This window comes from Mycobacterium sp. 852013-51886_SCH5428379 (genome assembly GCF_001665575.1).
GTDB lineage: Bacteria > Actinomycetota > Actinomycetes > Mycobacteriales > Mycobacteriaceae > Mycobacterium.
On record NZ_LZSU01000011.1, the window covers coordinates 56999 to 113956 of the forward strand.

At 69.3% G+C, this 56958-nt stretch carries 52 protein-coding genes and 2 tRNA genes (2 of these 54 only partly in view); 22 read left to right on the forward strand and 32 right to left on the reverse strand.

Translation table 11 applies throughout. From position 1 onward, the window contains the following. The 4 genes in view from A5757_RS02980 to A5757_RS02995 are tightly spaced (at most 37 nt apart) and all read right to left on the reverse strand, a layout consistent with a single transcriptional unit that may run on beyond the window. A protein-coding gene (locus A5757_RS02980; RefSeq protein WP_066828516.1) for a pyruvate carboxylase crosses the window boundary here: on the reverse strand, positions 1-2847 show its 5' portion. 546 nt of this gene lie to the left of the window's left edge; the window shows 2847 of its 3393 coding nt (coding positions 1-2847); the start codon lies at positions 2845-2847; its stop codon lies off the left edge, out of view. A 37-nt stretch (positions 2848-2884) separates the two neighbouring features. Next, entirely contained in the window at positions 2885-3520 is a 636-nt protein-coding gene (locus A5757_RS02985; RefSeq protein ID WP_066828517.1) for a vitamin K epoxide reductase family protein, read from the reverse strand. Beyond that, the gene (locus A5757_RS02990) at positions 3517-4272 is read right to left on the reverse strand and encodes a thioredoxin domain-containing protein (RefSeq protein ID WP_066828518.1); all 756 of its coding nucleotides are present in this window, start codon (positions 4270-4272) and stop codon (positions 3517-3519) included. Before A5757_RS02990 ends, A5757_RS02985 begins: the two co-directional genes overlap by 4 nt. Before the next feature lie 34 nt (positions 4273-4306). Next, positions 4307-5446, reverse strand: coding sequence for an alpha/beta hydrolase (locus tag A5757_RS02995; protein WP_066828519.1), 1140 nt, complete (start codon positions 5444-5446; stop codon positions 4307-4309). Between A5757_RS02995 and A5757_RS03000 the strand changes: the two genes are divergently transcribed. Both A5757_RS03000 and A5757_RS03005 read left to right on the forward strand, forming a co-directional pair. Then, positions 5445-6275 carry an aldo/keto reductase gene (locus A5757_RS03000; protein WP_066828520.1) on the forward strand — a complete coding sequence of 277 codons (831 nt, stop codon included), beginning with the start codon at positions 5445-5447 and terminating at the stop codon, positions 6273-6275. The two genes, A5757_RS02995 and A5757_RS03000, sit on opposite strands and share 2 nt — an antisense overlap. A 5-nt stretch (positions 6276-6280) precedes the next feature. Continuing rightward, positions 6281-7129, forward strand: coding sequence for an aldo/keto reductase (locus A5757_RS03005; protein WP_066828521.1), 849 nt, complete (start codon positions 6281-6283; stop codon positions 7127-7129). 3 nt (positions 7130-7132) lie between these two features. Here the strand turns inward: A5757_RS03005 and A5757_RS03010 are convergent, their stop codons facing one another. Then, positions 7133-7972: a TetR/AcrR family transcriptional regulator gene (locus tag A5757_RS03010; protein WP_066828522.1), complete on the reverse strand. Its 840-nt coding sequence runs from the start codon at positions 7970-7972 to the stop codon at positions 7133-7135. A gap of 136 nt (positions 7973-8108) precedes the next feature. On the opposite strand from A5757_RS03010, the gene A5757_RS03015 reads away from it, so the two are divergent. Continuing rightward, positions 8109-9206, forward strand: a complete 1098-nt coding sequence (locus A5757_RS03015; RefSeq protein WP_066828523.1) for a ferredoxin reductase — start codon at positions 8109-8111, stop codon at positions 9204-9206. A gap of 16 nt (positions 9207-9222) precedes the next feature. Then, positions 9223-10614: an acyl-CoA desaturase gene (locus A5757_RS03020; RefSeq protein ID WP_066828524.1), complete on the forward strand. Its 1392-nt coding sequence runs from the start codon at positions 9223-9225 to the stop codon at positions 10612-10614. A gap of 24 nt (positions 10615-10638) precedes the next feature. On the opposite strand, the gene A5757_RS03025 is transcribed toward A5757_RS03020, so the two are convergent. Genes A5757_RS03025 through A5757_RS03035 form a run of 3 tightly spaced genes read right to left on the reverse strand, consistent with a single transcriptional unit; the run spans position 10639 to position 15216 of the window. After that, positions 10639-11313 (reverse strand): HNH endonuclease family protein, encoded by a 675-nt coding sequence (locus A5757_RS03025; protein WP_156618151.1) that lies wholly within the window; start codon positions 11311-11313, stop codon positions 10639-10641. A gap of 26 nt (positions 11314-11339) precedes the next feature. Continuing rightward, positions 11340-13574 (reverse strand): ATP-dependent DNA helicase RecG, encoded by a 2235-nt coding sequence (gene recG / locus A5757_RS03030; protein WP_066828526.1) that lies wholly within the window; start codon positions 13572-13574, stop codon positions 11340-11342. Between the two features lies 1 nt (position 13575). Further along, a complete protein-coding gene (locus tag A5757_RS03035) occupies positions 13576-15216 on the reverse strand; it encodes a DAK2 domain-containing protein (protein WP_066828527.1) in 1641 nt (546 codons plus the stop codon). Positions 15217-15441: 225 nt separating this feature from the next. On the opposite strand from A5757_RS03035, the gene rpmB reads away from it, so the two are divergent. Next, positions 15442-15636 (forward strand): 50S ribosomal protein L28, encoded by a 195-nt coding sequence (rpmB, locus tag A5757_RS03040; protein WP_066828528.1) that lies wholly within the window; start codon positions 15442-15444, stop codon positions 15634-15636. Positions 15637-15643: 7 nt separating this feature from the next. On the opposite strand, the gene A5757_RS03045 is transcribed toward rpmB, so the two are convergent. Together A5757_RS03045 and A5757_RS03050 are read right to left on the reverse strand one after the other, a co-directional pair. Continuing rightward, the gene (locus A5757_RS03045; protein ID WP_066828529.1) at positions 15644-16327 is read right to left on the reverse strand and encodes a uracil-DNA glycosylase; all 684 of its coding nucleotides are present in this window, start codon (positions 16325-16327) and stop codon (positions 15644-15646) included. 127 nt (positions 16328-16454) lie between these two features. Then, a complete protein-coding gene (locus A5757_RS03050; protein WP_066828530.1) occupies positions 16455-17411 on the reverse strand; it encodes a thiamine-phosphate kinase in 957 nt (318 codons plus the stop codon). Positions 17412-17487: 76 nt separating this feature from the next. Here A5757_RS03050 and A5757_RS03055 point away from each other — a divergent pair, with 76 nt between their 5' ends. Further along, the gene (locus tag A5757_RS03055) at positions 17488-17730 is read left to right on the forward strand and encodes an Lrp/AsnC ligand binding domain-containing protein (protein WP_066828531.1); all 243 of its coding nucleotides are present in this window, start codon (positions 17488-17490) and stop codon (positions 17728-17730) included. Positions 17731-17778: 48 nt separating this feature from the next. Then, positions 17779-18312: a DUF3515 domain-containing protein gene (locus tag A5757_RS03060; protein ID WP_066828705.1), complete on the forward strand. Its 534-nt coding sequence runs from the start codon at positions 17779-17781 to the stop codon at positions 18310-18312. Positions 18313-18363: 51 nt separating this feature from the next. On the opposite strand, the gene A5757_RS03065 is transcribed toward A5757_RS03060, so the two are convergent. From A5757_RS03065 to A5757_RS03075, 3 genes are read right to left on the reverse strand one after another with little or no spacing between them, the layout of a single operon-like run. Further along, complete coding sequence (locus tag A5757_RS03065) at positions 18364-19479, reverse strand: D-alanine--D-alanine ligase family protein (RefSeq protein WP_066828532.1); 1116 nt, start codon at positions 19477-19479, stop codon at positions 18364-18366. Positions 19480-19525: 46 nt separating this feature from the next. Further along, positions 19526-20629: a cystathionine gamma-lyase gene (locus tag A5757_RS03070; RefSeq protein ID WP_066828707.1), complete on the reverse strand. Its 1104-nt coding sequence runs from the start codon at positions 20627-20629 to the stop codon at positions 19526-19528. A gap of 5 nt (positions 20630-20634) precedes the next feature. Beyond that, the gene (locus tag A5757_RS03075) at positions 20635-21615 is read right to left on the reverse strand and encodes an NAD(P)H-dependent glycerol-3-phosphate dehydrogenase (RefSeq protein WP_066828533.1); all 981 of its coding nucleotides are present in this window, start codon (positions 21613-21615) and stop codon (positions 20635-20637) included. Between the two features lie 102 nt (positions 21616-21717). Between A5757_RS03075 and cofC the strand changes: the two genes are divergently transcribed. The 3 genes from cofC to A5757_RS03090 are packed head-to-tail and all read left to right on the forward strand — an operon-like array spanning position 21718 to position 25537. Continuing rightward, positions 21718-22356 carry a 2-phospho-L-lactate guanylyltransferase gene (cofC, locus tag A5757_RS03080; protein WP_066828534.1) on the forward strand — a complete coding sequence of 213 codons (639 nt, stop codon included), beginning with the start codon at positions 21718-21720 and terminating at the stop codon, positions 22354-22356. Positions 22357-22409: 53 nt separating this feature from the next. Beyond that, a complete protein-coding gene (locus tag A5757_RS03085) occupies positions 22410-24581 on the forward strand; it encodes an RNA degradosome polyphosphate kinase (protein ID WP_066828535.1) in 2172 nt (723 codons plus the stop codon). 29 nt (positions 24582-24610) lie between these two features. Then, positions 24611-25537, forward strand: a complete 927-nt coding sequence (locus tag A5757_RS03090; protein WP_066828536.1) for an NUDIX hydrolase — start codon at positions 24611-24613, stop codon at positions 25535-25537. 60 nt (positions 25538-25597) lie between these two features. On the opposite strand, the gene A5757_RS03095 is transcribed toward A5757_RS03090, so the two are convergent. From A5757_RS03095 to leuC, 3 genes are all read right to left on the reverse strand, one after another. Beyond that, the gene (locus A5757_RS03095) at positions 25598-26290 is read right to left on the reverse strand and encodes an HU family DNA-binding protein (protein ID WP_066828537.1); all 693 of its coding nucleotides are present in this window, start codon (positions 26288-26290) and stop codon (positions 25598-25600) included. A gap of 203 nt (positions 26291-26493) precedes the next feature. Next, the gene (gene leuD, locus A5757_RS03100; RefSeq protein ID WP_066828538.1) at positions 26494-27087 is read right to left on the reverse strand and encodes a 3-isopropylmalate dehydratase small subunit; all 594 of its coding nucleotides are present in this window, start codon (positions 27085-27087) and stop codon (positions 26494-26496) included. Between the two features lie 12 nt (positions 27088-27099). Then, positions 27100-28545: a 3-isopropylmalate dehydratase large subunit gene (gene leuC / locus A5757_RS03105; protein ID WP_066828539.1), complete on the reverse strand. Its 1446-nt coding sequence runs from the start codon at positions 28543-28545 to the stop codon at positions 27100-27102. Positions 28546-28621: 76 nt separating this feature from the next. On the opposite strand from leuC, the gene A5757_RS03110 reads away from it, so the two are divergent. After that, on the forward strand, positions 28622-29323 hold the full coding sequence (locus A5757_RS03110) for an IclR family transcriptional regulator (RefSeq protein WP_066828540.1): 702 nt from the start codon (positions 28622-28624) through the stop codon (positions 29321-29323). 69 nt (positions 29324-29392) lie between these two features. On the opposite strand, the gene A5757_RS03115 is transcribed toward A5757_RS03110, so the two are convergent. The 5 genes from A5757_RS03115 to A5757_RS03135 form a co-directional block, all read right to left on the reverse strand. Beyond that, a tRNA-Glu gene (locus A5757_RS03115) sits at positions 29393-29468 on the reverse strand. Between the two features lie 61 nt (positions 29469-29529). Continuing rightward, positions 29530-29604, reverse strand: a tRNA-Gln gene (locus A5757_RS03120). 124 nt (positions 29605-29728) lie between these two features. After that, positions 29729-31201, reverse strand: a complete 1473-nt coding sequence (gene gltX, locus A5757_RS03125) for a glutamate--tRNA ligase (protein WP_066828541.1) — start codon at positions 31199-31201, stop codon at positions 29729-29731. Continuing rightward, positions 31198-31977, reverse strand: a complete 780-nt coding sequence (locus A5757_RS03130; RefSeq protein ID WP_066828542.1) for a fumarylacetoacetate hydrolase family protein — start codon at positions 31975-31977, stop codon at positions 31198-31200. The genes gltX and A5757_RS03130 overlap by 4 nt, the downstream gene beginning before the upstream one ends. A gap of 16 nt (positions 31978-31993) precedes the next feature. Continuing rightward, entirely contained in the window at positions 31994-33160 is a 1167-nt protein-coding gene (locus tag A5757_RS03135) for a S9 family peptidase (RefSeq protein WP_066828543.1), read from the reverse strand. A 123-nt stretch (positions 33161-33283) separates the two neighbouring features. Here A5757_RS03135 and A5757_RS03140 point away from each other — a divergent pair, with 123 nt between their 5' ends. Both A5757_RS03140 and A5757_RS03145 read left to right on the forward strand, forming a co-directional pair. Then, positions 33284-34474, forward strand: coding sequence for an MFS transporter (locus A5757_RS03140; RefSeq protein ID WP_066828709.1), 1191 nt, complete (start codon positions 33284-33286; stop codon positions 34472-34474). 124 nt (positions 34475-34598) lie between these two features. Continuing rightward, a complete protein-coding gene (locus A5757_RS03145; RefSeq protein WP_066828545.1) occupies positions 34599-35876 on the forward strand; it encodes an amidohydrolase family protein in 1278 nt (425 codons plus the stop codon). Here A5757_RS03145 and A5757_RS03150 read toward each other — a convergent pair. From A5757_RS03150 to serA, 3 genes are read right to left on the reverse strand one after another with little or no spacing between them, the layout of a single operon-like run. Then, entirely contained in the window at positions 35818-36390 is a 573-nt protein-coding gene (locus tag A5757_RS03150) for a hypothetical protein (protein ID WP_066828547.1), read from the reverse strand. The two genes, A5757_RS03145 and A5757_RS03150, sit on opposite strands and share 59 nt — an antisense overlap. Continuing rightward, on the reverse strand, positions 36391-37401 hold the full coding sequence (locus A5757_RS03155) for a 3-isopropylmalate dehydrogenase (protein ID WP_066828710.1): 1011 nt from the start codon (positions 37399-37401) through the stop codon (positions 36391-36393). It lies immediately after the preceding gene. A gap of 8 nt (positions 37402-37409) precedes the next feature. Next, the gene (gene serA, locus A5757_RS03160) at positions 37410-38996 is read right to left on the reverse strand and encodes a phosphoglycerate dehydrogenase (RefSeq protein ID WP_066828548.1); all 1587 of its coding nucleotides are present in this window, start codon (positions 38994-38996) and stop codon (positions 37410-37412) included. Between the two features lie 101 nt (positions 38997-39097). Here serA and A5757_RS03165 point away from each other — a divergent pair, with 101 nt between their 5' ends. Next, positions 39098-40546 (forward strand): NAD(P)/FAD-dependent oxidoreductase, encoded by a 1449-nt coding sequence (locus A5757_RS03165; protein WP_066828550.1) that lies wholly within the window; start codon positions 39098-39100, stop codon positions 40544-40546. Between the two features lie 45 nt (positions 40547-40591). On the opposite strand, the gene ilvC is transcribed toward A5757_RS03165, so the two are convergent. The 3 genes from ilvC to A5757_RS03180 all read right to left on the reverse strand — a co-directional run bounded on the left by ilvC (position 40592) and on the right by A5757_RS03180 (position 44059). Next, positions 40592-41593 carry a ketol-acid reductoisomerase gene (ilvC, locus tag A5757_RS03170; RefSeq protein ID WP_197497238.1) on the reverse strand — a complete coding sequence of 334 codons (1002 nt, stop codon included), beginning with the start codon at positions 41591-41593 and terminating at the stop codon, positions 40592-40594. Positions 41594-41655: 62 nt separating this feature from the next. Continuing rightward, the gene (gene ilvN / locus A5757_RS03175; RefSeq protein WP_066828712.1) at positions 41656-42168 is read right to left on the reverse strand and encodes an acetolactate synthase small subunit; all 513 of its coding nucleotides are present in this window, start codon (positions 42166-42168) and stop codon (positions 41656-41658) included. A 31-nt stretch (positions 42169-42199) separates the two neighbouring features. After that, complete coding sequence (locus tag A5757_RS03180; RefSeq protein WP_066828553.1) at positions 42200-44059, reverse strand: acetolactate synthase large subunit; 1860 nt, start codon at positions 44057-44059, stop codon at positions 42200-42202. 385 nt (positions 44060-44444) lie between these two features. Here A5757_RS03180 and A5757_RS03185 point away from each other — a divergent pair, with 385 nt between their 5' ends. After that, positions 44445-44786 carry a PH domain-containing protein gene (locus A5757_RS03185; RefSeq protein ID WP_066828555.1) on the forward strand — a complete coding sequence of 114 codons (342 nt, stop codon included), beginning with the start codon at positions 44445-44447 and terminating at the stop codon, positions 44784-44786. Between the two features lie 8 nt (positions 44787-44794). Here the strand turns inward: A5757_RS03185 and A5757_RS03190 are convergent, their stop codons facing one another. Then, positions 44795-45628: a DoxX family protein gene (locus A5757_RS03190; protein WP_066828557.1), complete on the reverse strand. Its 834-nt coding sequence runs from the start codon at positions 45626-45628 to the stop codon at positions 44795-44797. Positions 45629-45744: 116 nt separating this feature from the next. Between A5757_RS03190 and A5757_RS03195 the strand changes: the two genes are divergently transcribed. The 3 genes from A5757_RS03195 to A5757_RS03205 all read left to right on the forward strand — a co-directional run bounded on the left by A5757_RS03195 (position 45745) and on the right by A5757_RS03205 (position 48674). Then, positions 45745-46863, forward strand: a complete 1119-nt coding sequence (locus tag A5757_RS03195; RefSeq protein ID WP_066828558.1) for a sorbosone dehydrogenase family protein — start codon at positions 45745-45747, stop codon at positions 46861-46863. 76 nt (positions 46864-46939) lie between these two features. Continuing rightward, the gene (locus A5757_RS03200) at positions 46940-47731 is read left to right on the forward strand and encodes an SDR family NAD(P)-dependent oxidoreductase (protein ID WP_066828560.1); all 792 of its coding nucleotides are present in this window, start codon (positions 46940-46942) and stop codon (positions 47729-47731) included. Beyond that, the gene (locus A5757_RS03205; protein ID WP_066828562.1) at positions 47712-48674 is read left to right on the forward strand and encodes a phosphotransferase family protein; all 963 of its coding nucleotides are present in this window, start codon (positions 47712-47714) and stop codon (positions 48672-48674) included. The genes A5757_RS03200 and A5757_RS03205 overlap by 20 nt, the downstream gene beginning before the upstream one ends. Here the strand turns inward: A5757_RS03205 and A5757_RS03210 are convergent. The 3 genes from A5757_RS03210 to A5757_RS03220 are packed head-to-tail and all read right to left on the reverse strand — an operon-like array spanning position 48671 to position 51992. Next, complete coding sequence (locus A5757_RS03210; protein WP_066828564.1) at positions 48671-49966, reverse strand: acyl-CoA dehydrogenase family protein; 1296 nt, start codon at positions 49964-49966, stop codon at positions 48671-48673. The two genes, A5757_RS03205 and A5757_RS03210, sit on opposite strands and share 4 nt — an antisense overlap. A gap of 15 nt (positions 49967-49981) precedes the next feature. Beyond that, on the reverse strand, positions 49982-50758 hold the full coding sequence (locus A5757_RS03215) for an enoyl-CoA hydratase/isomerase family protein (protein ID WP_066828565.1): 777 nt from the start codon (positions 50756-50758) through the stop codon (positions 49982-49984). A gap of 1 nt (position 50759) precedes the next feature. Next, positions 50760-51992: an acetyl-CoA C-acetyltransferase gene (locus A5757_RS03220; protein ID WP_304440361.1), complete on the reverse strand. Its 1233-nt coding sequence runs from the start codon at positions 51990-51992 to the stop codon at positions 50760-50762. A gap of 123 nt (positions 51993-52115) precedes the next feature. Between A5757_RS03220 and A5757_RS03225 the strand changes: the two genes are divergently transcribed. The 4 genes from A5757_RS03225 to A5757_RS03240 are packed head-to-tail and all read left to right on the forward strand — an operon-like array spanning position 52116 to position 56419. Continuing rightward, positions 52116-53270: an LLM class flavin-dependent oxidoreductase gene (locus A5757_RS03225; RefSeq protein ID WP_066828566.1), complete on the forward strand. Its 1155-nt coding sequence runs from the start codon at positions 52116-52118 to the stop codon at positions 53268-53270. After that, the gene (locus tag A5757_RS03230) at positions 53267-54436 is read left to right on the forward strand and encodes a sulfotransferase (protein WP_066828567.1); all 1170 of its coding nucleotides are present in this window, start codon (positions 53267-53269) and stop codon (positions 54434-54436) included. Before A5757_RS03225 ends, A5757_RS03230 begins: the two co-directional genes overlap by 4 nt. 9 nt (positions 54437-54445) lie before the next feature. Next, the gene (locus tag A5757_RS03235; RefSeq protein WP_066828568.1) at positions 54446-55210 is read left to right on the forward strand and encodes a sugar phosphate isomerase/epimerase; all 765 of its coding nucleotides are present in this window, start codon (positions 54446-54448) and stop codon (positions 55208-55210) included. Continuing rightward, a complete protein-coding gene (locus A5757_RS03240) occupies positions 55211-56419 on the forward strand; it encodes a DUF1214 domain-containing protein (RefSeq protein ID WP_066828569.1) in 1209 nt (402 codons plus the stop codon). A gap of 3 nt (positions 56420-56422) precedes the next feature. On the opposite strand, the gene gatB is transcribed toward A5757_RS03240, so the two are convergent. Further along, positions 56423-56958: the 3' portion of an Asp-tRNA(Asn)/Glu-tRNA(Gln) amidotransferase subunit GatB gene (gene gatB, locus A5757_RS03245; RefSeq protein ID WP_066828570.1), read on the reverse strand. Its footprint extends 967 nt past the window's final position; 536 of the gene's 1503 nt are visible here — the last part of the coding sequence; its start codon lies beyond the right edge, outside the window; it ends in the stop codon at positions 56423-56425.

Genomic DNA, 56958 nt, shown 5'->3' on the forward strand with positions numbered 1-56958 from the left:
CGCCGCCTCGTCCTCACCGGAGAGCTCCTCCTGCGAGCGGCCGGGTCCGCGGCCCTCCAACGCCTTGCTGCGCAATGGCTCCGGCCAGCCGCCGGGCGGATCGCCGAGCTCGCCGCGCAGGAAGCCGATGACGCTGTCGGGGATGTCGTAGCGCGCCGGGTCCGCGGCGAAGTCCTCGGCGGACACCCCCGCGCCGAGCAGCGCCAGGGCGAGATCGCCGACGACTTTCGACGACGGGGTCACCTTGACCAATCGGCCCAGGATCCGGTCGGCCGCCGCGTAATTGGCCTCGATCTCCTCGAAGCGGTCTCCGAATCCGAGGGCGATCGCCTGCTGGCGCAGATTCGACAGCTGCCCGCCGGGAATCTCGTGGGTGTAGACGCGTCCGGTGGGAGAAGGTGGTCCGGACGCCGCAACGTCGAAGGGGGCGTATACCTTTCGCAGCGCCTCCCAGTACGGCTCCAGCTCGCACACCGCGTCCAGGTCCAGACCGGTGTCGACCTCGGTGTGCGCTGCGGCCGCCACGATCGAACTCAGCGCGGGCTGGCTGGTGGTGCCCGCCAGCGGGGCCGCGGCCCCGTCGACCGCATCGGCGCCGGCCTGCCAGGCCGCCAGATAGGTGGCCAGCTGGCCACCCGGGGTGTCGTGGGTGTGCACGTGCACCGGTAGGTCGAAGCGCTCCTTGAGGGCGCCGACCAGGGTGGCCGCGGCGGGCGGGCGCAGCAACCCGGCCATGTCCTTGATGGCCAGGACGTGCGCGCCGGACTCGACGATCTGCTCGGCCAGACGCAGGTAGTAGTCCAGGGTGTAGAGGTCCTCCGCCGGATTGCTCAGATCCCCGGTGTAGGACATCGCGACCTCGGCGACGGCGGTGCCGGTGGCCCGGACGGCGTCGATCGCCGGACGCATGGACTCGATGTTGTTGAGCGCGTCGAAGATTCGGAAGATGTCGACCCCGGTCGCGGTCGCCTCGTCGACGAACGCAGTGGTGACCGTCTCCGGATAGGGCGTGTATCCGACGGTGTTGCGGCCGCGCAGCAGCATCTGCAGGCAGATGTTGGGCAGCGCCTCGCGCAGCGCGGCCAGCCGTTCCCACGGATCTTCCTTCAGGAACCGCAGCGCCACGTCGTAGGTCGCCCCGCCCCAGCACTCCACCGACAGCAGCTGCGGCATGGTCCGCGCGACGTAGGGCGCGACCCGCAGCAGTCCGGTCGAGCGCAGCCGGGTGGCCAGCAGTGACTGATGGGCGTCGCGGAACGTGGTGTCGGTGACACCGAGGGCGGGCGTGTCCCGCAGCCAGTCGGCGAAACCCCGTGGGCCGAGTTCGACCAGCTTCTGCTTCGAGCCGGCCGGCGGTTCGGCTTCGAGATCGACTGCGGGCAGCTTGTCGTGCGGATAGACCGTCGACGGCCGTTGGCCGTGCGGTTTGTTGACGGTCACCTCGGCCAGATAGGTGAGGATCTTGGTGCCACGGTCGGCGCTCGAGCGGGCGGTGAGCAGCTCGGGACGCTCGTCGATGAACGACGTCGTGACCCGGCCTGCGACGAAATCCGGATCCTCGAGCACCGCGGCCAGGAACGGGATGTTGGTGGACACGCCGCGGATCCGGAACTCGGCGACCGCGCGCCGGGCCCGCTGCACGGCCGTCGCGAAATCCCTACCGCGGCAGGTCACCTTCACCAGCATCGAGTCGAAGTGGGCGGTGACCTCGGCGCCCAGGTTCGTTCCGCCGTCCAGCCGGATCCCTGCGCCACCCGGCGACCGGTAGGTGGTGATGCGGCCGGTGTCGGGCCGGAAGCCGTTGGCCGGATCCTCGGTGGTGATGCGGCACTGCAGTGCCGCACCGTGTGCGGTGACGGTGTCCTGGCTCAACCCGAGATCAGCCAGCGACTCCCCCGCCGCGATCCGCAGCTGCGATGAGACCAGGTCGACGTCGGTGATCTCCTCGGTGACCGTGTGCTCGACCTGGATCCGCGGATTCATCTCGATGAACACATGGTTGCCGCGTTCGTCGAGCAGAAACTCGACGGTGCCCGCGCACGAGTAGCCGATGTGCCGGGCGAACGAAACTGCATCCGCGCAGATCCGTTCGCGCAGTTCAGGATCCAAGTTCGGAGCGGGCGCGAGCTCGATCACCTTCTGGTGGCGGCGCTGCACCGAACAGTCCCGTTCGAACAGGTGGATGACGTCGCCGTGAGTGTCGGCCAGGATCTGCACCTCGATGTGGCGCGGATTGACGACGGCCTGTTCCAGGAACACTGTCGGATCGCCGAATGCGGATTCGGCCTCCCGCGACGCCGCCTCGATCGCCTCGCGCAGCGCCGACGGTTCCGACACCCGGCGCATCCCGCGACCGCCGCCACCCGCGACCGCCTTGACGAACACCGGGAACTCCATGGAATCCGCGGCCGCGACCAGCTCGTCCACATCGGCCGAGGGGGCCGAGGACGCCAGCACCGGCAGACCCGCCTCCCGTGCGGCGGCGATCGCGCGGGCCTTGTTGCCCGTCAGCTCCAGCACGTCGGCCGACGGACCCACGAAGGTGATCCCCGCGGCCGCGCATGCGGCCGCCAGCTCCGGGTTCTCCGAGAGGAAGCCGTAGCCGGGGTACACCGCGTCGGCACCCGCGGCCTCGGCGGTGCGCACGATCTCCTCGACCGACAGATACGCCCGCACCGGGTGGCCCGTCTCGCCGATCTGGTAGGACTCGTCGGCCTTGAGCCGGTGCACCGAATTGCGGTCCTCGTACGGGAACACCGCGACGGTTCCCAGGCGCAGCTCGTAGGCGGCGCGGAACGCCCGGATCGCGATCTCGCCGCGATTGGCGACAAGGACCTTCGAGATCACGGGCGGCCCCACTCCTCTTGGTTCGACCGCACAGCGGTCAGATGAACGTCGACCAGTAATCCCAGAAGCGCACGAGGATGAGCAGCACCAGGGCGGTGAACCACAGTACCGTCAGCGACCAGCGCCACTGGTACAGCCCGCGCGCGACGGCGTTACCGGCGATGGGCCGCAGCGCGATCGAGGCCACCACCACCAGCAGCGGGATGGTCACGGCCCACACCACCATGCAGTACGGGCACAGTGCGCCGATCCGATAGAGGCTCTGGTAGATCAGCCAGTGCACGAACGCCGTCGCCAGCACCGTGCCGATTGCCATCCCCGTCCAGTACCACTGCGGGAGCCGAACTTTGGCGACCGCGAGTACACCGGTCACCACCACCACGGTGAAGCCGCCGATGCCGATCAGCGGGTTGGGGAAACCGAACAGCGCCGCCTGCGGCGTCACCATCACCGAGCCGCAGGACAGGACGGGGTTGAGGCTGCAGGACGGAACGTAGGTCGGGTCGAGCAGCAGCTCGATCTTCTCGATCGTCAGGGTGGCCGCCGCGACGAGACCGATGACGCCGGCGATCAGCACCCAGAGCGCACTTGCCCTCCGCACCGCAACGCCCGCCGGGCCGCCGGTCGAGGACTCGACCGGGGCGACGGGGTCGGAAGCGGTGGCGGCGGTCATGACCGGGCCGGCGCCGGACCGTCGAGGCCGGGCACGTCGCCGACGAGCTCCTTGACTTTGTTGACCAACGCCTCAGGCGTGGACGGGCTGTAGTCCTCGCCGTTGATCCGCACGGTCGGGGTGGCGCGGATCTCGGTCGCCCCGGCGAGGTCTTCGACCATGTCGACGTACTTACCGCTCTTGATGCAGTCAGGGACGGAACCGCCGGCCCCGGCCTGGCGGGCGAGCTCGGTCAGCCGGGCGTCGTCGGGATAGGTACCGCCGCCCTCGGCCGGCTGGAGTTCCCTCGTGTACAGCGCCTCGTGGAAACGCCGGAACGCGGCTTTGTCCTCGTCGGCGACGCAGTAGGCGGCGTTGCCCGCCCGTGAGGAGTAGCCGTCGCCCTGCGTATTGAGGATCGCGACCATGTAGTAGTCGGCGGCCACGGCGCCGGTGTCGATGAGCTTGTTGATCGTCGGGCCGAACTGGCGCTCGAAGTTGCCGCACGCCGGGCACAGGAAGTCCTCGTACATCGAGAGCACCACCTTGGGCTCCGAACTGCCCTCCTGGGTGACGACGTTCTCGGCGGCCACCCGGATGCCGGACTCGGCACCGGCCTGCGGCTTTTCCTCGGCCGACATCACGATGTAGAGCACCAGGGCCACCGCGAACACCACGACCACCGCGGTGAGTCCGATCTGGACGAACAGATTGCGCTTGCGATCGGCCGCCTTCAGGTCGTAGCGGGCGTTCTTCTTGGGTTTCGTGGCCACGCCGTAAAGAGTACCGGCGGCCTCGGCGAGGGCCCTAACTGCGGCTGAGGTGCGCGCGGATGGCCGAGATCATCCCCGCGGTCGCCGCTGCGCTGCCCCCGCCCAGCGGGAAGAAGTTGGCGAACGCGTGCACCTGCGTGCCCTCCTTGCGCAGATCGACCGGCACGCCGGCGGCGCGCATTGCCTCCGCGTAGGCGTTGCCCTCGTCGCGCAGCGGGTCGAATCCGCCGGTCAGCACCAGCGCCGGCGGGAGACCGGACAGATCGGCGGCCAGCAGCGGCGAGACGATCGGGTCGCGCGAGTCGACCTCCGCACCGTCGAGATAGTGGTCCATGAACCAGTTCATGTCCCGTTTGGTCAGGAAGTAGCCGTCGGCGAACAGGGTCTTCGACCGGGTGTCGCTGCACACGTCGACCACGGGATAGATCAGCACCTGCAGTGCGGGCATGGGGAATCCGTCGTCGCGGGTGAGTTGCGAGACCACCGCGGCCAGATTGCCCCCGGCACTGTCCCCGCCCACCGCGATGCGGTCGACGTCGGCGCCGAGGTCGGCGGCGTGCTCGCGGGCCCAGCGGTAGGCGGCGTACGCGTCGTGGGCGGCGGCGGGCGCCTTGTGCTCGGGTGCGAGCCGGTAGTCGACGGACAGCACCGCCATCTTCCCGTCGCGGCTGATGAGCCGGCACAGGTCGTCGTGAGTGTCGAGGTCGCCCAGCACGAAGCCGCCGCCGTGGTAGAAGACCAGCAGCGGCAGCCCCTCGGTGGAGCCGTACGGCCGGTACAGGCGTGCCCGCATCGCACCCGCCGGTCCGGGGATCGACAGCTCCGAGACGTCGACGGCGATGTGGGCGACCATCATCGCCGAGGTGATCCGCAGCTGCTCGCGGGCGGCGGCGACGTCCGGGCTGGACACCAGACCACCGAGACCGGCGGCACGCTGAGCGCTGAGCAGGAACTGCAGTGTGGTGTCGAGGGTGTTGCCGTCGACGGTGACGGTGCGCCGTCCCAGCAGCAGCCGCTTGACGGGGTCCGGCAGCAGCGGGATGACCCGCAGCGAGATCCGGGTGGCGCCGTTGACGGCGGCGTCGCGCACGCGGCTCTTACCACGCGGCGCAAGGTCGACGTGCGCTGCGGGCGGTCCGGCGGACGGTGCACCGACTGGCAGACTCGACGACATGGCTGCTCCTCTGTTGACGCTCAATGACGGCATCACAATCCCCCAGGTGGGGCTCGGTGTCTGGCAGACGCCGGCCGAAGACACCGAACGCGCGGTGAGCGCGGCGCTGGTCGCCGGCTACCGGCACATCGACACGGCCGCAGCGTACGGCAACGAGACGGAGACGGGCCGCGCGATCGCCGGATCGGGGCTCGACCGCGACGAGGTGTACCTGGTGACGAAGCTGTGGAACTCCGAGCAGGGCTATGACAAGACGCTGTCGGCGTTCGAGGCCAGCGTCGCCCGGCTCGGGGTCGAGCACCTCGACCTCTATCTCATCCACTGGCCGGTGCCGGAGAAGAACCTGTTCGTCGAGACATTCAAGGCGTTCGCCAAGCTGCGTGACGACGGTCGCATCCGGTCGATCGGCGTGAGCAACTTCGAACCCGAACACCTGCACGTGCTGATCGACGAGACGGGCATCGTGCCATCGGTCAACCAGATCGAACTGCATCCGCTGCTACCCCAGGAGGAGCTCCGAGAGCTGCACGCGCAGTTGGGAATCGCCACCGAGGCGTGGAGTCCGCTCGGCCAGGGTTCACTGCTGACGCACCCGACCGTGACCCAGGTCGCCGAGGCGCACGGGAAAACCGCTGCGCAGGCCTTGATTAGGTGGCATATACAACTCGGTAATATCGTCATCCCCAAGTCGGTCAACCCGCAGCGGATTGCGAGCAATTTCGACGTGTTCGACTTCGAGTTGAGCGAGCAGGACATGACGTCCATCGCCTCGCTCGCGGACGGCACGCGGCTGGGTCCCGATCCCCGAACCTTCAACTTCACAGGATAGGTGCCATGACCTCGGATCTTGGGCAGGCTGCGATTCCGACCATCACCCTCAACGACGAGAACACGATCCCGGTCATCGGGCTCGGCGTCGGTGAACTGTCGGACGAGGAGACCGAGCGGTCGGTGTCCACCGCGCTGGAGGCCGGCTACCGGTTGATCGACACCGCCGCGGTGTACGGCAACGAGGCGGCCGTCGGCCGGGCGGTCAACGCGTCGGGCATCCCCCGCGAGGAGATCTTCGTGACCACCAAGCTGGCGGTCGCAGATCTGGGCTTCCAGTCGTCGCAGGACGCGATCCGCGCGAGCCTCGAGCGGTTGAACCTCGACTACGTCGACCTCTACCTGATCCACTGGCCCGCCGGTGAGCAGGGCAAGTACGTCGACAGCTGGGGCGGCATGATGAAGTCGCGTCAGGACGGGCTGGCCCGCTCGATCGGCGTCTGCAACTTCAACGAAGAGCATCTGCTGGACATCATCCAGCTGTCGTTCTTCACCCCTGCGATCAACCAGATCGAACTGCACCCGCTGCTCAACCAGGCCGCGATGCGGGCGGTCAACGCCGAGAACGACGTCGTCACCGAGGCCTACGGACCGCTCGGGGTCGGCCGGCTGCTCGACCATCCCGCCGTCACCCCGATCGCCGAGGCGCACGGCAAGACGCCGGCGCAGGTGCTGATCCGCTGGAGCATCCAGCTCGGCAACGTGGTCATCCCCCGCTCCGCGACACCGGAGCGCATCGTGTCCAACCTCGACGTGTTCGACTTCGAGCTCACCGAGGAGCAGATGGCCACCCTCAACGGTCTCGACGAGGGCACCCGGTTCCGGCCCGATCCGGAGACCTACACCGGTCCGTAGCCGTCACTGCGTTTCGTCGGACGCTGAGTCCGGAACGGCGACGCCCCGCAGAAAGGCGTCGGCGAAGAAGTCGCAACTGGCCTGCAGGTCGGGCGGGCTCACGTGGGGAAAGTGTTCCAGTCCCGGTCGCATCACCGCGTGCACCAGCACGGGGCTGATGAACTGTTGGATGAGAACGGGTCCGGGGAGATCGCGGATCCGTCCGGCCGCGACCTGGCTGTCGAGCCATTCGCCGAGTACGGCGACCGTTCGCAGCGCGCCGTGCTCGATGAGGACGGCGCCGCCGGGCCCGGCGGGACGGGCCAACGTCTCGGCCAGCACGGCTGACAGCACCCGCGGCTCGCGAGAACAGAGTTCGACGAGCGCCCGGTAGACGGCGCGAACCGTGTCCTTCACCCCGGTGTGGGACTCGTCGCTCAGCAGCGCCGAGACGTCGAGCGGTGGAATGTAGCGGTCGTACACGGCTTCCAGCAGAGCCTCGCGTCCACCGAATGCGGCGTAGAGGCTCTGCACCGAACAGTCCGCTCGGGAGGCGACGGCTTCCAGCGAGGCCGACGACACCCCGCCCGTACCGATGAGGTGTGCCGCCGCCTCGATCGCGCGTGACCGCACCGGAGGCCGTCCCCCGGGATCGACACCCAGCTCGCGCACCGCATCGTCCAAAGTCTTCCGCGACCCTCCGAGGCGCCGCAACAGCGTGCTCCGCGAGACTCCGAGGGCGTGGGCGATCATGACGATCGGGACGTCGGCGACGTCGCGTCCCAGCTGTTCGGCAGACCGCAGCGTCGCGTGGATGACCTCTGACGGCACGGCATCGGTGCGGCGGGTCCGGCGGCTCGGCATGCCATCGAGTCTTCCACGCTGATACACGATTAGAACCCGAGCCCAAGAGGGTTTCAGTTCGCTCCAGGCGGGAACCCGACCCCCATCGAACATGGCGCATCTCACATTTCGCGCCGGGAGAGGGGGTCCATCACACATGGCCGAACGGGGTGCCGAGCCGCCAGTCCCACGCGGACGCCGACTCTTCCTGCGGGCGATACAGCACTTGTTCAGGCCGTTGAAACCCGACGACTACCTGGAGATGATCAACCCGCTCTGGACCACGAAGGAGTTGCGCGGCAAGGTCGAGCGGATCGAGCCCCGCGGATCTGAGGCCGCGAGTGTCCTGATCCGACCCAGTTACGAGTGGCCGGGTCACAAACCGGGGCAGTACGTACGGCTCGGCCTCGTGATCGATGGCCGCTACCACTGGCGTGCCTATTCGCTGACGTCCGACCCCCAGCCGGAGGACGGGTTGATCAGCGTGACGCCCAAGAAGGTCGACAGCGGCGTGGTGTCGCCCTACCTGGTGCAGAAGATCCAGCCCGGCGAACTCGTGCGACTGGGTGAGATCGAGGGTCAGTTCACCCTGCCCGACCCGCTTCCGGCCAAGATGTTGTTCATCAGCGCCGGCAGCGGGATCACGCCGATCATCAGCATGTTGCGCAGTCTGGACCACCGTGACCAACTCGGTGACGTCGTGGTCATCCACTCCGACCGCACCCGCGATCACGTCATGTTCCGGTCGGTCCTCGAAGACCTCGAACATCGCCATGACGGGATGCGGCTGGACATCCGGCTCACCTCCGAACGTGGTCGGTTCGGGCCGGAGGAACTCGACGACGCGTGCCCGGACTGGCGCGAGCGGGAGGCGTTCTGCTCAGGACCCGGCGAACTCCTCGATGCCCTCATCGACCACTGGGAGCAGAACGGCGATGCGGACCGACTGCACTACGAGAGGTTCCAACCCAAGATCGGCGGCAATGCCGGAGCCGGAGAGGGTGGCACCGTCACCTTCCTCGACAGCGACGAAACCGCCGAATGTCCCGGCGGCACACCGATTCTCGAAGCCGGCGAGCAGGCGGGCCTCAACCTCGCCTTCGGCTGCCGGATCGGCATCTGTCACACCTGCACGGGCACGTTGAAGTCGGGGAAGGTCCGAGACCTCCGTTCCGGCGAGGTCACCGAGCCGACCGGTGGCGACGTACGAATCTGCATCCACGCCGCCGAGGGCGACGTGGAACTCGAACTCTGATCGAAAGGGATAGTCGATGACGATCACCGCCGCCAGCCCACTCACCCGTCTCAGCGAGCAGGAGCTGGAAAAACTCGCCAAGGAGTTCGACGCGATCCACGACGAGGTGTTCGCCGAACTCGGCGACCGGGATCGCCACTACATCAAGACCGTGATCTCGGTGCAGCGGCAGATCGTGGTCGCCGGGCGCGTCCTGCTGTTGGCGTCGCGGTCGCCCGCGGCGTGGGTGCTCGGCACGGCCTGCCTGAGCATGGCCAAGATCCTCGAGAACATGGAGTTGGGTCACAACATCCTGCACGGGCAGTGGGATTGGATGAACGATCCCGACGTGCATTCCTCGGTCTGGGACTGGGACACCGCCTCGAGCGCCAAGGCGTGGAAGCATTCGCACAACTACATCCACCACACGTATACGAACATCCTGGGCAAGGACAAGGATCTCGGTTACGAGATCATGCGCATCGATCCCAACCAGAAGTGGCGTCCCAGCAACCTCGGCCAACCGTTCTACAACTTCCTGCTCACGGTCCTCTTCGAGTGGGGCGTGGCCGTCCACGACACCGACGTCGAGGCACTCTTCCGTGGCGAGAAGAAGTTGAAGGATCTCAAGGAGGACTTCAAGGCGATCGGCGGCAAGGCCCGCCAACAGATCGTCAAGGATTACATCGGCTGGCCGCTGGTCAGCGCGGGGGCGTTCGCGCTGGCGCAGTTGGTGTCACGCGGCCGCCTGGAGACGCCCACCCACTCGCGCCTCGGAAATCGGTTGCGGCGCATCACCGGTAGCCGCCGCGTCGGCGCTGCTGCGCGTGTCGCGGATCAATTGTCCGGCGTCGAGAGCACCTACCTGCGGACCCTCGGCGCCGATGTGTTGGCCAACCTCATCCGCAACGTGTGGGCGCACGCCATCATCTTCTGTGGCCACTTCCCCGACCAGACGTGGACATTCACCGAAGAGGAGGTCGAGAACGAGACCCGCGGTGGTTGGTACGTCCGACAGTTACTCGGCGCGGCCAACATCGAGGGCAGCCCGCTGTTCCACGTCATCAGCGGAAACCTCGGCTACCAGGTCGAGCACCACCTCTACCCGGACATGCCCAGCAGCCGCTACGCCGAAATCGCGCCGAAGGTCAAGGACATCTGTGAGCGCTACGAGCTGCCCTACAACTCGGGGCGGTTCGGTAAGCAGTGGTTCTCGGTGCACCGCACCATCTTTCGGCTGGCGTTGCCGGGTGGGACCCCCCGGTCCAAGCCCGGGCCGTACCGCAGTCCGGATCGGACGGGATCACCCAGCGGCGCCAGCGAGGCAGAACGTTTCCGTAGCCGTGTTCCGGCCGAGCACCCGGCCGCCGGACCCGAACACGACTCCAGCGGTGTGGCCGTGGATCCCCCGGCGAGAGGCAACGACTGACAGGTGCGCAGGCGGCGCATCCACTCAGCCCGCCGGGCAGGTCGCCGAGGCCTCGCGTAGCACCACGGCCGAGGGTGCGTCCACGGGCAGTCCGTATCCCCGCAGCACCGCGGTGAACTGCACGGCGTACTGACACCAGAACGCGCGGTTCGGCGGCATCCACTCGGCCGGCGGATCGTCACCCTTGTCCTGGTTCGCCTTGCCCTGTACGGCAAGCAGATTCGCCGGATCGTTGGCGAAGCGGGTGCGCAGCGTGTCGGGCCACGCCCTGGCCCCGAGGTCCCACGCCAGCGCGAGCGGGACGATGTGGTCGATCTGTACCGATGCTCCGGTCTGGTTGCCCCGCACGAACGCGACCGCGGTGTTGGTGTACGGGTCGTGCAACGTTCCGGTCGCGACCGCGCGCGGACATCGGCTGATTGCCACGTAGGTTTTGTCGACCAGATCGCGCTCCAGGATGTCGTTGCGGGTGTCGCACCCGTTGCGGCCGCCCGGTGCGTCGGTGTCGTCGGTCCACGAGTCGCCGAACGCGTCGCGCCGGTAGTCGTGCCCACGGATGCGCGCGGGGATCTCCACAATCCCGGCCACGATGTCGACCCCCGGTGCGACGGTGGGGATGTCGGCCTGCGCGGTGAAGCGGTCGTCGTACCGGTCGGTGGTGACGGCGCCGACCGCGACGATGATCGCGACGGCCACCATGGCGGCCAGCCAGCCGGTGGTGCGATTCACGTCTTGTCCAGGTAGTCGACCCGACCGGCGACGAGGAACGGTTCGGCCAACACCGTCATCCCCGGGTGACCGGGTTCCCGGTCGTAGAGGTCCTCGCAGAGTTCCCGTGCGGCGAGGATGACCTCCAGGTGTTCGGCCAGCGAGAGGAAGTGCAGCGAGTTGAGCGTGCCGGACTGGTGCCGGCCCAGCACGTCGCCCTCCCTGCGCTCGTAGAGGTCGAGGTCGGCGAGCGCGAACCCGTCGAGGGTGCCCGCAACCGCGGTCAGCCGCCGGCCGGCCCGCGAACCTTCCGGCAGCCGGGTCGCCAGTAAGCACAGGCTCGGGTGGCTGCCGCGGCCGATCCGGCCGCGCAGCTGGTGCAGCTGGCTGATGCCGAACCGGTCGGCGTCCATCACCACCATCACAGTGGCGTTCGGCACGTCGACGCCGACCTCGATCACGGTGGTGCACACCAGCACGTCGATCTCGCCGGCCCGGAACGCCGACATCACCGCGTCCTTCTCGTCCCCGGATAGCCTGCCGTGCATCAGACCGAGCCGCAGCCCGGCCAGCGGTCCGGCCCGCAGCTGGTCCAGCAGGGCGATGACGGTGATCGGCGGCGGGCCGGTTCCCTGCCCCGATCCGGAGGCGGGCTCCTCGCTCTCGTCGATCCGCGATGCGACGACGTAAGCCTGCCTGCCGGCGTGCACCTCCTCGGCGATGCGGGCCCAGGCGCGGTCCAGCCAGGTGGGTTGCTGGGTGATGAAGATGGTCCTGGTGGTGATCGGCTGGCGACCGCGGGGCAGTTCCCGCAGCGTGGAGGTCTCGAGGTCGCCGTAGATCGTCAGCGCCACCGTGCGTGGGATGGGTGTCGCGGTCATCACCAGCAGATGCGGGGTGACGTCGGCACGAGCTTTGGCGCGCAACCGGTCTCGCTGTTCCACCCCGAACCGGTGCTGCTCGTCGACGACGACCATGCCGAGGTTGTCGAATTCGACCGCATCCTGGAGCAGGGCGTGGGTGCCGATGACGATGCCGGCCGTTCCGGCGGCCACCTCGTTGCGCACCTGCCGCTTCTGCGCCGCCGACATCGAGCCGGTGAGCAGGGCGACCCGGGTGGCGTTCTCGGCGCCGCCGAGCTGACCGGCCATCGCCAGCGGACCCAGGATCTCGCGGATCGACCGGTCATGTTGGGCCGCAAGCACTTCGGTGGGAGCGAGCATGGCGCACTGGTAGCCGGCATCGATCACCTGCAGCATCGCCAGGATGGAGACGATCGTCTTGCCGGAACCCACCTCGCCCTGCAGCATCCGGTTCATCGGCCGGCTGCCGGCCAACTCGCCCGACAGCACCGAAAGGACTTCACGCTGTCCGTCGGTCAGGTCGAACGGCAGCCGTTCGCGCATCGCGGCGACGAGGCCGTCGGGACGCAGGGACGCCTGCGGGCCGGTCTGGGTCAGCTCACCGTGCCGGCGGGACACCAGGCCCCACTGCATGCCGACCGCCTCGTCGAAGGTCAGTCGCTCGCGCGCGGCGTCGCGCTGGCGCGTGTTCTCGGCGAGGTGGATGGCGCGCAGCGCGGCGTCCTCGGACATCAAACCGTGTTCGCGCACAAAGGATTCCGGCAGCGTCTCCGACACCGGGTCGAGGACGTCGAGCACCTGGCGGACGCAGGCGTAGATGTCCCAGCTCTGCACCTTGGCCGCCGCCGGGTAGATCGGGAAGAACTCTTTCTCGAATGCCGCGAGCAGATCGTCACCCGTGGCGTTGGACGACGACGCGATGGTCTTGAGCGATTTGGTGCCGATGGTCTTGCCGGCCGGCGATTCGAGGACGAGGAAAGCCGGATGCGACAACTGCAGGGTGTTTCGGAAGTACTTCACCTCACCGGAGAGCATCAGCCGGGTGCCGACGGGCAGCTTGGCGATCATCCAGCCCGCGTTGAAGAAGGTGGCGGTGACGGTCGGGGTGCGGTTCTCCAGCGTGATACGCAAGTACTTCCGGGGGGGCTTGCCGGGCACCGGCTTCATGTCGCCGGGGACGGCTTTTGCGATCTCGTCGACGAACGTGACGTGGTCGCCTTCTTCGAGGTCGAGCATCTCGCCCTCGCCCCGCACCGTCATCCCGTCGCTGTACTTGCGCGGATAGTGCCGCAGCAGATCGTTGACGGTGCGGATGCCGAAATGCTCCTCCAGCGGTTTCGCCGACTTGGCCCCGATGACCATGTCGAGGCGGTCGGTCAGGACGGCCACGTCACTCCACCCCGATCAGCAGCGCGTCGCCACCGTGGCCGGTGTAATAGTCGACCAGTTCGGTGCCGGGGTGCTCGCGGTGCACGTGCCTACGCAACGCATCGCCCACCGCGGCGTCGACGCCGTCGCCGGTCAGCACTGTGACCAGGTCGCCGCCGGACAGCAGCAGCAGGTCGATCAGCCCGGCGGCCGCCGCGACCAGATCCGGGCCCACGATCACCACCTCGTCACCGGAGATGCCGAGCCCGTCGCCGGGGGCGCAGGAACCCGCCCACGTCAGTGCCTCCTCGGTCGCGACCCGGACCGTGCCGTGCCGGGCCGACGCGGCGGCGCGGGCCATTGTGTAGCCGTCGTCGACGGGGGCGCGCCCCGGATCGTGCACGGCCAGCGCGGCCAGCCCCTGCACCATCGACCCGGCCGGCACCGGCACCACGTCGATGCCCAGACCGGTAGCCGCCGTGCAGGCCGCGACGAGTTCCTCGGCGGGGACGTAACCGTTGGGCAGCAGCAGTGCCTGCCCGGCCCCGGCGTCGACGAGCGCGCCGACGAGGTCCTTGGCGCTGACCTGCAGCGGCTGTTCCGGCCGGCGCAGGACGTGCGCGCCCTCACCGGCGAACAGTTCGGCGGCGCCCGTACCGTCGACCACCGCCAGCACCGCCCGCTGCCGGCTCCATCCGCCGTGCGAACCCGCCTTGGCACCGGTCAACGCGGTGATCTGGATCCGGCTGGGGGTGCCGACGTCGAGCGCGGCCTCCACGGCGGCGCCCGCGTCGTCGGCGTGGACGTGCACCGAGTAGCGGCCCGGCTGCCCCGACGCGGACGCCGCGATGACCACGGAATCCCCGAGCCGTTCGAGCCGGCCGCGCAGAATCTGCATCCCGTCGGCGCCGCACCGGCTCAGGAGGTACATCACCTCGTACTGCGGCGGCCCCGAGACGGTCGCATCCGGTGTCCGGGCGGTGGGGGCCGCCGGATAGGTCTCCCGGGTGACGGTGGTTCCCGTCAGCAGGCGGTCGAGAGCGTCCAGCAGGACCAGCAGTCCGCGCCCGCCGGCGTCCACCACGCCGGCGTCGGCGAGGACGTCGAGCTGGGCGGGGGTCTCGTCGAGCGCCTTGGCCGCCGCATCGGTGGCCGCCCGGACGACGACAGCCAGGTCGTCACCGTCCAGCGCGGCCTGCGCGGCCTGCGCCGCCGCGCCGAGCACGGACACGATGGTGCCGGTGACCAGTTCACCGAGTGCGGAGGTCGCGAGGTCGACCCCGCGGTGCAGAGCGGCGGCGAACACGGCGGCGTCGACCGCGTCGAGGGTGCCGCCGCGCGCGGCGGCCGCGGACACCGTCTCCTCCGCCAGCCCGCGCAGGATCTGCGACAGGATCACCCCGGAATTGCCCCGCGCGCCGTGCAGGGCGCCTCGGGCCAGCGCCGATGCGACGGCCGCGACGTCACCGGCGCAGGTGTCCGGCAACCCGCCGGCCTCCACCCGGGCCGCGCGCATGGTGAACAACATGTTGGTGCCGGTGTCGGCGTCGGCGACCGGGAAGACGTTCAGCCCGTTGATCTCCTCGGTGTGGGTGATCAGGTCCTCGACCGCGGCGTGCGCCCAGCTGCGCAACGTGGCAGCGTCGAGTGGCCGAGCCGACATCCCACCTCCTGCGCAACAGCCCCGGTCGTGCGGGCCAGCCTAGCCACCCGCGCGGACATCGCCGCGGCGCGGACCTCGGGGCTGTGGATGGTGTGGCACCGATGCAACCGGGGCGTTTTGGCTTATCCCCGGGCGGTCGGTATTCTGATCAGGTTGTCGGGTCCGCCCGCGCCCCTCGCGGTGCGAAGGCCCGGACCCCCAAGTACTGATTCGAGGAGTTCTCATATGGCTGCCGTGTGCGATGTCTGCGGAAAGGGCCCCGGCTTCGGCAAGTCGGTGTCGCACTCCCATCGCCGGACCAGCCGTCGGTGGAACCCGAACATCCAGAGCGTGCGCACCGCGACGGCTCCGGGCGCCAACAAGAAGCGCGTCAACGTGTGCACCTCGTGCCTCAAGGCCGGCAAGGTCGCCCGCGGCTGAGTCGCCGCTAGGGCAACCGCCAGTCGATGGGGTCCGCCCCCATCTCCTGCAGGAGTTCGTTGGCGCGGCTGAACGGCCGCGACCCGAAGAATCCCCGTGACGCTGACAGCGGTGACGGGTGGGGCGATTCGATCGCCATACATGTCGTGCCGGTCAGCATCGGCTTCAGCGTCGACGCATCGCGTCCCCACAGCACGGCCACCATCGGCTGATCCCTGGCCACCAGCGCTCTGATGGCGCATTCGGTGACCGCCTCCCAACCCTTCCCACGGTGCGAGGCCGGCGTGCCCGGACGCACCGTGAGCACCCTGTTGAGCAGCAGCACACCGCGCTCCGCCCACGGGCTCAGATCGCCGGTGCTGGGCTGTGGATGGCCCAGATCAGCGGCGTACTCGGTGAAGATGTTGGCCAGGCTCCGCGGCAACGGCCGGACCTCGGGCGCCACGGAGAAGCTCAGCCCGACCGCGTGCCCCGGCGTCGGATACGGATCCTGGCCGACGATCAGCACCCGCACCTGCTCGAACGGGAACGTGAACGCCCGCAGCACGTTCGGTCCCGCGGGCAGATACCGCTGTCCCCCGGCGATCTCCGCGCGCAGGAACTCCCCCATCCGCGTCACCTGATCCTGTACGGGAGCCAGGGCTTTCGCCCATCCGGGTTCGACGAGGTCCTCCAGAGCGCGTGCGGTCACGGGAAGCCAACTTATCGGGCGAGCGAAGCGACGGGGAATCGGGCAATTCGGGCGAGCGAAGCGACGGGGAATCGGGCAATTCGGGCGAGCGAAGCGACGGGGAATCAAGCAGGTGCCGACGATCGGCTCAGTACGACTGCCAACCCCGTTCGCCGGCCCAGTCGGCGCCGTCGACGAACACCTGCGGTGACCCCGTGAGCACCCGTCCGATGACGCGCCATCCCACCGGCGGATCCCCGGGGAACGTGGCGACCAGGGCGTGGTCCTCGCCACCGCCGAGGATCCACTGCCACGGATCGGCGCCCACTGCGGCCGCGGCGGCGGTCAGCGCGCGGTGCTCGGCGCCGAGCAGGTCGCGTGAGACGTCGATCGTGCAGTTCGACGCCGTCGCGAGGTGCGTTAGATCCGCGAGCAACCCGTCGGAGACGTCGGTCATGGCGGTCGCGCCGGTGTCCGCGGCGACCCGGCCCTGACCGTAGGGCGGCCGGGGCACCAGGTGGACCCGGCGCAGCGTGTCGAACCCCCCGACGTCCTCCTGCCACAGCCGGTAACCGGCGGCGGAATGGCCCAGATCACCGGCCACCGCGACGACATCGCCGGGGCGGGCGCCACCCCGGCAGACCGGCGACCGGCCCGCGAGATCCCCGAGGACGGTGACCGAGACCACCCACTGCGGGGCGTTGACCATGTCGCCGCCGGCGATACCCGCGCCCATCGCCCCCGCCTCCGCCCACAATCCGTCCGACAGCGCCGTCGCCGCCGCCACCGGGGTGTCGGCGGGAGCGCCGAAACCGACCACGAAACCCGTCGCGACCGCCCCCATGGCCTCGATGTCCGCGGCGTTCTGGGCGATCGCCTTGCGGCCGACGTCGTACGGGGTGGACCAGTCCAGCCGGAAATGCCTGCCCTCGACGAGCATGTCGGTGGAGACCACGACGCGACCGTCAGGGGTGGTCAGGACCGCACCGTCGTCGCCGGGTCCGACGGTGACCGCAGCCGGTTGGCGCCTGCCGCGCACCACCTCGTCGATCACCGAGAATTCGCCCGCCTCCGCCAGCGTGCGGGAGTCTTCGTCCGGCGCCATGTCACCTCCACCGGTAGTTTTGGTTCCCCTGGCCCTGTGGGCAGAGTCTATGAGGCGCGACGGGAGGCGAGGACGGGTGGCCGAGGCATTCATGCTGATCCAGACCGAGGTGGGCCGCGCCGAGGTGGTGGCCGCGCGGCTGGCCGAGCTGCCCGGCGTGCTGTCGGCCGAGTACGTCACCGGGCCCTACGACGTCGTCGTGCGGATCGGCGGACAGTCCCTGGAGGAGCTGCGGTCGGGCGTGGTGCCGCACGTCCAGCAGGTCGCCGGTGTGACGCGGACGTTGACCTGCCCCATCGCCGCGGAAGCGCACCCATAGAGTTGCCGGGTGACCACCGAACCGCGCGACGGGCCGCCGCGAGCGCTGATGATCGCGGCCATCCTGGTCGCGGTCGCCTCGCTGGTGGTGGTGCTGGGGATCGCCGCGGTGCGTCAGGGGCAGCCCGATCAGGAGCCGGTGGCGATCGCCGCGGTGCCCGCGCCGCAGGCCGATGGCCCGGAATGCCGGTCACTGCTCGCCGCGGTGCCCGAGATGCTCGGAGACTTCAAGCGCGCCCCGACCGCCGAACCGACGCCGGCCGGCGCCGCGGCTTGGCACGCAGGCCCCGACACCGAGGCGATCATCCTGCGGTGCGGCCTGGACCGTCCGGTCGACTTCGTGGTCGGTGTGCCGCTGCAGGTGGTGGACGCCGTGCAGTGGTTCCGCGTGGGTGAGGAGGCGGCGCCGGGCAGCCGGCCCGAACCCGAGCAGACCCGCAGCACCTGGTACGCCGTCGACCGGCCGGTGTACATCGCGCTCACGCTGCCGCAACAGTCCGGCCCGACCCCCATCCAGGTCCTGTCGCGGATCGTGAGCGAGACCCTGCCCGCTCAGCCACTGGACCCGGGTCCGCCGCGCTGACGCAACTTCATGGCGCTGCTCCTCAGCGGCTCGTCCCTCACCCCATCGTCGTCAGCGCAGCCCGGTGCCCCTGGCCATCGCGGTGTCCACCATGGCGGCGAGCAGCGTCGGATAGTCCACGCCCCCGGCAGCCCACATCCGCGGATACATGGAGATCGTGGTGAACCCCGGCATCGTGTTGATCTCGTTGATCACGGGTCCGTCGTCGGTGAGGAAGAAGTCCACGCGGGCCAGCCCCTGGCAGTCGATGGCGCGGAACGCCCGGATCGCGAGCCGGCGGATCTCCTCGGCGACGTCATCCTCGATCTTGGCGGGCACGTCGAGTTCCGCACCCTCCTCCAGATATTTGGTGGAGAAGTCGTAGAAGCCGTCCTCGCGGCCGCGCACCCCGGCGACCCGGATCTCGCCCACGGTGCTGGCGTCGATTCGGCCGTCCGGATACTCCAGGACACCGCATTCGAGTTCTCTGCCGGGGACGGCGGCTTCGACGATGACCTTGGGATCATGGCGGCGGGCCAGCTCGATGGCGGCGGGCAGCTCGTCCCACGACGCGACGCGACTGACACCGATCGAGGAGCCGCCGCGCGCCGGTTTGACGAACACCGGCAGCCCGAGCCGCTCCCGGGCGTCGAGGTCGACCGTGGACTGACCGGGGCGCAACACCACCTGATCGCCGATCGGCAGGCCCTCGGCAGCGAGCAGCTTCTTGGTGAACTCCTTGTCCATCCCGGCGGCACTGGCCAGGACGCCGGCGCCGACGTACGGCACCCCGGCCAGTTCCAGCAGACCCTGGATGGTGCCGTCCTCCCCGTAGGGGCCGTGCAGGACGGGGAACACGACGTCCACCGAGGCCAGGATGTCACCGGCGGCGCTCGGCTCCAGCGAGACGAGCTCCCCCTTGCGGCCGGGGTCGGCGGGCAGCGCCAGCGCGGCGCCCGACGCGGCGCCGACCTCGGGCAGCCTGCCGTCGGAAATGGCCAGGGTGTCCGGATCGCCGTCGGTCAGCACCCACGAACCCCCGGGCGTGATACCGACGGCGACGACCTCGAACCGCTCTGGGTCCAGATTGCGCAGGATGCTGCCTGCCGAGACGCAGGAGATGGCGTGTTCGGAGCTGCGCCCGCCATAGACGACGGCAACGCGGGTGCGCTGGTTGCGGGCGGTCACAATCTGGAGAGGCTACCGTCCCGGCCGCGCCGGGCACGATTCGATATCAGCCCAACGCGGCGCCGAGGTCGGCGATCAGATCGTCGGTGTCCTCGATGCCCAGCGAGATGCGGGCGAAGCCGGCCGGAACCGGATCACCCCAGCGGGCCCGGCGGTCGACCGAGGTGTGGATGCCGCCGAAGCTGGTCGCGGCCACGAGCAGCGCGCTGCGCTCCACGAGGGTGTGTACCGCCGCCGCGTCGGCCAACTCGAACGACACCAGGCCGCCGAACCGCTTCATCTGCCGGGACGCGACCGGATGGGCCGGGTCTTCGGGGAGCCCGGGATAGCGCACGGCACGCACCGCGGGGTGTCCGCGGAGCAGCATCGCCACGGCCTGGGCGTTGTGGCACTGCCGGTCGAACCGCAGTCCGGCGCTGCCGAGGCTGCGCAGCACCAGCCACGCCTCGAACGGACCGAGGATCGCGCCGGCGAGCAGGCGGTCACGTTCGATCGCGGCCATCATGTCGGGCTGACTGCCCGCGACGTAGCCGGCGATCAGGTCGCTGTGCCCCGAGAGCGCCTTGGTGGCGCTGGCCACCACCAGATCGGCGCCCAGGGACAGGGGTTGCTGGCCGAGCGGGGTCGCGGTCGTGTTGTCGACCACCAGGACCGCGCTGCGGCTGCGGCAGCTCATCGCGAGGTGATGCAGGTCGACTACGTCGAGCCCGGGGTTGGCCGGCGTCTCGGCCAGCACCACGTCGGCGGTCTCCGCGGCCGCGCACATGTCGGCGGCCGCTGCTTCGATGACGGTGACGCCAAGCGGCGCAAGGTATTCCGCGGCGTAGCGGCGCACCTGGTAGTAGCCGTCGGCCGGCACCACCAGTCGGGCGCCCGGCCGCACGAGCACCCGCAGCGCAGAGGTGATGGCCGCCATCCCCGAGGCGAACGTCAGCGCGGCCGTCGCGCCCTCGAGTTCTGCCAGCGCCGCCTCCAGCCGCCGCCAGGTCGGATTGGAGCTGCGGCCGTAGGTGTCGAGGGCTTCGGACTCGGCGGCCGATAGGTGGTAGGCCGACACCGGCACCGGCGGGGTGGACACCGGCTCTCCGGGAACTGCCTGCGCCGCAACGGCTTTGACGCTGCGGGTGGAATCGCCGAAGGTGCCCTCCATACCGGTCACTCCGGTTTGGTGCTGCGGCCCAGCAGCAGCGCGACGGCCTCGTCGACCGAGAGCCCTTTGTGACAGACGCGGTGCACCGCGTCGGTCAGGGGCATCTCCACGTCGTAGCTGGCCGCCAGCGCCAGGATCGACTGGCAGGACGCGACCCCCTCCGCCACATGCCCGCCCGTGGCCTGCATCGCCGCCTCCATGGTGCTGCCCTGACCCAACCGCTCACCGAAGGACCGGTTGCGCGAACGCGGTGAGGTGCAGGTGGCCACCAGGTCGCCGACACCCGCCAGACCGGCCAGCGTCGCGGGTTTCGCACCCAGCGCGATGCCCAACCGCATGATCTCGGCCAGTCCGCGGGTGATGATCGCCGCCGCGGTGTTCTCCCCCAGCCCCACACCGGCGGCCATACCGGAGGCCAGCGCGATGACGTTCTTACACGCACCACCCACCTCGGCGCCGACGACGTCGGCGTTGGTGTACGGCCGCAGGTAGCCGGTTGCCAGAGAGCGCTGCAGCGTCACCGCGCGACCGGAGTCGCTGCACGCCACGACGGTGGCCGCCGGCTGTTCGTCGACGATCTCGCTGGCCAGGTTGGGGCCGCTGACCGCGGCCACGCGCGCCGGGTCGGCACCGGTCACCTGGGTGATGACCTGACTCATCCGCATGAGTGTCTCGAGCTCGATGCCCTTGGCCAGGCTCACCAGGGTGACGTCGTCGCCGATCAGGTGCTTCCACTCGCCGAGGTTGGTGCGCAGCGTCTGCGCCGGCACCGCCAGCAGCACGGTGCAGGCGCCGTCGAGCGCCTCGGCCGCATCACTGGTGGCGCGGATCGATTCGGGCAGCGCGGCGTCGCCGACGTAGCCGCTGTTGCGGTGGGTTTCGTTGATCTCGGCGGCGACCTCGGGCCGGCGGGCCCACAGCGTCACCGCGTTGCCGGCGTCGGCCAGCACCTTCGCCAGTGCGGTGCCCCAGGCACCGGAACCCATGACTGCCGCCTCCACCACGGGTCAACCCTAGCGCGGGGGGTCTCGGCCCCACCCGGGGTCGAGCGGCGGGCCGGACCGGTGCAGGCTGGCAGGATGGCCCGCATGAGCGGCAGGACTTCCGACGGCGAGGTGGCGGTGATCGTGGCCGTCAAACGCCTCGCCGCCGCCAAGACCCGGTTGGCGCCCGTCTTCTCCACCGCCACCCGCGAGGCGGTCGTGCTGGCGATGCTCGTGGACACCGTCTCCGCCGCCGCGGCGGTCGCGAGCGTCACCGTCGTCACCCCCGATCCGGCGGCCGCCGCCGCAGCGCGGGGGCTCGGCGCCCGCGTCCTCAACGATCCGACGCCGGACGGCCACCCCGATCCGCTCAACAACGCCATCATCGCCGCCGAGGCCGGGCTGCGGTCCTTGACGCCCAGTGTCGTTGCGCTGCAGGGTGATCTGCCTGCTCTGCAGTCCGGCGAGCTGGCCGCCGCGGTGCGCGCCGCCCGGGCCCACGCCCGCAGTTTCGTGGCCGATCGGCACGGCACCGGGACGGCGGCGCTGTTCTCGTTCGGTGTCGGGCTCGATCCGCAGTTCGGCGTCGATTCGGCTGCGCGGCATCGACGTTCGGGTGCCGTCGAGCTGACGGGGACGTGGCCTGGGCTGCGTTGTGACATCGACACCCCCGACGATCTGCGCGCCGCGCAACGGCTGGGCATCGGGGCCGCGACCGCCAGGGCCATCGGGCCGCCGGTGTGAACAACTGCTGAACGAGGTAGCCGGACGTCGCGACCATAGGGAAGGATCACCCCATGACCGAAGCCGAGGCCGAGCTCCGCACGCAGGACGGCGAACCCCAGCCTGCCGAATCTGCGGCCGAGGTGCCGCCTGCCGCACCCCCCGCGCTGACGTCCCCCGCGATCGACAACGCCCTGCCCGACGACCGGTATCTCAACCGGGAACTGAGCTGGCTGGACTTCAACGCCCGGGTGCTGGCGCTGGCCGCGGACACCTCGCTGCCGCTGCTGGAGCGGGCGAAGTTCCTGGCGATCTTCGCCTCCAACCTCGACGAGTTCTACATGGTGCGCGTCGCGGGTCTCAAGCGCCGCGACGAGATGGGGCTGTCGGTGCGCTCGGCCGACGGCCTGTCGCCCCGTGAGCAGTTGCGCCGCATCAGCGAACGCACCCAGCAGATCGCCTCCCGCCACGCCCGCGTGTTCCTGGACTCGGTGCGGCCCGCGCTCGCCGACGAGGGCATCGTGATCGTCACCTGGGCCCAACTCGACGACGCCGAACGCGCCGCGCTGTCCACCTACTTCCACGAGCAGGTGTTCCCGGTGCTGACCCCGTTGGCAGTCGATCCGGCCCACCCGTTCCCGTTCGTCAGCGGCCTGTCGCTCAACCTCGCCATCATGGTCAAACAGCCCGACGACGGCGGTCAGCACTTCGCCCGGATCAAGGTGCCCGACAACGTCGACCGGTTCGTCCTGCTCGGTCAGCGCACCGGCACCTCCGGTGAGGCGCGGTTCCTACCCATGGAGGAGTTGATCGCCGCCTTCCTGCCGGTGCTGTTCCCCGGGCTGGAGATCGTGGAGCATCACGCGTTCCGCATCACCCGCAACGCCGACTTCGAAGTCGAGGAGGACCGGGACGAGGATCTGCTGCAGGCGCTGGAACGCGAACTGGCGCGCAGGCGGTTCGGTTCCCCGGTGCGCCTCGAGGTCTCCGACGACATGACCGAGAGCATGCTCGAGTTGCTGCTCCGGGAACTCGACGTCAATCCCGGCGATGTCGTAGAGGTGCCCGGGCTGCTGGACCTGTCGGCGCTGTGGCAGATCTACGACGTCGACCGTCCCGCGCTGAAGGACCGGCCGTTCGTGCCCGCCACCCCGCCGGCGTTCGGGGAGCGCGAGACACCCAAGAGCATCTTCGCCACACTGCGCGACGGCGACGTGCTGGTGCACCATCCGTACGACTCGTTCTCGACGACGGTGCAGCGCTTCATCGAGCAGGCCGCCGCCGATCCGAACGTGTTGGCGATCAAGCAGACCCTGTACCGGACCTCCGGCGACTCCCCGATCGTCAACGCGCTCATCGACGCCGCCGCGGCAGGTAAGCAGGTGGTGGCGCTGGTGGAGATCAAGGCCCGCTTCGACGAACAGGCCAACATCAAGTGGGCGCGGGCACTGGAGCGTGCGGGTGTGCACGTGGTGTACGGGTTGATCGGTCTCAAGACCCACTGCAAGACCGCACTCGTGGTGCGCCGCGAGGGTTCGATGATCCGGCGCTACTGCCACATCGGCACCGGCAACTACAACCCGAAGACTGCCCGACTCTACGAGGACGTCGGGTTGCTGACCGCGGCGCCGGACATCGGGGCGGACCTGACCGATCTGTTCAACTCGCTGACCGGCTACTCGCGGAAGGTGTCCTACCGCAACCTGCTGGTGGCGCCGCACGGTGTGCGCCGGGGCATCATCGAGCGCATCGAACGGGAGGTCGCCGCGGCCCGCGACGGCGCCGAGGGCCGAATCCGCCTCAAGGCCAACGCATTGGTCGACGAGCAGGTGATCGACGCGCTCTACCGCGCCTCGCAGGCCGGGGTCAAGGTCGAGGTCGTGGTGCGGGGTATCTGCGCGCTGCGCCCGGGAGTTCCCGGTTTCTCCGACAACATCACGGTGCGCTCGATCCTGGGTCGGTTCCTCGAACACTCCCGGGTCATCCATTTCCGCGCGATCGACGAGTTCTGGATCGGCAGCGCCGACATGATGCACCGCAACCTCGACCGCCGCGTCGAAGTCATGGCGCAGGTGAAGGATCCGCGACTGACCGCACAGCTCAACGACGTCTTCGAGTCCGCCCTCGATCCCGCCACCCGGTGTTGGGAGCTGGGCGCCGACGGCCATTGGACGGCGCTCCCGCTCGAGGGACAGACGGTCCGCGACCATCAGGTGTCGATGATGGATCGTCGCCGCCACCAGTGACGGGGTTCCGTTCGTCAGCAGGAGTTGAGGTGTCCAAAGACAGTCCGGCGTCGCAGGGTGAGACCGTGCGGGCAGCGGGTGCGGTGCTGTGGCGGACCGGCCCTGACGGCGTCGAGGTGGCCGTCATCCACCGTCCGCGCTATGACGACTGGTCGTTGCCCAAGGGCAAGGTGGATCCGGGCGAGACCGAACCGGTGACCGCGGTGCGCGAGATCCACGAGGAGACCGGATACTCCTCCGCGTTGGGGCGACGGCTGCCGTCGGTGAGCTATCCACTCGGCGACGGACTGCAGAAGAAGGTCAAGTACTGGTCGGCGCGCGCACTCGACGGGGAGTTCACACCCAACGAGGAGGTCGACGAACTGCTGTGGCTGCCGGTTCCCGCGGCGATGAAGCGGGTGGGTTATCCGCACGACCGAAAGGTGCTGCGGCGATTCGCCAAAGCCCCGGCCGACACGCAGACGGTGCTGGTGGTCCGGCACGCGACCGCGGGCAGCAAATCCCGCTATCACGGCGACGACCGCAAACGGCCGCTCGACCGCAACGGCCGCGCTCAGGCCGAATCCCTGGTGGGTCAGCTGCTGGCGTTCGGCGGCGACCGACTCTACGCGGCCGACCGCACCCGGTGCGTGCAGACCATCGAACCGCTGGCCGAGGAACTCGGCGCCACCGTGCATCTGGAACCGGACCTCACCGAGGAGGCCTACGCCGACGACAAGAAGGCGGCGCGGAAACGGCTGCTGCAGATCGTCGCCGAGGCGGCCGATTCCGACGACACACCCGTCATCTGCTCACAGGGCAAGGTGATCCCCGACCTGATCGCCTGGTGGTGTGACCGCGACGGCGTCCGGCCGGACAAGTCCCGCAACCGCAAGGGTTCGACCTGGGTGCTGTCGCTGGCCGGTGGCCGGTTGATCGCCGCCGACCATCTGGCGAGCCCACTGGCGGTGCAGTAGCCCGTAGACACACGAAAACCGCCGCGGGTCGGTCGACCCGCGGCGGTTTTCGAGTTGGAACTACTTGCGACCCTTCTTGGCCGGAGCCTTCTTGGCCGGTGCCTTGCTCGCGGTCTTCTTCGCGGCGCTGGCGGTGGTCTTCTTGGCCGGCGCTTTCTTGGCGGGCGCCTTGGTGGCCGACTTCTTGGCCGGCGCCGTCTTCTTCGCCGCGGCGGTGGTCTTCTTCGCCGGCGTCGACTTCTTGGCGGCCGTGGTGGTCTTCTTGGCGGCCGCCTTCTTGGCCGGCGCCTTGGTCGCCGTCGACTTGGTGGCCGTCGACTTGGTGGCGGCCTTCTTGGCCGGCGCCGTCTTCTTCGCCGCAGCGGTGGTCTTCTTCGCGGCCGTCTTCTTGGCCGGCGCCGACTTCTTCGCCGCGCGCTTGGCCGGTGCCGCCGCGACTCCGCGCTTCACCGCCGGGCCCTCGGCCGAGAGCTTCTGCGAGCCGGCGACGATCGCCTTGAACTGTGCGCCGGGCCGGAACGCCGGGACAGAGGTGGGTTTCACCTTGACCGTCTCACCGGTGCGCGGGTTGCGGGCGACCCTGGCGGCGCGGCGGCGCTGCTCGAAAACGCCGAAGCCCGTGATGGTCACGCTCTCGCCCTTGTGCACCGCACGCACGATCGTGTCCACGACGTTCTCCACCGCGGCGGTTGCTTGCCGACGGTCGGTGCCCAGTTTGGTTGTCAGTGCGTCGATAAGCTCCGCTTTGTTCATGCAAAAACCTTCCGAACCAGTGGTCCTCCTTGGACCGACTAGTGGACACGGTAAACCCTCTGACCACTGATTTCCAAGAGCCACGCGCATTTTCGCCCTGTCCCAGCGAACAAATCAGCAATCCGCTTGGCCCACTTGGACTCCTGTGAACCGGCCGGGAAAGGGGTGTGGAGGCGGCGATTTCGCGGCGCCGCGGGCCGTGCTCAGGCCGGCAGAGTGCGCGGTTTCCAGCTCGGCCTGCGCTGTTCGTAGGCCTCGATCTCATCGCGTTTCCGCAGCGTAAGGCCTATATCGTCGAGCCCTTCGCGCAGCCGCCACGCCGTGTAATCGTCAATCTTGAAGGGCACCACGACCGTTCCCGCGGTGATTGTGCGATCGTCCAGACTGACAGTGATTTCCAGGCCCGGGTTCTGCTCGATCAGCTTCCACAGCAGTTCCACGTCATCCTGGGCGACTTCGGCGGCCAGCAGTCCCGACTTACCCGCGTTGCCGCGGAAAATATCGGCGAACCGGGACGAGATGACGACCCGGAATCCGTAGTCCATCAGCGCCCACACCGCATGCTCGCGGGACGATCCGGTGCCGAAGTCGGGGCCCGCCACGAGAACCGAGCCCTTGTCGAACGGCGGTTGGTTGAGGATGAACGACGGATCGTTGCGCCAGGCGGCGAACAGCCCGTCCTCGAAACCCGTTCGGGTTACGCGCTTCAGGTAGACCGCCGGGATGATCTGGTCGGTGTCCACATTGCTGCGGCGCAGGGGCACACCGATGCCGGTGTGGGTACGGAAGGCTTCCATCGCTGCTTCTCCTTAGCGCGCGGGCACGGGGGCCAGGTCGGCGGGTGAGGACAGGGTGCCGCGCACGGCGGTGGCCGCGGCCACCGCGGGCGAGACCAGGTGGGTCCGGCCGCCCTTGCCCTGGCGTCCTTCGAAATTGCGGTTCGACGTCGATGCGCAGCGCTGTCCGGGCGAGAGCTGGTCGGGGTTCATGCCCAGACACATCGAGCAGCCGGCCTGCCGCCACTCTGCGCCTGCGGCGGTGAAGATGTCGCCCAGGCCTTCACTTTCGGCCTGTTGCCGCACCCGCATCGATCCGGGCACTACGAGCATCCGCAGGCCGTCGGCGACTGATCGGCCGCGCAGGATGTCAGCGACCACCCGGAGATCCTCGATCCGGCCGTTGGTGCACGAGCCGACGAAGACCGTGTCCACGGGGATGTCCTTCATCGCCGTACCGGCCCGAAGGTCCATGTAGGTCAACGCCTTTTCGGCGGCCTGACGCTCACCCTCGTCGACCATCAACTCGGGGTCGGGCACCGCGGCGGACAGCGGCACACCCTGACCCGGATTGGTGCCCCAGGTGACGAACGGGCTCAGCGTGGCGGCGTCGAGGTAGACCTCGGAGTCGAATTCCGCACCGGGATCGGTCCGTAACTCGCGCCATGCGGCCACCGCGGCATCCCAGTCGGCACCCTGGGGCGCGTGGGGCCGGCCCCGCAGGAACTCGAACGTCGTCTCGTCGGGGGCGACCATGCCGGCGCGGGCGCCGGCCTCGATGCTCATGTTGCAGATCGTCATCCGGCCCTCCATGGACAGCGATTCGATGGCGCTGCCCCGGTATTCGATGACGAATCCCTGTCCTCCGCCGGTGCCGATCTTGGCGATCACCGCCAAAATGATGTCCTTGGCGCTGACGCCGGGAGGCAGTTCGCCGTCGACATTGACCGCCATGGTCTTGAACGGCCGGAGCGGAAGTGTCTGCGTCGCCAGGACGTGCTCGACCTCCGAGGTGCCGATGCCCATGGCGAGCGCACCGAACGCGCCGTGGGTGGACGTGTGGCTGTCACCACACACCACCGTCATTCCGGGCTGGGTCAACCCCAGCTGCGGGCCGATGATGTGCACGATGCCCTGCTCGGCATCGCCCATCGGGTGCAGCCGGATTCCGAACTCGGCGCAGTTGCGGCGCAGCGTCTCGACCTGGGTGCGCGACACCGGATCCGCGATCGGCTTGTCGATGTCCATCGTCGGCACGTTGTGGTCCTCGGTGGCGATGGTCAGGTCCGGCCGGTGCACCGGGCGTCCGGCCAGGCGGAGCCCGTCGAAGGCCTGCGGGCTGGTCACCTCGTGGACGAGGTGCAGGTCGATGTAGATCAGGTCCGGTTCGCGCGCCGCGCCCTCGCCGCCGCCGAGGGCGACGACGTGGTCGTTCCACACCTTCTCTGCCAGGGTCCGGGGTTTGGCGGGCTGTGCCATTACCTTCTCGATTCCTTCTCCGCGGCCTGCGTCGTCACACTGGCCATCTCACATTTCGGGACGTTAGTATCTCCCTGTGGGACAGGATAGCGGGATCGGCGTGCTGGACAAAGCGGTGGGCGTACTTCACACGGTGGCGGAGTCTCCGTGTGCACTCGCCGAACTGTGCGAACGCACGGGACTTCCGCGGGCGACCGCCCACCGGCTGGCCGCGGGCCTGGAGGTCCACCGGCTACTGGCCCGGGACGCGGACGGGCGCTGGCGGCTCGGGCCCGCGCTGACCGAACTGGCCGGCAAGGTCAACGATCCCCTGCTCGCCGCGGGTGCGGTGGTCCTGCCGCGGCTGCGCGAGATCACCGGTGAGAGCGTGCAGCTCTACCGCCGCGAGGGCACCACGCGGGTCTGTGTCGCGGCCCTGGAACCGCCCGCGGGACTGCGGGATACGGTTCCCGTCGGCACCCGCCTGCCGATGACGGCCGGGTCGGGCGCCAAGGTGCTGCTGGCCCACGCCGACACCGCCACCCAGCAGGCGGTGCTGCCGTCGGCGACGTTCACCGACCGCACGCTCGCGGAGGTGCGCAGGCGCGGTTGGGCGCAGAGCGCAGCCGAGCGGGAGCCCGGTGTGGCGAGCGTCTCGGCGCCCGTGCGCGACGGTACGGGCGCGGTGGTCGCCGCGATCTCGGTCTCGGGTCCGATCGACCGGATGGGTCGGCGTCCCGGCGTGCGGTGGGCGACCGATCTACTTGCCGCCGCGGATGCGCTCACCCGCCGGCTGTAGCCCCCGCCGGCGACCGGTCTCCAGATACGAGAAACGCCCGCCTCGAGGAGGCGGGCGTCGTTCGTGATCTGGTACCCCCGATGGGATTCGAACCCACGCTACCGCCGTGAGAGGGCGGCGTCCTAGGCCGCTAGACGACGGGGGCTAGAACTCAATCCGGAGAAACAGCATAGCTCAGCTGATGGCGCCGACCTAATCGCTCCGATTGGCTGGGGTACCAGGACTCGAACCTAGAATGGCGGTACCAGAAACCGCTGTGTTGCCAATTACACCATACCCCAAGGGTTGTCCATCACCGCTGGTCACGGACATTTTCGGCCCCTCCAGGCGAGGAGTTGCGTCGCCGCCTGTCGTTGTCGGGCCGACGGCAAGACTACCAAAGATTTCGGCGGCGAATTCCAGGGGTCACCCCGCGGTGCTCTGCGCCGCCGCGTACTCGCGCCCGGCCCGCAGCCGCTGCAGGCTGCGCTCCCGGCCCAGCAGTGCGAGCGACTCGAACAGGGGCGGGCTGACCGTGGCTCCGGTCGCCGCCACCCGCAGCGGTCCGAAGGCCTTGCGCGGTTTGAGTTCCAGACCGTCGAGCAGGGCGGCCTTCAGTGCGGCCTCGATGTGCTGCGTCGTCCAGTCCGCTGTGCCGTCGAGTGCGGCGACGGCGGCGTCGAGCACCGGCACCGCATCGGCTTTGAGTTCCTTGGCGGCGGACTTCTCGTCGAGGGCGAATTCGGCTTCGTCGAAGAACTTCAGCAGCCCCCACGCGTCGCTCAGCACCACGATGCGGGTCTGCACCAGTTCGGCCGCCTCCGCGAACTGTGCGTCGTCGAGCCCGGTGTCATGACCGTGCTCGACGAAGAAGGCGCGCAGCCGCGCGGTGAAGTCTTCCGGACTGAGCAGCCGGATGTGCTCGGCGTTGATCGCATCGGCCTTCTTCTGGTCGAAGCGCGCGGGATTGGAGTTGACGTCGGCGACGTCGAACGCGGCCACCATCTCGTCGATGCTGAACAGATCGTGGTCGTCGGCGATACCCCAGCCCAGCAGGGCCAGGTAGTTCAACAATCCTTCCGGGATGAAGCCGCGCTCCCGGTGCAGGAACAGGTTCGACTGCGGATCACGTTTGGACAGCTTCTTGTTGCCCTCACCCAGAACGCTTGGCAGGTGCGCGAATCGGGGCACTCCCTCAGCGACGCCGATCCGTGTCAGTGCCTCGTAGAGCGCGATCTGACGCGGCGTCGACGGGAGGATGTCCTCGCCGCGCAGCACATGGGTGATCCGCATCAGCGCGTCGTCGACCGGGTTGACCAACGTGTAGAGCGGGTCGCCGCTGGCGCGGGTGAGCGCGAAATCGGGCACCGAACCGGCCGCGAACGTGGTCTCCCCCCGCACCAGATCCGGCCAGGTGATGTCCTTGTCGGGCATGCGCAGCCGGATCACCGGACTGCGGCCCTCCGCCCGCAGCGCCGCGCGCTGCTCCTCGGTGAGGTCGCGGTCGAAATTGTCGTAGCCCAGCTTGGGGTTGCGGCCGGCGGCGAGGTGGCGCGCCTCGACCTCTTCGGGGGTGCTGAAGGCTTCGTAGGCCTCGCCCGCATCGACCAGTCGTGCCACCACGTCGCGGTAGATCTCACGTCGCTCGGACTGCCGGTAGGGCGCGTACGGCCCGCCGATGTCAGGTCCTTCGTCGTAGTCCAGGCCGAGCCAGGACAGCGCGTCGAGGATCGCGAGATAGCTCTCCTCGCTGTCGCGTTGGGCGTCGGTGTCTTCGAGCCGGAAGACGAACTGACCGCCGGTGTGCCGGGCGTAGGCCCAGTTGAACAGCGCCGTGCGGATCAGGCCGACGTGCGGGATACCGGTCGGCGAGGGGCAGAACCGGACGCGTACGGTCATGATCTTCCTTTGCGCACAACGGGATTGGTCAAAGTGCCGATGCCGTCGATGGAGATGCTGACGGTGTCGCCGTGTTCGAGCGGGCCGACGCCCTCCGGCGTTCCGGTGAGGATCAGATCCCCCGGCAGCAGGGTCATCACCGCCGAGATCCACTCCACGATCTCGCCGATGTCGTGCATCATCAACGACGTCCGGCTGCGTTGTTTGACCTCACCGTTGACCTCGGTGCGCAGTTCCAGATCGGCGGCGTCGATGTCGGTGACGATCCACGGCCCGACCGGGCAGAACGTGTCGTGGCCCTTGGCGCGCATCCACTGGCCGTCCTTCTGCTGCTGATCGCGCGCGGAGACATCGTTGGCGATCGTGTAGCCGAGGATGTTCTCGGCCGCACGCGCCGCGGGCACGTCCTTGCAGGGACGCCCGATCACCGCGGCGAGTTCCCCTTCGAAGTGCACTGGATTCGCGTCGGCAGGCAGCTGGATCGGGACGTTGGGCCCGATGATCGCCGTGTTGGGTTTGAGGAAGATGATCGGGTCCGGGAAGTGCCCACCGCCCATCTCCTCGATGTGGGCGGCGTAGTTCTTGCCCATGCAGACGACCTTGCTGGCCAGGATCGGCGCGAGCAGTCGCACGTCGGCCAGCGGCCACGATCTGCCGGTGAACGTGGGGTTGCCGAAGGGATGTTCGGCGATCTCCCGTGCCACCGCGTCGGTGGACTCTCCCTCGATACTGACGAAGGCGACCCCGTCGGGGCTGGCTATTCGACCAAGGCGCATAGCCGCCAGCCTAGTGTCAGCCGGATGCGCCCCCACCGAGCGCCGGCCGCAGGAACGGGGTGGAGTCGGGCAGCGACGCCGGCACCGTACCGCTGTGGTCTTGCTCGGGGTAGACGCGCAGCGTGACGTCCTGACCGTGGTCGCGCAGCTGGTCGGCGAGGGTCAACGACGAATTCGGCGGCACGTCCCGGTCGCGCAGGCCCACCCCGAGGAAGATCGGCCGGTCGTAGCCGTCGACCGGCACGCCCATGTAGGCCGCCAGCGCCTCGGACACCCCGGGAACGGATTGCAGCGGCGCGGAGAAGAACTGCGCAGGGGTGGCACCTTCGAGCTCGGCGCCGAGCTCGGCCAGGCACAGCGTCTCGGCCTTGGCGGCGGCCGCGAGTCCGAGGGGGCTGAGCACGCTGTTGACGTCGAGGTCGGGCCGGGCCTCGCGGAAGCCGGCCAGGATGTAGGCGGCGTAGCTGTTGGCGACGGGTCCCAGCTGCGGCGGCAGTGCCATGTCCGGTCCGGCCTGGCCGACCACGTTCTCGATCCCCGCCGGGGTACCGGTGGCGACGACTCCGCGGTAGTCCAGGCCGGTGCCCCGGGTGAACTCGTCGGCGTAGCGGGCGGTGCCCACCGCCGCGGCCCCGCCCTGGGACTGCCCGATCACCGCCCACCGCGGCGACAGCGGGACCGGCAGGTGGTGTGCGGCCACGACGGAGTCGGCGACGGACCGCGCCGCGGCGACGGTGTTGAGGTAGCTCATCAACCCGGGTGTGCCCAGCCCGGTGTAGTCGGAGGCGACGACGACGTAGCCCTCGTCGAGCCAGTGCGTCAGATAGTCGTTGTCTCTGGCGCTGCGCGGCTGCGCCGACGGCGTGCAGTCGTCCCCGAGCCCGACCGTGCCGTGCGCCCACGCCACCGTCGGCCATCCGCCGGCAGGCGCGACGCCACGGGGGACGAACACGGCCGCGGTGCTCACCGCGGGTGCGTCGTGCTGATCGCGGGTGGCGTAGAGGATGCGGTAGGCCGCGCCCGCCCCGGCGACCGACAGCTGCGGCGCCAGCGGAACGTCGCGGATCAGGGCCCCGGGCGCGGGGATCTCACCGGCATAGTCGCGTGCGTCCAGTCCCGACCAGTCCGGGGTGGCGACGGCCGACGCGGGTGCCGCCGGCGTCGTCGCGGTCAGACCGCACATCAGTAGCGCTACTGCGGCAACAGATCTCCACGTCACGCCCACACCGTACGGGTCGGGACAATCACTTCCACAATGTGAGACAGATATTCAACGATCTGGGACGGTCATGTCACCATGGAGGCCATGACCACACCGGTGATCGGTACGGTGCGCCGCTGGTCGATGTTGGTATTGGGCGTCACGGCCACGATGTGCGCCAACGTCTTCATCTACGGCGCCGCGTTCCTCATCCCCACCCTGCACAGCGAACGCGGTCTCGATCTGGCGCTGGCCGGCCTGATGTCCGCGATGCCGAGCTTCGGCATGGTGGTGACGCTCATTGCCTGGGGGTACATGGTCGACCGGTTCGGCGAGCGCCTCGTGCTGACGGTCAGCTCGGCGCTCACGGGAGCGGCCGCGTTCGCCGCCGCAGCGGTGGACTCCCTTCCCGCGGTCGGCGCGCTGCTCTTCCTTGGCGGTATGGCCGCCGCCGGAAGCAATTCGGCCAGCGGCCGACTGGTGGTCGGCTGGTTCCCACCGCAACAGCGCGGGCTGGTGATGGGTATCCGGCAGGCCTCGATACCCCTCGGAGTCGGGTTGGGCGCCTTGGTGATTCCCCGGGTCGCGGAAAGCCAGGGTGTCGCCGCGGCGCTGCTGTTCCCCGCGATCGTGTGCGCAGCAGCGGCGCTGCTGTGCCTCGTCGGCGTGCTCGATCCACCACGCCCGCCGCGCGCGGCCGCTCCGGCCGAGGATCTGGCCAACCCGTACCGCGGCGCGGCGGTGCTGTGGCGAATCCATGCCGTGTCGGTGTTGCTCGTGGTGCCCCAGGCGGTGGTGTGGACGTTCACCCTGGTGTGGCTGATGGCCGAACGCGGGTGGTCCGCGGTGTCGGCGGGCGCACTGGTGACCGTGGCCCAGGTTCTCGGCGCCGGCGGCCGGATCGGTGCGGGCTACCTGTCCGACCTGGTGGGCGACCGGTTGCGCCCCGTCCGCTGGATCGCATGTGCGGCCGCAGCGGCGCTGGCGCTGGTGGCGCTGACCGATGCGCTGGGTTCGCCGCTCAGCGTCGCGCTGATGGTGGTCGCCTCGGTGATCACGGTGTCGGACAACGGTTTGGCGTTCACCGCGATAGCGGAGATCGCCGGGCCGTTCTGGAGTGGCCGGGCGCTGGGCGCGCAGAACACCAGCCAGCACCTGGCCTCGGCGGCCTCCGCGCCGATCTTCGGCGGCCTGATCGGCGTCATCGGGTATCCCGCGGCGTTCGCAGCGCTGGCGGTACTGCCGTTGTTGGCGCTGCCGATCGTGCCCGTGCACGCCCCACCCGGACGGCACTGATTCACCCGGCTTCCGTCGCCCGTGAGCACATGGGCCGCGCAGCCGACGGGCGGAGGGTTTCGATCCGCACCTCTACACGGTGGAATCGGTTCACCAAAAGAACTGACGCGTTAGGTTGTCCGCGATGACGTCTCTACTGCTCCACCACGCCACCCTGATCGACGGAACAGGCGCCGCCCCGGTGCCCGACGCGGCCGTGCTCGTCGAGGACGGCCGAATCCGATGGGCCGGGAAGGAGTCGCAGGCGCCCGCCACCGACGCCACCCGGATCGATCTCGGTGGGAACACCGTCTGCCCGGGCTTCTTCGACGTCCACGTGCACTTCAGCCTCCCGGGCGCCGGCGCCACCCCTCTCGACCGGGCGCTGAATCCGCCGTCGTACCAGTACTTTCAGTTGATCGACCGACTGCGGGTGACGCTGCACAACGGTGTCACCACCGCTCGCGATCTGATGGGTATCGACGCCGGAGTCCGGGACGCGGTCGCCCACGGCCTCATCGACGGTCCGCGTCTGTTGGTGGCGATCAACATGATGAGCCAGACGTGCGGTCACGCCGACTTCCATCTGCCGTCCGGGATCGACCTGACGCCGATGATCGGCGGCTCTCTGGTCGACACCGTCGACGACGCGCGACGGCGTACCCGCGAACTCATCGCCGCGGGCGCCGACGTCATCAAGGTGGCCTCCAGCGGAGGGGTGTCCTCCCCCAGCGACCAACCCGAATGGCTCGGAATGCGGCGCGAACTCATCGCCGCGGTGGTGGAAGAGGCCGCGGCCTACGGCCACAAGCGGGTGGCCGCCCACGCCATCGGCTACGCCGGCATCCAGGCCGCTGTTGAGGCGGGCGTCACCAGCATCGAGCACGGCTACCAACTCGACGATGCACTGCGCCGCACCATGGTCGAGCGCGACATGTACCTCGTTCCCACCCTGCTGGAGACGATGGCGGAGGTGACGTCGTCACCGGCGGGCCGGGCCAAGAGCGCCCACTGGCACACGGTGGCGCACGAATCGATCGGCGCCTCGGTCGCGGCCGGGGTGAAGATCGCCGTCGGCACCGACGCCGGACTGAGCCCGGCCCACGGCACCAACCTCAAGGAGCTCGGTCTGCTGGTGCGCTTCGGCGGCCTCACCCCGCTGCAGGCGATCGTCGCGGGCACGCAGACGTCGGCCGAATTGTGCGGACTGGCGGAGACATTGGGCACGGTCGAAGCCGACAAGCTGGCCGACCTGGTTGTGGTGCGCGGCAACCCCCTCGACGACATCGATGCGCTCGGCGAACCCGACAACATCCTGCTCGTGCTCAAAGAGGGTAGGACGGCGATCGACCGCGGCGGGTTCTTCAGCGCCGGCTCGGCAGCACCAGCAGCGCCGCCGCCAGGAAGCACAGCGCCCCGATGAAGGTGCCGAGATTGGCCAGCAGCGCATCCTCGGTCACCCCGGAGCTGCGCACGAACGCGCCCAGAGCCGAGATCCCGAACGCCACGCAGCCGATCATGTTGACCCACTGAGCCTGCCAGTCCCGGGATGCGGGCGCGAGCGCGCCGACCGCGGCGGAAACCGCCACGATGCCGAGGACCCCGCTGACGAGGAACGCCACGGAGCCGGTGGCGTCGGGCGCCCACACCAGCCGTCGCTCCTCGGTGACCGCGTGCGCCCACACCGCGGCCCCGGTGCTCACGTTGAACAGCAGCGTCCCGGCGAATTGCGTTGCCGCGCAATACCAGTCCATCGCCGTCTGCGAGCGCGCACGGTTCAGCTGAATCCACGCCGCGCTGGTGAAGAAGAACGAGCCCGCGAAGCACAGCGCGTTGGCCGCACCTGCCCCGGCGAGATGGGCGAACCCCGGCACCGTGGCGACCGCGAACAGCGAGGAGCCGATCACGAACAGCCAGCACTGCCGTGCCAGCGTCACCTACAGCAGACCGACGATCCGGTCACCGACCGCACTCGTCGACAGGGGTTCGGCGGGTCGACTCGCCAGGTGCGCCTCGACCGCCCGGTCAACCCGCGCCGCAGCGTCGGTCTCGCCGATGTGGTTGAGCAGCAACGCCACTGACATGACAGCCGCGGTGGGATCCGCGATGCCCTGTCCGGCGATGTCGGGTGCGCTGCCGTGCACCGGCTCGAACATCGACGGGTTGGTGCGCGTCGCGTCGATGTTGCCGCTGGCGGCCAGCCCGATCCCACCGCATACTGCGGCGGCGAGGTCGGTGACGATGTCGCCGAACAGGTTGTCGGTGACGATCACGTCGAAGCGGCCCGGATCGGTGACCAGGTGGATCATCGCGGCGTCGACGTGCTGATACGCCACCTCGACGTCGGGGTACTCCGCGCCCACCTCAGCGACCACCCGGGACCACAGATTGCCCGCGAACGTCAACACATTCGTCTTGTGCACCAGCGTCAGATGCTTGCGCCGGGACTGCGCCCGGGCGAACGCATCTCGCACCACCCGCTCGACGCCGAACGCGGTGTTGACGCTGACCTCGGTGGCGACCTCGTGCGGGGTGCCGATGCGCAGGGCGCCGCCATTGCCGGTGTAGGGGCCCTCGGTGCCCTCGCGCACGACGACGAAGTCGATGCCGGACACCCCGGACAGCGGGCTCGCCACGCCCGGGTAGAGCCGGCCCGGGCGCAGGTTCACGTGGTGATCCAGCGCGAACCGCAGTTTCAGCAGCAGCCCGCGCTCGAGGACCCCGCTGGGCACCGACGGATCACCGATCGCGCCGAGCAGGATGGCGTCGTAGCCGCGGAGCTCTTCGATGGTCTGCTCGGTGAGCAGTTCACCGGTCGCGTGGTAGCGGCGGGCGCCCAGGTCGTATTCGCTGCGCTCCACGCCGGGGAGCACTGCGTCGAGGACCTTGAGTGCTTCGGCGATGACCTCGGGGCCGATGCCGTCGCCGCCGATGACAGCCAGTTTGATTGTTGATGTCATGTCAGATCGACCACTTCCAGCCGGTTGGCGCCGACGGCGTCGGCGATCGCGGTCCGAAGATCCGCGGGGACGTCGCGGTCCAGGCGCAGCAGGATCGTGGCGCTGGGCCCTTCTGCGTCCTGGCTGAGCTGTGCGGCCAGGATGTTGACGTCCGCACCGCCGAGCAGCGTGCCGATCTTGCCGAGTGCGCCCGGCTGGTCGGCGTAGTTGACGATCAGGTTCACGCCCTCGGCGCGCAGATCGAAGTTGCGGCCATTGATCTGCACGATCTTCTGAACCTGCTGGGGCCCGGACAGCGTGCCCGCGACGTTGGTCACCGACCCGTCGGCGGCCACGGCGCGCACGTCGACCACGCTGCGGTGGTTCGGGCTCTCCGAGGCGGTCGTGAGTTCCGACTGGACGCCGCGCTCGGTGGCCAGTGCCGGTGCGTTCACGAAGGTGACCTGCTGATCGGTCACCGTGGAGAACAGCCCGCGCAACGCGGAGAGTTTGAGGATCTCGACGTCCTCCGCGGCGAGCTCACCGCACACCCGCACCGACAGCGTCGTCGTGGGATCGGTGGCCAGCGCACCGGCCAGCACGCCGAGCTTGCGGACCAGGTCGAGCCAGGGGGCGACCTCCTCCCCGACGGCGCCGCCACCGACGTTGACCGCGTCGGGCACGAACTCGCCGGCCAGCGCGAGGCGGACGCTGGCGGCCACGTCGGTGCCCGCCCGGTCCTGCGCTTCCGCGGTCGACGCACCGAGGTGCGGGGTGACGACGACCTGCGGCAGCTCGAACAGCGGGCTGTCGGTGCACGGTTCGGTGGCGAAGACGTCCAGACCGGCAGCCCGGACATGACCGCTGGTGATGGCATCGGCGAGCGCCTGCTCGTCGATCAGACCGCCGCGGGCGGCGTTGACGATGATCACGCCGGGCTTCGTCTTGGCCAGGGTGTCCTTGCCGAACAGGCCGGCGGTCTCCTTGGTCTTGGGCAGGTGGACCGAGATGAAGTCGGCGCGGGCCAGCAACTCGTCGAGCGTCAGCAGCTCGATACCGAGCTGGGCGGCGCGTGCCGCGGAGACGTAGGGGTCGTAGGCCACGACGTGGGTGCCGAACGCCGCGAGGCGCTGGGCGACGAGTTGACCGATGCGGCCCAGCCCGACGACGCCGACGGTCTTACCGAAGATCTCGGTGCCGGAGAACGACGACCGCTTCCAGGTGTGCTCGCGCAGCGTGGCGTCGGCCGCGGGCACCTGTCGGGCTGCGGACAGCAGCAGCGCCACGGCGTGTTCGGCGGCGCTGTGGATGTTCGACGTCGGCGCGTTGACCACCAGCACACCGCGGGCGGTGGCGGCGTCGACGTCGACGTTGTCCAGCCCCACGCCGGCGCGCGCGACGATCTTCAGCTTGGGGGCCGCGGCCAGCACCTCGGCGTCGACCGTGGTCGCCGACCGCACCAGCAGGGCGTCGGCCTCGGGGACGGCGGCCAGCAGCTTCGGCCGGTCCGGGCCGTCGACCCACCGGACTTCCACCTGGTCACCGAGGGCGGCGACGGTGCTTTCCGCGAGCTTGTCGGCAATCAATACAACAGGGAGAGTCACGCGGTCAGCCTAATGGGCTTGAATATCGAGGTGGCGGGCAGGAGCGCAGCGACCGGGGTGATGAGGCGGCGGGCAGGAGCGGCGGGAGTCGGGGTGACGAAGTGGACGTGACCGTCGTGGGCAGTGGCCCCAACGGATTGGCCGCCGCGGTGATCTGCGCGCGGGCCGGGTTGTCGGTGCGCGTGATGGAGGCGCAGCCGACGCCCGGCGGCGGGGCGCGCAGTGCGGTGGACCCCGACTTCCCCGGCGTTCTGCACGACGTGTGCTCGGCGGTGCATCCGCTCGGGGTGGCGTCCCCGTTCTTCGCGGAGTTCGATCTGGCCGCCCGCGGTGTCTCGCTGGTCGCGCCGGAAGTGTCCTACGCCAATCCGCTGCCCGGCCGGCCGGCGGCCGTGGCCTACCGGTCGCTGGACCGCACGTGCGCCGAACTGGACGACGGCCGGTCGTGGCTCGGGCTGTTCGGCCCGCTCGTCGACCACGTCGACGGGGTGCTCGGCTTCTTCCTCGGCGACAAGCGGTCTCTGCCACCGGATCTGCCGACCACCGTGCGGACCGGCCTGCGGGTGCTCGCCCACGGCAGTGCGCTGTGGGGGTCGCTGCGCGGCGAGGACGCCCGCGCGCTGTTCACCGGCGTCGGTGCGCACGCGATCCACACCGTGCCGTCACCGGTGAACAGCGGTGCGGGGCTGATGCTCGGCACCGTCGCGCACACCGCGGGCTGGCCGGTGCCGGTGGGCGGCACCCAGACGATCACCGACGCACTGATCGCCGACCTGGTGGCGCACGGCGGAGAGCTGGTGCTCGGTGAACCGGTCACCACGCCGCCCGACGGCGTGGCGATCTACGACACTGCACCCACCGCGCTGTTGGGCGTCTACGGCGATGCGGTGCCGCCTCGGTACGCCCGGGCGCTGCGGCGCTACCGGTTCGGGCCGGGCATCTGCAAGGTCGACTTCGTGCTGAGCGGGGAGATCCCGTGGCGGGATCCGCGGGTGGCGAACGCCGCCACGGTGCACATGGGCGGCTCCCGGGCGCAGATGGCCCATGCCGAACGCGAGATCGCCTCCGGTCGGCATGCGCCGTGGCCGATGACGCTGGCGTCGCTGCCGCATCTGGCCGACCCGTCGCGCGTGGACGCGCAGGGCCGCCGCCCGCTGTGGACGTATGCGCATGTGCCGTCCGGATCGCACGCCGATCTCACCGAGACGATCACGTCGCTGTTCGAGGGCGCCGCCCCCGGCTTCCGCGATCTCGTCGTCGCCGCACGATGCGTGCCGGCCGCACAGATGTCGCTGCACAACGCCAACTACGTCGGCGGCGACATCATCGTCGGCGGGGCCACCCTGGCCGGTGCGATGATCGGCCCCACCCCGCGCCTCGACCCGTGGACCACGCCGATCCCGAAGGCCTACCTGTGTTCGTCGGCCACGCCACCCGGCACCGGGGTGCACGGGATGGCCGGCTACTACGCGGCCCGTACAGTGCTGCGCCGCGAGTTCGGCGTCAAGACGCTGCCGAACCTCGCCCCCAAAAACGCGAAGTCGGTGTAGTTGGTCGCGTCCAGCGCAACCAACTACACCGAATTCGGAAAAGAACTAAGCGGTTTCGGTGATCGGGCGATCAACCCAGCTCATCAGGTCACGCAGCTTCTTGCCGGTCACCTCGATGGGGTGCTCGGCGTTCTTCTTGCGCAGACCCTCGAGCTCCTTGTTGCCGCCCTCGACGTTGGCGACCAACTTCTTGACGAAGTCGCCGTCCTGGATGTCCTTGAGGATGGCGCGCATGCGCTCCTTGGTGTCGGCGTCGATGACCCGCGGACCCGACAGGTAGCCGCCGAACTCGGCGGTGTCGGAGACCGAGTAGTTCATCCGCGCGATGCCGCCCTCGTACATGAGGTCGACGATGAGCTTGAGCTCGTGGAGCACCTCGAAGTAGGCCAGCTCGGGCTCGTATCCGGCCTCGACCATGACCTCGAAGCCGGTCTTGACCAGTTCCTCGGTGCCGCCGCACAGCACGGCCTGCTCACCGAACAGGTCGGTCTCGGTCTCGTCCTTGAACGTGGTCTTGATGACGCCGGCGCGGGTGCCGCCGATGCCCTTGGCGTAGGACAGCGCGAGCGCCTGGCCCTCACCGGTCGGATCCTGGTCGATCGCGATCAGGCAGGGCACGCCCTTGCCGTCGACGAACTGGCGGCGCACCAGGTGGCCGGGGCCCTTGGGGGCGACCATGCCGATGGTGACGTTGGCCGGCGGCTTGATCAGGCTGAAGTGGATGTTCAGGCCGTGGCCGAAGAACAGCGCGTCGCCGTCGTTGAGGTTCGGCTCGATGTCGTTCTTGAAGATCTCGGCCTGGGCGGTGTCGGGCGCGAGCAGCATGATGACGTCGGCCCACTTGGCCACCTCGGCGGGGGTGTCGACCTCGAGGCCCTGCTCGGTGACCTTCTCGCGGGACTTCGAACCCTCCTTGAGGCCGACCTTCACCTGCACGCCGGAGTCGCGCAGGCTCAGCGAGTGCGCATGCCCCTGGCTGCCGTAGCCGATGACCCCGACCTTGCGGCCCTGGATGATCGCCAGATCGGCGTCGTCGTCGTAGAACATCTCAACTGCCATACCTGAATCTTCTTCCTTGTCTGCTTGTCTATATCTGGGTGATGGACGGCTTACTTGGCCGCGCCGATGCCCCGGGGGCCTCGGGACAGCGACACCACGCCGGACTGCACGATCTCACGGATGCCGTACGGCTCGAGCACCCGGAGCAGCGCATCGAGCTTCTCCTGCGTACCGGTGGCCTCGACGGTCAGCGATTCGGTCGACACGTCGACCACTTTCGCGCGGAACAGGTTCACCGCTTCGATGACCTGACCTCGGGTGGTGGCGTCCGCGCGCACCTTGATCAGGGCGAGTTCGCGCGAGACCGCGTTGCCCTCGTCCTGCTCGACGATCTTGATCACGTTGATCAGCTTGTTGAGCTGCTTGGTGATCTGCTCCAGCGGAGCCTCGTCGGCACTGACGACGATCGTCATGCGTGACATGTCCTTCTGCTCCGTCGCGCCGACGGCCAGGGACTGGATGTTGAAGCCGCGCCGGGAGAACAGCGCAGCGACCCTGGCGAGGACGCCGGGCTTGTCCTCGACGAGCACCGACAGGGTGTGGGTGCGGACGTTTCCGGCCATCAGAATTCTCTCTTCTTCGCGCAAGCGCTCATCAGGCATGCCCCTCTTCGTTCTCGTCGAACAGCGGCCGGATGTCGCGCGCGGCCATGATCTCGTCGTTGCTGGTGCCTGCGGCGACCATCGGCCACACCTGCGCATCGGCGCCCACGGTGAAATCGATGACCACGGGACGGTCGTTGATCGCCTGTGCCTGCTTGATCACGTCGACGACGTCTTCTTCTCGCTCGCAACGCAATCCGACACAGCCCAGCGCCTCGGCCAGCTTCACGAAGTCGGGGATGCGGTGCGAGTGGGTGGACAGGTTCGTCTGGCTGTAGCGCTCCTCGTAGAACAGCGTCTGCCACTGCCGGACCATGCCCAGGTTGCCGTTGTTGATCAGCGCCACCTTGATCGGGATGCCCTCGATCGCGCAGGTCGCCAGCTCCTGGTTGGTCATCTGGAAGCAGCCGTCACCGTCGATCGCCCACACCTCGGCGTCCGGGCGGCCCATCTTGGCGCCCATCGCCCCGGGCACGGCGTACCCCATGGTGCCCAGCCCGCCTGAGTTCAGCCACGTCTTGGGCTTCTCGTAGGAGATGAACTGCGCCGCCCACATCTGATGCTGTCCGACGCCGGCGACGTAGATCGCGTCCGGACCGGCCAGCTTGCCCAGCTGCTCGATGACGTACTCGGGCGAGAGGCTGCCGTCGCTCTGCGGGCCGTAGCTCAGCGGGTAGGTCGACTGCACTCCACGCAGATACGACCACCAGCTGTCGAGCGCCAGGCTCACGTTGTCGCGGCGCAGCGCCTCGATCAGCTCGACGATCACGGCCTTGACATCACCCACGATCGGGACGTCGGCGTGGCGGTTCTTGCCGATCTCGGCGGGGTCGATGTCGGCGTGGATCACCTTGGCGTCCGGGGCGAACGAGTCGAGCTGACCGGTCACCCGGTCGTCGAAGCGGGTGCCCAGCGCGATCAGCAGATCGCTCTTCTGCAGGGCCGCCACCGCGGAGACCGTCCCGTGCATCCCCGGCATGCCCATGTTCTGCGGGTGGCTGTCGGGGAACGCGCCGCGGGCCATCAGGGTGGTCACCACGGGGATGCCGGTCAGTTCGGCCAGCTCGAACAGCTCGTCGCTGGCCTCGCCCCGGATGATGCCGCCGCCGACGTAGAGCACCGGCTTGCGCGCTGCGGCGATCAGTTTGGCCGCCTCGCGGATCTGCCGGTTGTGCGGTTTGGTGTTCGGCTTGTACCCGGGCAGGTCGATCTGCGGCGGCCAGCTGAAGGTGCACTGTCCCTGCAGGATGTCCTTGGGGATGTCGACGAGCACGGCACCGGGCCGTCCGGTCTTGGCGATGTGGAACGCCTCGGCCAGCGCGCGTGCGATGTCGTCGCCGTTGCGGACCAGGAAGTTGTGCTTGGTGATCGGCATGGTGATGCCGGAGATGTCGGCTTCCTGGAAGGCGTCGGTGCCGATCAGGCCGCGGCCGACCTGTCCGGTGATCGCCACGACGGGGATCGAGTCCATCTGCGCATCGGCCAACGGGGTCACCAGGTTGGTCGCGCCGGGACCCGAGGTGGCCATCATGACGCCGACCTTGCCGGTGGCGTGCGCGTAGCCGCTGGCGGCGTGACCGGCGCCCTGCTCGTGACGCACCAGCACGTGGCGCAGCTTCTGGGAATCGAAGAGCGGGTCGTAGACCGGCAGCACCGCACCGCCGGGGATGCCGAAGATGGTGTCGACGTCGAGTTCCTCGAGCGATCGGATCACCGCCTGGGCGCCCGTCATCTGTTCGGGGGCCAGCGTGCGGGGCCGTACCGTCTTGGGGCTGGTCGACTGGACGGCCGACACGGCCTGCTCGGTGTCGGGCGGTGTGGCGTGCGGTGTTCGCGTGGTCGGTGCGCTCACGGTGTCCTCTTGTCGGTTCTTCTCTGTGGTTTGACGCGTTCTCGGGCAAGAAAAAACCCCCGACAGCGGGCCGCTGTTCGAGGGTGGCGCGTCGATGCTGGTTGCTATGCCCGGCAGGGGGCCAGCGCGGCATCAACGCGCCAACCGATTACTACTACCGATGTCGGCGCCGGAGCGCCTCCGTCGAGCATCCCCAGCGACTGCATAGCACTCGACGGTAGCCTCCGCACAGCTCAAAGGTCAAATTGCGGCCCTGCCCGCCCGCGGTGCCAGAATCGGAGAGGTGAGCTCTTCTTCCTCATCCGCATCAAGGCCCGCATCAGGGCCCGTATCGAGGCCCGCCGGCTCCGCATCCCCGGCCCCGACCGTCATCCGGATCTCGCCGATGGCGCACGTGGCCGTCGGGTTCTTCACACTCGGTCTGATGTCGCTGGTGCTGGCCAATCCGCGGGTGTTCACCGTGCTGCTGGTGCTCCCGGTGCTCGCGTCGGCGCTGATCATGCGACTGCGCACCGTCGCCGACGCCGACGGCGTCACCGCCCGCAGGCTGCTGGGCCGCCGCAGGCTGGCCTGGGAGGACATCGAAGGGCTGCGCTTCGACCGGGGTTCCTGGGCGAAGGCGACCCTCGCCGACGGCACCGACGTGACGCTGCCCGCGGTCACCTTCGGCACGCTGCCCCAACTCACCGCCGCCAGCGCGGGCCGGGTGCCCAACCCGTACCGCTGAACCCAGGGTCAGGCCAGCGGGTTGGCCCCGTTGAGCAGCACCCAGACACCGACACCCAGACCGATGCCGAGCAGTAGCGCGACGACCGAGCCCACGAATGGCCTGCGGGCCCAGCCTCTGCCGGCGTCGAAGCCGTAGCGGCCCGGCCCGGTCAGGATGATCGCCACGGTCACCACGATGAGCGTCACCTGGAACTCACGACCGCCCGGCAGGAAGAACGCGAACCCGTTGCCCTCCGCGCTCATGGTCGCGAGCAATTCGTTGATCAGATACGCCAGCGCGACGGCCGCGGCGGCCGGGGTGAACAAGCCCAGGAGCAGCAAGAGCCCGGCGCCGATCTGGCCGAAGGCAGCGACGTAGGTGACGAGGCCCGCGTACTGGTAGCCGGCCTCGGTAAGGGTGTCCTGCAGGTTCGTCAGCCCGCTGCCACCCCACAGGCCGAACGCCTGACGCAAGCCGTGCGCGATCAGCAGGATGCCCAGTCCGACGCGCAGCAGCATCAGGCCCAGATCCTGGGTGCCGCGCCGACCCGCGGCCTTGAGGCGATCCTCGGCGAACGGGTCGTATCCGACCTCGGCCGGATCTGCGCCGTAATGACCCATCGGGTGGCCGTTCCCGGGCTGCACGTACGGCAGCGGTTCGGGATCGTTCAGCAGGGGGTAGACCGGTTGCGCCGGAGCGCCCTTGTTCGCATCCCAGCGCGGGATCGCCGTGGTCTCGAAGTCGCCGCCGTAGCTCGCCGACGGCAGATCGTCCTCCGGGTCGACCAGGCTCGCCGTCGAAGGCCGGGCCGGATCGTCGGGCCGTTGCCAGGCGCGCGCGTCCTGGGATTGACTGGTCACGCCTGACAGGGTAAGTGCAGATCATCGTGGAACCGCGCATTTGCCACGGCGCTTCGGTCACGGTCTGGTAGAGGAGCCGTGGCGCGGGGCGCAGCACGATCCGTAACCTTGCCACCATGACAATGCGCCGGCCGCTGACGGGACTGGCAGCTCTGCTGTGCGCGACGACGCTGCTCGGCTCGGGGTGCGCCCGCTTCGACAACGCTCAGTCGCAGCCGTTCACCACCGAGCCCGAGATGGCGCCCGGCCAGACGTCGACCCCGCCGCCCCCGCCGCCGCTGCCGGCCAAACCGTTCCCGAAGGAATGCCCCGCCCAAGGGGTGATGCAGGGCTGCCTGGAGAGCACCAGCGGACTGATCATGCTGCCCGACAGCCAGTCGGCGCTGGTCGCCGAGCGCACGACGGGTGCGGTCAAAGAGGTGTCGGTCCGCGCGGAGCCGAAGGTCAGGACGACCATCCCGGTGGATCCGTCCGGCGACGGCGGACTGATGGACATCGTGCTGTCCCCCACCTATTCGCAGGACCGGCTGATGTACGCCTACGTCAGCACCCCGACCGACAACCGGGTGGTCCGCATCGCCGACGGCGATGTGCCCAAACCGATCCTGACCGGCATCCCGAAGGGCGCGACGGGTAACACCGGGTCGTTGATCTTCACCAGCCCGACAACGCTGCTGGTGCAGACCGGCGACGCGGGCAACCCCGCCCAGGCCGCGGATCCGGCTTCGCAGGCCGGCAAAGTGCTGCGCATCGAGCAGCCGACGACGGTCAACCAGGCGCCGACGACGACCGCGCTGAGCGGGATGGGCGCAGGCGGCGCGATGTGCATCGACCCCGCCGACGGCGCGCTCTACATCACCGACCGCACCCCGACCGGTGACCGGCTGCAGCGGATGACGAAGGACTCGCAGGTGTCGACCGTCTGGACCTGGCCGGACCGGCCCGGCGTGGCGGGCTGTGCGGCCCTCGACGGCACGGTTCTGGTCAACCTCGTGAACACCAAGCAGACCGTCGCGGTGCGACTGGCGCCCGATACGGGGGCGGTCACCGGCGAGCCCGAGGTGATCCGCCAGGACACCCGTGGTCACGCCTGGGCGTTGCAACTGTCGGCGGACGGCAACGTCTGGGGCGCCACGGTGAACAAGACCGCTGGTGACGCCGAGCGCACCGACGACGTCGTGTTCCCGCTGTTCCCCGAGGGCGGGTTCCCGCGCAGCAGCGCCGACAACACCTAACTCCGCCGCGCCACCGACCCGACGCGATAACGTCGTTCTCGTCGTTGGATAACGCGTTCTCAATCAAGGAGGCGGCGTGGCGGATCGGTGTGCGGGCCGGGTGGCATTGGTGACCGGGAGCAGTCGCGGTCTGGGTGCCGCCATCGCAGCACGGTTGGCCGCCGAGGGCGCGGCGGTGGTACTCACCGCGCGCACCATGGAGCCCGATCCGAAATATCAGGGCTCGCTACGGGAGACACTCGACACGATTCGCGCCTCGGGTGGCACCGCGATCGCCGTGCCCGCGGACCTGTCGCAGCCCGAGGAGCGCGAGCAGTTGTTTGCGGAGACCGTCGACGCCCTCGGGCCCCCGGACATCCTGGTCAACAACGCGGCCGTCACCTTTCTGCGGCCGCTCGTCGGTTTCCCCGAGAAGCGCGCCCGGCTGATGCTGGAGATGCATCTGATGGCGCCACTGCACCTGTGCCAGTTGGCCATTCCCGCGATGCGGGAACGCGGCAGGGGCTGGATCCTCAACATCACCTCGGTCGGCGGCGACCTCCCGGCCGGCCCGCCGTTCTCCGAATTCGACCGCACGGCCGGGTTCGGCGTGTACGGGACGGCGAAGGCCGCGCTGAACCGGCTGACGAAAAGCCTTGCGGCCGAACTGTACGACGACGGGATCGCCGTCAACGCGGCGGCGCCGACCAATCCGGTCGCCACCCCCGGGGCAGGCACCCTGGATCTGGCCAAGACCGACACCGAGGACATCAGCCTGATCACCGAGACGGCGCTGCGGCTGTGCACCGGCGACCCCGCCACGCTGACCGGCCGGATCGCCCACACCCAGTCGTTCCTGCAGGAGTTCGATGACCGAGCTCGCTCTTGAGGATCTGGCCGCCCGGCTGGCCCGCGCCGGGGTGCTCGACGTGCGTCCGCTGCGCGGAGGCGCGTCGAGCCTGACCTACGCGGGTGTGCGCGACGGTGCGCCGGTCGTCGTCAAGGTGGCCCCACCGGGAGTGGCGCCCACCGGACACCGCGACGTGCTGCGCCAGGCCCGCATCCTGCGCGCACTGGAGTCGACGCCGGTGCCGGTTCCCGTGGTGCTCGACGAGGACGCCGGTGCCCCACCGGCTGTCCCGCCGCTGTTCGTGATGTCGCTCCTGCCGGGCGATTCGGTGGAGCCGCTGTTCGACGCCGCCGACGACATCCCGGAAGATATCCCGGACGCTGTTGTCGCACAACGCTTCCGCCATGCCGCGACGACGATGGCCGTTTTGCACGAGGTGGCACCGGAGTCGGCGGGCCTGGCCGGCGAACCAGTGGTCGGTCCGGCCGACGAGATCGCGCGCTGGGAGCGCACGCTGTCGACGGTGGACCCGGCCCTCGCGCCGGGATGGGACCAGGTGGCCGCAGCGCTGCGGGCGAGTCTGCCCGATGCGGCCCCGCCGGCGATCGTGCACGGGGACTTCCGACTGGGCAATCTGCTCGCCGACGGCGCGGCGGTCACTGCGGTGATCGACTGGGAGATCTGGTCGGTCGGTGATCCGCGCGTCGACGTCGGCTGGTTCCTGATCAACAGCGACCCGCTGACCTACCGCCGGCCGACGGCATATGTCGACGTCGTACCGACGCGTGCCGAGCTACTGGCCTGCTACGGCGACATCCGGGACGTGGACTGGTTCGCCGCGCTCGCCTGCTTCAAGTCGTGCGCGACATGGGCCCTGATCGTCAAGCACAACCGTCGTCGCGCGACGCCCGACGCCGACCTGGATGCGATGGCCGGGGCCCTCCCCCACCTGCTGGACCGAGCGCGAAACCTGTTGGCCTAGCGTGGAATTCCGGCGAGCTGGTCGGCGAACTTCGCCTCGGCGGCCGCGCGGAGCCGCAGCAGATGCTCGGATGGGAACACATCGGGCGCCGGCTGCCGGTCCTTGAGCAGCAGCCGTGCCAGCGTGACCTTGTGCACCTCGGTGGGGCCGTCCGCCAGCCCCAGCACGAACGACTCGGTCAGATACTGCACGAACGGCATCTCGTGGCTGGTGCCCAGCGAACCGTGGATCTGCAGGGCCCGCGCCGAGACGTCGTGCAGCACCTTCTGCATCATCGCCTTCACCGCCGAGATGTCCGCGCGGACGGCTTTGTAGTCGTTGTACTGGTCGATCTTCCATGCCGTCTGCAGGGTCAGCAGACGGAACGCCTCGATCTCCATCCAGGAATCGGCGACCATCTCCTGAACCATCTGTTTGTCGGCGAGCACGCTGCCCTGGGTGTAGCGCGACACCGCCCGCTCACAGATCATGTCGAAGATGCGCCGCACCAGGCCGACCGTGCGCATCGCGTGGTGGATCCGTCCGCCGCCGAGGCGGGTCTGCGCCACCACGAACGCCCCGCCGCGCGGTCCGAGCATGTGGTCGGCGGGCACCCGCACGTCCTCGTAGCGCACGTAACCCTCACGGCCACCGCCGCCGAGCGGTTGGTAGCCCAGCCCGACGTCACGCAGCACGTTCACGCCGGGGGTGCCGCCGGGGACCACGAACATCGAATACCGTTCGTACGGTGCGGCATCTGGATCGGTCATCGCCATCACGATGATGAACGACGCCTTGGACGCGAACGACGAATACCACTTCTCGCCGTTGATGATCCAGTGCTCACCGTCCTGCACGGCGGTGGTCTCGAACACCTTGGGATCGGCGCCGCCCTGCGGTTCGGTCATCGAGAAGCACGAGATGATCCGGTTGGCGAGCAGCGGTTCCAGGTAGCGCGCCTTGAGTTCCGGCGTGCCGTAATGGGCGAGTATCTCGCTGTTCCCGGAATCCGGTGCCTGCGAACCGAAGACGATCGGCGCGCACTCCGAACGCCCCAGGATCTCGTTGAGCAGCGCGAGTTTGACCTGTCCGAACCCCGGTCCGCCGAGATGCGGGCCGAGGTGGGTGGCCCACAGTCCGCGCTCCTTGACGATCTGCTGCAGCGGCGGGATCAGCGCCTGACGCACCGGATCGTCGAGGTCGTGCGATTCCTCGACGATGTAGTCGATCGGTTCGCACTCCTCGCGGACGAAGTCCCGCACCCACTCGAGTTGGCGCTCCCACTCCGGATCGGTCGAGAAATCCCAAGACATCGGCGTGCTCCTCTTCTAGCGTCCGGACCACTTCACGCGCCGATCGGCGGCGTCGTCGGTGGCGTGGGTCAGAACCTGGTTGCGGTTCTCCAACTCGAGCGCGGCGTCGAGGTGAGTTGCGTCGGTGTTGACCTGCAGCGCGCGTTTGGTCAGCTCGACACCCAGGGGTGCGTGTCCGGCGATCAGCGCGGCCAGTTCGACGGCCCGGGCGGACAGCTCGTCGGGGTCGGTGACCTGGCTGACCAGACCGCGGCGATCGGCCTCGTCGGCGGTCACGGTCCGACCGGTAAGCATCCAGTCCGCGGCAACGCTGGTGCCGACGATGCGGGGCAGGTGGTAGCTCATCCCCATCTCCGCACCGGACAGGCCGAGGAGGATCGCGGCGTTGCCGAATTTCGCTGCAGTCGAGCAGATCCGAACATCCGAGGCGAGGGCGAGAGCGAAGCCCGCGCCGACGCATGCCCCGTTGACCGCGGCGATCACCGGTTGCGGTGTTTGGCGGACCGCCCGCGGTAGCGCGGCCATCGACTCCTGGAACCGCATCCGGTCGATCGCGGGTGCAGCCGCGTCCAGCATGCCCGGACCGAAGTCACGCACGTCGATGCCGGAGCAGAACCCGCGGCCGGCCCCGGTGAGCACAATGGCGCGTACGGCGCGATCGGTCGCCAGGGCGGTGAACGTGCTCAGCAGTTCGTCGCGCATCACCTCGTTGACGGCGTTCAGCCGGTCGGGCCGGTTCAGGCGGACGACGGCGACGCCCTCGGCCGGGGTGTCGAGATCGATTGTCTCCATGTCAGATCCGTTCGATGATCGTCGCGGTTCCCATGCCGCCGCCGGTGCACATGGTGACCAGCCCGGTGGACAGTCCGCGGCGCTCGAGCTCGTCGAGCACGGTGCCGATCAGCATGGCCCCGGTGGCGCCGATCGGATGGCCGAGGGCGATTGCGCCGCCGTTGACGTTGACCCGTTCCGGGTCGAGGTTCAGATCGCGGATCGTCTTGAGCGGTACCGCGGCGAAGGCCTCGTTGACCTCCCACAGATCGATGTCACCGACCTCCATCCCGGCCTTGCCCAGGCAGCGCTGGGCGGCGGGACCGGGCGCGGTGAGCATGATGACGGGTTCGCTGCCGATCGCGGCGGTGGCGCGGATGCGCGCCCGCGGCGCGAAACCCTCTGCGCGTGCCCAATCGGAGGAGGCGATCACCGCGGCTGCGGCACCGTCGACGACTCCGGAGCTGTTGCCCGCGTGGTGGACGTGGTCGATGCGGTCCACCTCCGGATAGCGGTCCAGGCAGATCTCGTCGAACGTCCGACCCTCCCCGTCGACGCCGGACGCACCCATCGCGGCGAACGCCGGACGCAGACCGGCGAGCTTCTCCACGGTGGTCCCCGGCCGGGGGTGCTCGTCGTGGTCGAGCAGGGTCTCGCCGTCGGCGTCGGTCACCGGTATCACCGAGCGGTCGAATCGTCCCTCGGCGATCGCCTGTCCGGCGCGGCGCTGACTCTCGGCGGCGTACGTATCGACGTCTTGGCGGCCGAAGCCTTCCCTCGAGGCGATCAGATCCGCCGAGATACCCTGCGGCACAGTGGGATAGCGTTGGCGAAACGCCGGGTTGTCGCCGTCGATGGTCGGGACGCCCACGCCGACGTCCCATCGCGACATCGACTCCACGCCGCCGGCGACGACCAGATCCTGTGCACGGGAGACAACACCGGCTGCCGCGACGGTGATGGCCTGCTGACCGGACCCGCAGAACCGGTTGAGCGTCATCCCCGGCACCGTCTGCGGCCAGCCCGCCACCAGCAACGCGAGCCGGGCGATGTCGTCGCCGTGCTCCCCGGCCAGCAGACCGTTGCCCGCCACCACGTCGTCGACGTCGGCAGGATCGAACCCCACGCGCGCCACCAGGGCCTGCAGACACTGCGCCAACAGCTCCTGCGGATGGACGTCGTGCAGACCCCCGTCAGGTCGGCCGCGACCGCGCGGCGTACGCACCACGTCGAGGATCCAGGCGTCCGTCATCAGGCAGCTCCCTTCGTCGCGAGCCGGTCCAGTCGGCGATAATGCGTTTGCATATCGCGAGAAGGCTATTCTCCCGAAACGCACGGTGCAACGACCGCCCGGCCCTAAGCTGGGCGAGTGCCCAGCATGACGTCGGCGCCGGCGGTCCAGCCCGCCGCATTCCTGCGCACCACCCTGCCGCTCGATCTGTCCGTGCTCGACCGCCTCGACAGCGGGCGCTACCACTCGATCTGGCTGCCCGACCACATGGTCAGCTTCTGGCCGGACTCGATCTGGACACCGGAGTTCACCGACCTGGCCACCGCCTCGCCGTCACCGCACCGCCACCTCGACGGAATGGCCGTCGCCGCCGCGGCCGCCGTGCTCACCGAGCGCACGACGCTGGTCACCAGCGTCGTGGACACCGTCCGTAGACACCCCGCCTCGCTCGCCCAGACGGCACTGACCGTCGACCACCTGGCCCGGGGCCGGTTCGTCCTCGGCGTCGGCAGCGGCGAGAGCGAGAACATCGTGCCCTACGGGTTCGACTTCTCCCGGCCGGTCAGCCGCTTCGAGGAGGCGCTGCAGGTGATCCGGCTGCTGTGGGATTCGCAGGGACCGGTCGACTTCCGCGGTCGCTTCTACACCCTCGACGGCGCCCGCCTGGACACCGAACCGTACGACGGCCGCACGCCGCCGATCTGGATCGGCGCCAGCGGGCCACGCATGCTCGACATCGTCGGCCGCCACGCCGACGGCTGGTGGCCGGCGGGGGCGTGGACACCCGAGCACTACGCGCAAATGCTCGCCTCCATCCACCGGTCGGCCGAGCGGGCGGGCCGTGACCCGGCGGCGATCACCCCGTGCTTCATCCAGGTGTGCCTGATCGGCGCCGACGAGGCGGCGCTGGCCGAAATCCTCGAGGCACCGCTGGTCAAGGCCTTCCTACTGCAGGTGTCTGCGGACACGTTGCGCGGCTTGGGTTTCCGTCACCCGATGGGCGAGGACTGGCGTGGTTTTCAGGACATCGACCCGACGGCGCTGACGCGGGAGCGCATCGTGGACTTCCTGAACCGGGTGGAGCCGGAGATGGTGCTGGCCGCCGTGCCCCACGGCACCCCCGAGCAGGTCGCCCACATCGTGAAGACCTACGTCGACGCGGGGTTGCGGGTGCCGAAGATCATGGATTACGGCGCGATGGCGGGGCTGCGGTTCGCCGCGGCGTCGGCCGAGAACGTACGCCGCGCCGAGGACGAACTGATCCGGCTGTGTGGAGGAGAACTGTGCCGAGGAGAACAATGACCGATCTGCTCGACGCCGCCGATCTCCTCGCCCGCGCCGAGGCGGCCACCGGCTGCAACGACTACGGCGACCCGACGCTGCCGGAACGGTTCGGGCTGGCGGTCGATCACCTCAACGCGCTCGGCATGGACGAGGACGGGCGACGTGCGGCCGCGGAGGTGTGTCTGTGGCTGCTGACGTCGCGGCTCGAGTTGTTCGCCGACCGTGCCCGCCACCCGATCGCCGCCGAGGTGATCGAGGCGCCGATGTTCGTGACCGGGGAGCCCCGTTCGGGCACCACCCTGATGCACGCGCTGATGTCGGTGGATCCAGACGCCAGGGCGCTGCGGTTCTGGGAGGTGATGTATCCCTCCCCACCACCGGGCGCCGCCACCGCCGACGATCAGCGCCGCGCCCGCGCGGATGCCGATTGGCGGGAGATCAACGCGAAGCTGCCGAAGTGGTTGCACAGCCACCCGTACAACGACATGCTCGGCGACGGGCTGCCGGAGGATGAACGCACCTGGGCGTTCGACTTCCGCGTGATGACGCCCACTGCGTGGTGGCGGGTGCCGATGCAGACACTGGTCGGCGGCCTACCCACCGACGCCGCCGCCCAATACCGGCTACACAAGGCGATGCTGCAGCAGTTCCAGTATGCGCGGCCGCGGAAGTACTGGGTACTCAAGGGATTCCACGGGTTCCGCCTCGACGAGCTGTTCACCGCCTACCCCGACGCGCACCTGCTGTGGCTGCACCGCGATCCGGTGCAGGTCGCCGCGTCGCGCACCATGATGATGGCTGACATCCTCGACGGCATCGTGGGTCCGGTCGATCTGCAGGCCGCAGCCAAGGTGCACCTCGAACTGACGCGCGCCAGCATCGCCAACACCATGACCCATCCGATGGTCGACGACGCCCGCATCCGCCACGTCCGGTACAGCGACTTCGTGGCCGATCCGGTGGCGACGGTGCGGTCGTACTACACGTTCTGCGGGCGGCAGCTGTCCGCGGCCGCGGATGCGGCGATGCGCGACTACCTGGCGCACAACCGCGGTGACCGGTACGGCAAGTTCCGGTACTCCACCTCACTGCTCACCGACATCGGCGAGAACATCGACGATCTCAACGAGGAGTTCCGCCCGTTCCGGGAACGTTTCGGTGTCCAGATCGAGAAGCGGGACTGAGGCGCCGCCGTGCACGACCGGCTCTCGGTGCACAGCGTCACCTTCACCGGTGCGTCGCCGGCACAGCTGCACGACTTCTGGACCGAAGCCGGCCTGAAGCGGCTGAGCCTCATCGACTACCAGCTCGCCGATCCGGGGCTGGCGCCGCTGATCGCCGAGCACGGCTACCTGACGCACGCCGTCTGCCATATGTTCTCCACCGCCGACGAACTCCTGCGGGTGATCGAGGCCGCGGCGGGCATCGGCGCCACCATGGTCTATCTCCTGACGGGCGGCCGCGGGCCGCTGACCTGGGAACAGGCGGCGGACCGGTTCTGCGTCACCGTCGCACCATGTGCGGCCGCCGCCCGCGAAGCCGGCGTCTCGCTGGCGATCGAGAACGCCTCGAGTCTCTACGCCGACATCCACATCGCCCACTCGCTGCGCGACACCATCACCCTCGCCGAGGCTGCCGACCTGGACATCTGCATCGACCTGTTCCACTGCTGGGCCGAAGCCGGCCTCGACGCACTCGTCGACCGTGCGTTGCCCCGCACCCGGCTGATCCAGCTCAGCGACTACGTGCTCGGCGACCGGTCGCTGCCCGCACGTGCCGTACCCGGCGAGGGGACGATCCCGGTCGCGAACTTCCTGGAAACCGTTCTGAAGGGCGGTTATGCACACGGCTTCGATCTCGAGCTGATCGGACCGCGCATCGATGCCGAAGGCCGCACGCAAGCCGCGCTGCGCGCCTGCCGGGCGGTCACAGCGATGCTCGATCGGCTGGGCAATTAGATGGCCTTCGGGGACGGAGCCGACGACGCGACCCTGGCCGCGGCGTGGGACGAGTTCTGCGACCGGCTCAAAGCCGCTGGCGCGCAGGCGTTCAAAGACCACAACGCCACCTCGGGCCGCCAGCGCGCGGACGGCTTTCGGTTTCTCACGCAGAATCTCGGCCAGGCCTTCGACCTCGCACTCGAAACCGCCGACACTCGCTACCCCGTCGTGCACCCGTTCTGCACACCGCTGCGCAAACTGGGCGGGGACTGCGCCGACTTCACCTACCACCAGGCCTGGATCGACGGTACACACACCTACCGCATCACCGGAAACCGTGGCACCGCACCGTTTTTCAACATCACCGTGCAGGGCGCCCGGCGGCCGGGACCCGGGGTGCTGCACGAACCGTTCGGCGACGTCCCCGAGGCCAACCTGTTCGGCCATCAGCTGACCACCGGACCCGACGGTGAGCTCGAGCTGCACATCGGCGGGCCGCCGCGGGAGACGAACTGGCTGCCCACCACCCCGGATTCACGAAAGCTGTTCATCCGTCAGGGTTTCGACCGCTGGGACGAGCGCCCCGCCGCGCTGAGCATCGAGCGCGTCGACATGGACTCCCCGCGGCCGGTGCCCACCGCCGCCGACATGGTGGCCGCGGTGGACTGGGCCGGCGAGTTCGTCACCGGGCTGATGTCCGAATGGCCGGAGTTCCCGTTCACCCACGGCGGTGTCGACGCCGGCAGGCCCAACACGTTCCCCCGGGCCGACGCGGGTGACGGTGACGACAAACGGGGACGCGCCGCGGCGAACATGTACTGGGAGCTGAGCAGCGACGAAGCGTTGATCATCGACTTCCCCGCCCACGCGGGGCTCTGGACGCTCACGAACATGGGCGTGTTCTTCACCAGCATGGACTACCTCTACCGACCGGTGAGCTTCACACCGAGCCGGACCGCCGTCGACACCGACGGCAGGATCCGCATCGTGCTCGCCCACGACGATCCCGGCTGTCCGAACTGGATGGACACCCAGGATTTCTCGCGGGGCAACGTCACCTACCGGCACATGCTCGCCGGCCACCCCGTGACGGTGGACACCACGGTCGTCGCCCGCGCCGAGGTCATCGCGGCGCTGCCACCGGACACCCCCACGGTCACCCCGCAGCAGCGCACCGCGCAGCTGCGGGAGCGGTTCGACGGCATCCGGCGCCGCCACCGGATGTGAAGGTCAGCTACAGGCGGCCAGGACGAGTTCGCGCACGCGCGCGGCGTCGGCCTGTCCCTTGGTGGCCTTCATGACAGCGCCGACGATCGCCCCCGCGGCCTGCACCTTGCCGCCGCGGATCTTTTCGACGATGTCAGGTTGCGCCTCGAGGGCTTGATCGATGGCGGCCTGGATCAGCGACTCGTCACGCACCAGGGCCAGCCCACGGTCGGTCATCACCTGCTCGGGTTCGCCCTCACCGGCCAGCACCCCTTCGACCACCTGACGGGCCAGCTTGTTCGACAGCTTGCCGTCGTCGACCAGCTTGACCACCGCCGCCACCTGTGCGGGCGTGATCGGCAGGGCGTCGAGTTCCACTCCGGATTCATTGGCTTTCTGCACCAGGAAGTTGCCCCACCAGGCCCGCGCCTGCTCACTGGAGGCGCCCTGGTCGACGGTGGCGGCGACCAGGTCGATCGCCCCGTTGTTGACCAGGTCGCGCATCACCTCGTCGGAGATGCCCCAGTCCTGCTGAATCCGCTTGCGCCGCAACCACGGCA

Coding starts and splice junctions, on each gene's coding strand:
- A5757_RS02985 (WP_066828517.1), bottom strand. CDS start 3,520: ATGACCGCCGCCACCGCTTCCGACCCCGTCGCCCCGGTCGAGTCCTCG.
- A5757_RS03000 (WP_066828520.1), top strand. CDS start 5,445: ATGGCTGCTCCTCTGTTGACGCTCAATGACGGCATCACAATCCCCCAG.
- A5757_RS02995 (WP_066828519.1), bottom strand. CDS start 5,446: ATGTCGTCGAGTCTGCCAGTCGGTGCACCGTCCGCCGGACCGCCCGCA.
- A5757_RS03005 (WP_066828521.1), top strand. CDS start 6,281: ATGACCTCGGATCTTGGGCAGGCTGCGATTCCGACCATCACCCTCAAC.
- A5757_RS03010 (WP_066828522.1), bottom strand. CDS start 7,972: ATGCCGAGCCGCCGGACCCGCCGCACCGATGCCGTGCCGTCAGAGGTC.
- A5757_RS03015 (WP_066828523.1), top strand. CDS start 8,109: ATGGCCGAACGGGGTGCCGAGCCGCCAGTCCCACGCGGACGCCGACTC.
- A5757_RS03020 (WP_066828524.1), top strand. CDS start 9,223: ATGACGATCACCGCCGCCAGCCCACTCACCCGTCTCAGCGAGCAGGAG.
- A5757_RS03025 (WP_156618151.1), bottom strand. CDS start 11,313: ATGGTGGCCGTCGCGATCATCGTCGCGGTCGGCGCCGTCACCACCGAC.
- A5757_RS03035 (WP_066828527.1), bottom strand. CDS start 15,216: ATGTCGGCTCGGCCACTCGACGCTGCCACGTTGCGCAGCTGGGCGCAC.
- rpmB (WP_066828528.1), top strand. CDS start 15,442: ATGGCTGCCGTGTGCGATGTCTGCGGAAAGGGCCCCGGCTTCGGCAAG.
- A5757_RS03050 (WP_066828530.1), bottom strand. CDS start 17,411: ATGGCGCCGGACGAAGACTCCCGCACGCTGGCGGAGGCGGGCGAATTC.
- A5757_RS03060 (WP_066828705.1), top strand. CDS start 17,779: ATGATCGCGGCCATCCTGGTCGCGGTCGCCTCGCTGGTGGTGGTGCTG.
- A5757_RS03070 (WP_066828707.1), bottom strand. CDS start 20,629: ATGGAGGGCACCTTCGGCGATTCCACCCGCAGCGTCAAAGCCGTTGCG.
- A5757_RS03075 (WP_066828533.1), bottom strand. CDS start 21,615: ATGGGTTCCGGTGCCTGGGGCACCGCACTGGCGAAGGTGCTGGCCGAC.
- cofC (WP_066828534.1), top strand. CDS start 21,718: ATGAGCGGCAGGACTTCCGACGGCGAGGTGGCGGTGATCGTGGCCGTC.
- A5757_RS03085 (WP_066828535.1), top strand. CDS start 22,410: ATGACCGAAGCCGAGGCCGAGCTCCGCACGCAGGACGGCGAACCCCAG.
- A5757_RS03095 (WP_066828537.1), bottom strand. CDS start 26,290: ATGAACAAAGCGGAGCTTATCGACGCACTGACAACCAAACTGGGCACC.
- leuD (WP_066828538.1), bottom strand. CDS start 27,087: ATGGAAGCCTTCCGTACCCACACCGGCATCGGTGTGCCCCTGCGCCGC.
- leuC (WP_066828539.1), bottom strand. CDS start 28,545: ATGGCACAGCCCGCCAAACCCCGGACCCTGGCAGAGAAGGTGTGGAAC.
- gltX (WP_066828541.1), bottom strand. CDS start 31,201: ATGACCGTACGCGTCCGGTTCTGCCCCTCGCCGACCGGTATCCCGCAC.
- A5757_RS03130 (WP_066828542.1), bottom strand. CDS start 31,977: ATGCGCCTTGGTCGAATAGCCAGCCCCGACGGGGTCGCCTTCGTCAGT.
- A5757_RS03135 (WP_066828543.1), bottom strand. CDS start 33,160: ATGTGCGGTCTGACCGCGACGACGCCGGCGGCACCCGCGTCGGCCGTC.
- A5757_RS03140 (WP_066828709.1), top strand. CDS start 33,284: ATGACCACACCGGTGATCGGTACGGTGCGCCGCTGGTCGATGTTGGTA.
- A5757_RS03145 (WP_066828545.1), top strand. CDS start 34,599: ATGACGTCTCTACTGCTCCACCACGCCACCCTGATCGACGGAACAGGC.
- ilvC (WP_197497238.1), bottom strand. CDS start 41,593: ATGTTCTACGACGACGACGCCGATCTGGCGATCATCCAGGGCCGCAAG.
- ilvN (WP_066828712.1), bottom strand. CDS start 42,168: ATGGCCGGAAACGTCCGCACCCACACCCTGTCGGTGCTCGTCGAGGAC.
- A5757_RS03185 (WP_066828555.1), top strand. CDS start 44,445: ATGGCGCACGTGGCCGTCGGGTTCTTCACACTCGGTCTGATGTCGCTG.
- A5757_RS03195 (WP_066828558.1), top strand. CDS start 45,745: ATGACAATGCGCCGGCCGCTGACGGGACTGGCAGCTCTGCTGTGCGCG.
- A5757_RS03205 (WP_066828562.1), top strand. CDS start 47,712: ATGACCGAGCTCGCTCTTGAGGATCTGGCCGCCCGGCTGGCCCGCGCC.
- A5757_RS03210 (WP_066828564.1), bottom strand. CDS start 49,966: ATGTCTTGGGATTTCTCGACCGATCCGGAGTGGGAGCGCCAACTCGAG.
- A5757_RS03215 (WP_066828565.1), bottom strand. CDS start 50,758: ATGGAGACAATCGATCTCGACACCCCGGCCGAGGGCGTCGCCGTCGTC.
- A5757_RS03225 (WP_066828566.1), top strand. CDS start 52,116: ATGACGTCGGCGCCGGCGGTCCAGCCCGCCGCATTCCTGCGCACCACC.
- A5757_RS03230 (WP_066828567.1), top strand. CDS start 53,267: ATGACCGATCTGCTCGACGCCGCCGATCTCCTCGCCCGCGCCGAGGCG.
- A5757_RS03240 (WP_066828569.1), top strand. CDS start 55,211: ATGGCCTTCGGGGACGGAGCCGACGACGCGACCCTGGCCGCGGCGTGG.